This is a genomic window from Campylobacter concisus (assembly GCF_002914005.1).
In the GTDB taxonomy this organism is placed as follows: Bacteria; Campylobacterota; Campylobacteria; order Campylobacterales; family Campylobacteraceae; genus Campylobacter_A; species Campylobacter_A concisus_N.
The window spans coordinates 1-57,671 of sequence record NZ_POZU01000038.1 but is presented as its reverse complement, the minus strand read 5'-3'; the positions used below and the strand labels follow the sequence as shown (position 1 = coordinate 57,671).

At 36.7% G+C, this 57,671-nt stretch carries 61 protein-coding genes (1 of these 61 running past the window's edge); 24 read left to right on the top strand and 37 right to left on the bottom strand.

The genetic code is table 11. The features are described from left to right. The 6 genes from CYP54_RS04435 to CYP54_RS04410 form a co-directional block, all read left to right on the top strand. A protein-coding gene (locus CYP54_RS04435) for a phosphoribosylanthranilate isomerase (RefSeq protein ID WP_103604348.1) crosses the window boundary here: on the top strand, positions 1–315 show its 3' portion. 297 nt of this gene lie to the left of the window's left edge; only the last 315 of its 612 coding nucleotides appear in the window; its start codon lies off the left edge, out of view; its stop codon occupies positions 313–315. Further along, positions 308–1,489, top strand: coding sequence for a tryptophan synthase subunit beta (trpB, locus tag CYP54_RS04430; RefSeq protein ID WP_103604347.1), 1,182 nt, complete (start codon positions 308–310; stop codon positions 1,487–1,489). Before CYP54_RS04435 ends, trpB begins: the two co-directional genes overlap by 8 nt. Further along, on the top strand, positions 1,482–2,231 hold the full coding sequence (trpA, locus tag CYP54_RS04425) for a tryptophan synthase subunit alpha (protein WP_103604346.1): 750 nt from the start codon (positions 1,482–1,484) through the stop codon (positions 2,229–2,231). Before trpB ends, trpA begins: the two co-directional genes overlap by 8 nt. A gap of 78 nt (positions 2,232–2,309) precedes the next feature. Then, positions 2,310–2,729, top strand: a complete 420-nt coding sequence (locus CYP54_RS04420) for a chemotaxis protein CheX (RefSeq protein ID WP_084041241.1) — start codon at positions 2,310–2,312, stop codon at positions 2,727–2,729. Beyond that, the gene (fliN, locus tag CYP54_RS04415; RefSeq protein ID WP_021091807.1) at positions 2,726–3,043 is read left to right on the top strand and encodes a flagellar motor switch protein FliN; all 318 of its coding nucleotides are present in this window, start codon (positions 2,726–2,728) and stop codon (positions 3,041–3,043) included. The genes CYP54_RS04420 and fliN overlap by 4 nt, the downstream gene beginning before the upstream one ends. Further along, positions 3,040–3,918, top strand: coding sequence for an excinuclease ABC subunit A (locus CYP54_RS04410; RefSeq protein ID WP_103604345.1), 879 nt, complete (start codon positions 3,040–3,042; stop codon positions 3,916–3,918). The genes fliN and CYP54_RS04410 overlap by 4 nt, the downstream gene beginning before the upstream one ends. 60 nt (positions 3,919–3,978) lie before the next feature. Here the strand turns inward: CYP54_RS04410 and CYP54_RS04405 are convergent, their stop codons facing one another. From CYP54_RS04405 to CYP54_RS04340, 14 genes are all read right to left on the bottom strand, one after another. Next, positions 3,979–5,427: a Ppx/GppA phosphatase family protein gene (locus tag CYP54_RS04405; protein WP_103604344.1), complete on the bottom strand. Its 1,449-nt coding sequence runs from the start codon at positions 5,425–5,427 to the stop codon at positions 3,979–3,981. 2 nt (positions 5,428–5,429) lie between these two features. Then, positions 5,430–6,647, bottom strand: a complete 1,218-nt coding sequence (locus tag CYP54_RS04400) for a sensor histidine kinase (RefSeq protein ID WP_181001522.1) — start codon at positions 6,645–6,647, stop codon at positions 5,430–5,432. A 38-nt stretch (positions 6,648–6,685) separates the two neighbouring features. Then, positions 6,686–7,357 (bottom strand): homeostatic response regulator transcription factor HsrA, encoded by a 672-nt coding sequence (gene hsrA / locus CYP54_RS04395; protein WP_021091657.1) that lies wholly within the window; start codon positions 7,355–7,357, stop codon positions 6,686–6,688. Between the two features lie 76 nt (positions 7,358–7,433). Continuing rightward, complete coding sequence (locus CYP54_RS04390; protein WP_103604343.1) at positions 7,434–7,760, bottom strand: dihydroneopterin aldolase; 327 nt, start codon at positions 7,758–7,760, stop codon at positions 7,434–7,436. Then, the gene (gene plsY / locus CYP54_RS04385) at positions 7,757–8,368 is read right to left on the bottom strand and encodes a glycerol-3-phosphate 1-O-acyltransferase PlsY (RefSeq protein WP_103604342.1); all 612 of its coding nucleotides are present in this window, start codon (positions 8,366–8,368) and stop codon (positions 7,757–7,759) included. The genes CYP54_RS04390 and plsY overlap by 4 nt, the downstream gene beginning before the upstream one ends. A gap of 59 nt (positions 8,369–8,427) precedes the next feature. Next, positions 8,428–10,716 carry an ATP-binding protein gene (locus CYP54_RS04380; RefSeq protein ID WP_103604341.1) on the bottom strand — a complete coding sequence of 763 codons (2,289 nt, stop codon included), beginning with the start codon at positions 10,714–10,716 and terminating at the stop codon, positions 8,428–8,430. A gap of 8 nt (positions 10,717–10,724) precedes the next feature. Continuing rightward, positions 10,725–11,807, bottom strand: a complete 1,083-nt coding sequence (locus CYP54_RS04375; RefSeq protein WP_103604340.1) for a PilZ domain-containing protein — start codon at positions 11,805–11,807, stop codon at positions 10,725–10,727. Between the two features lie 123 nt (positions 11,808–11,930). Beyond that, on the bottom strand, positions 11,931–12,530 hold the full coding sequence (locus CYP54_RS04370; protein WP_103604339.1) for a peroxiredoxin: 600 nt from the start codon (positions 12,528–12,530) through the stop codon (positions 11,931–11,933). Between the two features lie 241 nt (positions 12,531–12,771). Then, complete coding sequence (locus CYP54_RS04365) at positions 12,772–13,776, bottom strand: beta-ketoacyl-ACP synthase III (RefSeq protein ID WP_103604338.1); 1,005 nt, start codon at positions 13,774–13,776, stop codon at positions 12,772–12,774. Positions 13,777–13,779: 3 nt separating this feature from the next. After that, complete coding sequence (gene plsX, locus CYP54_RS04360; RefSeq protein ID WP_072594492.1) at positions 13,780–14,769, bottom strand: phosphate acyltransferase PlsX; 990 nt, start codon at positions 14,767–14,769, stop codon at positions 13,780–13,782. A gap of 3 nt (positions 14,770–14,772) precedes the next feature. Beyond that, the gene (gene rpmF, locus CYP54_RS04355) at positions 14,773–14,919 is read right to left on the bottom strand and encodes a 50S ribosomal protein L32 (RefSeq protein WP_002942540.1); all 147 of its coding nucleotides are present in this window, start codon (positions 14,917–14,919) and stop codon (positions 14,773–14,775) included. Between the two features lie 12 nt (positions 14,920–14,931). Beyond that, on the bottom strand, positions 14,932–15,291 hold the full coding sequence (locus tag CYP54_RS04350) for a YceD family protein (protein ID WP_103604358.1): 360 nt from the start codon (positions 15,289–15,291) through the stop codon (positions 14,932–14,934). Positions 15,292–15,307: 16 nt separating this feature from the next. Next, a complete protein-coding gene (gene ndk / locus CYP54_RS04345; RefSeq protein ID WP_103604337.1) occupies positions 15,308–15,721 on the bottom strand; it encodes a nucleoside-diphosphate kinase in 414 nt (137 codons plus the stop codon). 108 nt (positions 15,722–15,829) lie between these two features. Then, complete coding sequence (locus CYP54_RS04340; protein ID WP_021091598.1) at positions 15,830–16,114, bottom strand: NADH-quinone oxidoreductase subunit I; 285 nt, start codon at positions 16,112–16,114, stop codon at positions 15,830–15,832. Between the two features lie 174 nt (positions 16,115–16,288). Between CYP54_RS04340 and uvrA the strand changes: the two genes are divergently transcribed. Beyond that, positions 16,289–19,117, top strand: a complete 2,829-nt coding sequence (gene uvrA / locus CYP54_RS04335) for an excinuclease ABC subunit UvrA (protein WP_103604336.1) — start codon at positions 16,289–16,291, stop codon at positions 19,115–19,117. Between the two features lie 57 nt (positions 19,118–19,174). Here the strand turns inward: uvrA and CYP54_RS04330 are convergent, their stop codons facing one another. Further along, positions 19,175–20,347 (bottom strand): O-antigen ligase family protein, encoded by a 1,173-nt coding sequence (locus CYP54_RS04330; protein WP_103604335.1) that lies wholly within the window; start codon positions 20,345–20,347, stop codon positions 19,175–19,177. Positions 20,348–20,433: 86 nt separating this feature from the next. Here CYP54_RS04330 and CYP54_RS04325 point away from each other — a divergent pair, with 86 nt between their 5' ends. Genes CYP54_RS04325 through CYP54_RS04315 form a run of 3 tightly spaced genes read left to right on the top strand, consistent with a single transcriptional unit; the run spans position 20,434 to position 23,270 of the window. Further along, entirely contained in the window at positions 20,434–21,462 is a 1,029-nt protein-coding gene (locus CYP54_RS04325) for a glycosyltransferase family 2 protein (RefSeq protein WP_181001520.1), read from the top strand. Between the two features lie 3 nt (positions 21,463–21,465). Next, positions 21,466–22,515 carry a glycosyltransferase gene (locus tag CYP54_RS04320; protein ID WP_103604333.1) on the top strand — a complete coding sequence of 350 codons (1,050 nt, stop codon included), beginning with the start codon at positions 21,466–21,468 and terminating at the stop codon, positions 22,513–22,515. Next, the gene (locus CYP54_RS04315; RefSeq protein WP_103604332.1) at positions 22,512–23,270 is read left to right on the top strand and encodes a polysaccharide deacetylase family protein; all 759 of its coding nucleotides are present in this window, start codon (positions 22,512–22,514) and stop codon (positions 23,268–23,270) included. The genes CYP54_RS04320 and CYP54_RS04315 overlap by 4 nt, the downstream gene beginning before the upstream one ends. Positions 23,271–23,278: 8 nt before the next feature. On the opposite strand, the gene CYP54_RS04310 is transcribed toward CYP54_RS04315, so the two are convergent. The 8 genes from CYP54_RS04310 to waaC are packed head-to-tail and all read right to left on the bottom strand — an operon-like array spanning position 23,279 to position 30,052. Then, positions 23,279–24,064 carry a glycosyltransferase family 25 protein gene (locus CYP54_RS04310; protein ID WP_103604331.1) on the bottom strand — a complete coding sequence of 262 codons (786 nt, stop codon included), beginning with the start codon at positions 24,062–24,064 and terminating at the stop codon, positions 23,279–23,281. Further along, complete coding sequence (locus tag CYP54_RS04305) at positions 24,061–24,564, bottom strand: nucleoside/nucleotide kinase family protein (RefSeq protein WP_103604330.1); 504 nt, start codon at positions 24,562–24,564, stop codon at positions 24,061–24,063. The genes CYP54_RS04310 and CYP54_RS04305 overlap by 4 nt, the downstream gene beginning before the upstream one ends. After that, the gene (locus CYP54_RS04300; protein WP_054197090.1) at positions 24,564–25,361 is read right to left on the bottom strand and encodes a polysaccharide deacetylase family protein; all 798 of its coding nucleotides are present in this window, start codon (positions 25,359–25,361) and stop codon (positions 24,564–24,566) included. The genes CYP54_RS04305 and CYP54_RS04300 overlap by 1 nt, the downstream gene beginning before the upstream one ends. After that, on the bottom strand, positions 25,358–26,431 hold the full coding sequence (locus CYP54_RS04295; protein ID WP_103604329.1) for a glycosyltransferase family 4 protein: 1,074 nt from the start codon (positions 26,429–26,431) through the stop codon (positions 25,358–25,360). Before CYP54_RS04295 ends, CYP54_RS04300 begins: the two co-directional genes overlap by 4 nt. A 4-nt stretch (positions 26,432–26,435) precedes the next feature. Then, positions 26,436–27,497, bottom strand: coding sequence for a putative lipopolysaccharide heptosyltransferase III (gene rfaQ / locus CYP54_RS04290; RefSeq protein WP_103604328.1), 1,062 nt, complete (start codon positions 27,495–27,497; stop codon positions 26,436–26,438). After that, positions 27,494–28,198, bottom strand: coding sequence for a glycosyltransferase family 2 protein (locus CYP54_RS04285; RefSeq protein WP_103604327.1), 705 nt, complete (start codon positions 28,196–28,198; stop codon positions 27,494–27,496). The genes rfaQ and CYP54_RS04285 overlap by 4 nt, the downstream gene beginning before the upstream one ends. Further along, on the bottom strand, positions 28,192–29,085 hold the full coding sequence (locus CYP54_RS04280; protein WP_103604326.1) for a lipid A biosynthesis lauroyl acyltransferase: 894 nt from the start codon (positions 29,083–29,085) through the stop codon (positions 28,192–28,194). The genes CYP54_RS04285 and CYP54_RS04280 overlap by 7 nt, the downstream gene beginning before the upstream one ends. After that, positions 29,078–30,052, bottom strand: a complete 975-nt coding sequence (gene waaC, locus CYP54_RS04275; RefSeq protein ID WP_103604325.1) for a lipopolysaccharide heptosyltransferase I — start codon at positions 30,050–30,052, stop codon at positions 29,078–29,080. Before waaC ends, CYP54_RS04280 begins: the two co-directional genes overlap by 8 nt. 63 nt (positions 30,053–30,115) lie before the next feature. On the opposite strand from waaC, the gene CYP54_RS04270 reads away from it, so the two are divergent. Then, a complete protein-coding gene (locus tag CYP54_RS04270) occupies positions 30,116–31,153 on the top strand; it encodes a 3'-5' exonuclease (protein WP_103604324.1) in 1,038 nt (345 codons plus the stop codon). 71 nt (positions 31,154–31,224) lie between these two features. On the opposite strand, the gene CYP54_RS04265 is transcribed toward CYP54_RS04270, so the two are convergent. From CYP54_RS04265 to mraY, 12 genes are all read right to left on the bottom strand, one after another. Then, positions 31,225–31,482 carry a hypothetical protein gene (locus CYP54_RS04265; RefSeq protein WP_219810468.1) on the bottom strand — a complete coding sequence of 86 codons (258 nt, stop codon included), beginning with the start codon at positions 31,480–31,482 and terminating at the stop codon, positions 31,225–31,227. A 177-nt stretch (positions 31,483–31,659) separates the two neighbouring features. Continuing rightward, positions 31,660–32,007 carry a hypothetical protein gene (locus CYP54_RS04260; protein WP_141108512.1) on the bottom strand — a complete coding sequence of 116 codons (348 nt, stop codon included), beginning with the start codon at positions 32,005–32,007 and terminating at the stop codon, positions 31,660–31,662. Between the two features lie 206 nt (positions 32,008–32,213). After that, positions 32,214–32,693, bottom strand: coding sequence for a hypothetical protein (locus tag CYP54_RS04250; RefSeq protein WP_103604320.1), 480 nt, complete (start codon positions 32,691–32,693; stop codon positions 32,214–32,216). Positions 32,694–32,813: 120 nt separating this feature from the next. After that, positions 32,814–33,266, bottom strand: coding sequence for a hypothetical protein (locus CYP54_RS04245; RefSeq protein WP_103604319.1), 453 nt, complete (start codon positions 33,264–33,266; stop codon positions 32,814–32,816). A 17-nt stretch (positions 33,267–33,283) separates the two neighbouring features. Beyond that, positions 33,284–33,751: a hypothetical protein gene (locus CYP54_RS04240; RefSeq protein ID WP_103604318.1), complete on the bottom strand. Its 468-nt coding sequence runs from the start codon at positions 33,749–33,751 to the stop codon at positions 33,284–33,286. A gap of 17 nt (positions 33,752–33,768) precedes the next feature. Continuing rightward, positions 33,769–34,242: a hypothetical protein gene (locus CYP54_RS04235; RefSeq protein WP_103604317.1), complete on the bottom strand. Its 474-nt coding sequence runs from the start codon at positions 34,240–34,242 to the stop codon at positions 33,769–33,771. Positions 34,243–34,491: 249 nt separating this feature from the next. Further along, complete coding sequence (locus tag CYP54_RS04230) at positions 34,492–34,920, bottom strand: hypothetical protein (RefSeq protein WP_103604316.1); 429 nt, start codon at positions 34,918–34,920, stop codon at positions 34,492–34,494. Further along, positions 34,917–36,752: an NlpC/P60 family protein gene (locus CYP54_RS04225; protein WP_141108511.1), complete on the bottom strand. Its 1,836-nt coding sequence runs from the start codon at positions 36,750–36,752 to the stop codon at positions 34,917–34,919. The genes CYP54_RS04230 and CYP54_RS04225 overlap by 4 nt, the downstream gene beginning before the upstream one ends. A 1-nt stretch (position 36,753) precedes the next feature. After that, positions 36,754–37,536, bottom strand: coding sequence for a hypothetical protein (locus tag CYP54_RS04220; RefSeq protein ID WP_103604314.1), 783 nt, complete (start codon positions 37,534–37,536; stop codon positions 36,754–36,756). Positions 37,537–37,545: 9 nt separating this feature from the next. Next, positions 37,546–41,103, bottom strand: coding sequence for a glycoside hydrolase family 19 protein (locus CYP54_RS04215; protein ID WP_103604313.1), 3,558 nt, complete (start codon positions 41,101–41,103; stop codon positions 37,546–37,548). 144 nt (positions 41,104–41,247) lie between these two features. Next, the gene (murD, locus tag CYP54_RS04210; RefSeq protein WP_103604312.1) at positions 41,248–42,465 is read right to left on the bottom strand and encodes a UDP-N-acetylmuramoyl-L-alanine--D-glutamate ligase; all 1,218 of its coding nucleotides are present in this window, start codon (positions 42,463–42,465) and stop codon (positions 41,248–41,250) included. A gap of 8 nt (positions 42,466–42,473) precedes the next feature. Beyond that, on the bottom strand, positions 42,474–43,538 hold the full coding sequence (gene mraY, locus CYP54_RS04205) for a phospho-N-acetylmuramoyl-pentapeptide-transferase (RefSeq protein ID WP_103604311.1): 1,065 nt from the start codon (positions 43,536–43,538) through the stop codon (positions 42,474–42,476). Positions 43,539–43,617: 79 nt separating this feature from the next. On the opposite strand from mraY, the gene gpmI reads away from it, so the two are divergent. The 6 genes from gpmI to argS are packed head-to-tail and all read left to right on the top strand — an operon-like array spanning position 43,618 to position 49,824. Next, on the top strand, positions 43,618–45,081 hold the full coding sequence (gpmI, locus tag CYP54_RS04200) for a 2,3-bisphosphoglycerate-independent phosphoglycerate mutase (protein ID WP_103604310.1): 1,464 nt from the start codon (positions 43,618–43,620) through the stop codon (positions 45,079–45,081). Positions 45,082–45,085: 4 nt separating this feature from the next. Then, the gene (gene fliR, locus CYP54_RS04195; RefSeq protein WP_021091844.1) at positions 45,086–45,847 is read left to right on the top strand and encodes a flagellar biosynthetic protein FliR; all 762 of its coding nucleotides are present in this window, start codon (positions 45,086–45,088) and stop codon (positions 45,845–45,847) included. Between the two features lie 57 nt (positions 45,848–45,904). Next, positions 45,905–47,347: a putative sodium/potassium/calcium exchanger gene (locus tag CYP54_RS04190; RefSeq protein ID WP_103604309.1), complete on the top strand. Its 1,443-nt coding sequence runs from the start codon at positions 45,905–45,907 to the stop codon at positions 47,345–47,347. Continuing rightward, entirely contained in the window at positions 47,348–47,959 is a 612-nt protein-coding gene (gmk, locus tag CYP54_RS04185) for a guanylate kinase (protein WP_084041149.1), read from the top strand. Between the two features lie 50 nt (positions 47,960–48,009). Beyond that, positions 48,010–48,231: a twin-arginine translocase TatA/TatE family subunit gene (locus CYP54_RS04180; protein WP_021091616.1), complete on the top strand. Its 222-nt coding sequence runs from the start codon at positions 48,010–48,012 to the stop codon at positions 48,229–48,231. A gap of 9 nt (positions 48,232–48,240) precedes the next feature. Continuing rightward, positions 48,241–49,824, top strand: a complete 1,584-nt coding sequence (gene argS, locus CYP54_RS04175; protein ID WP_103604308.1) for an arginine--tRNA ligase — start codon at positions 48,241–48,243, stop codon at positions 49,822–49,824. Positions 49,825–49,915: 91 nt separating this feature from the next. Here the strand turns inward: argS and CYP54_RS04170 are convergent, their stop codons facing one another. Then, positions 49,916–50,851, bottom strand: coding sequence for a sugar transferase (locus CYP54_RS04170; RefSeq protein ID WP_103604307.1), 936 nt, complete (start codon positions 50,849–50,851; stop codon positions 49,916–49,918). A 103-nt stretch (positions 50,852–50,954) separates the two neighbouring features. Here CYP54_RS04170 and CYP54_RS04165 point away from each other — a divergent pair, with 103 nt between their 5' ends. After that, the gene (locus CYP54_RS04165; RefSeq protein WP_103604306.1) at positions 50,955–51,938 is read left to right on the top strand and encodes a YeiH family protein; all 984 of its coding nucleotides are present in this window, start codon (positions 50,955–50,957) and stop codon (positions 51,936–51,938) included. Here the strand turns inward: CYP54_RS04165 and nadD are convergent. Continuing rightward, positions 51,922–52,803 (bottom strand): nicotinate (nicotinamide) nucleotide adenylyltransferase, encoded by an 882-nt coding sequence (gene nadD, locus CYP54_RS04160; RefSeq protein WP_103604305.1) that lies wholly within the window; start codon positions 52,801–52,803, stop codon positions 51,922–51,924. The two genes, CYP54_RS04165 and nadD, sit on opposite strands and share 17 nt — an antisense overlap. A gap of 79 nt (positions 52,804–52,882) precedes the next feature. On the opposite strand from nadD, the gene gap reads away from it, so the two are divergent. From gap to CYP54_RS10115, 6 genes are all read left to right on the top strand, one after another. Further along, a complete protein-coding gene (gene gap / locus CYP54_RS04155; RefSeq protein WP_103604304.1) occupies positions 52,883–53,881 on the top strand; it encodes a type I glyceraldehyde-3-phosphate dehydrogenase in 999 nt (332 codons plus the stop codon). A gap of 16 nt (positions 53,882–53,897) precedes the next feature. Then, entirely contained in the window at positions 53,898–55,100 is a 1,203-nt protein-coding gene (locus CYP54_RS04150; RefSeq protein WP_103604303.1) for a phosphoglycerate kinase, read from the top strand. After that, the gene (locus CYP54_RS04145) at positions 55,097–55,795 is read left to right on the top strand and encodes a triose-phosphate isomerase (protein ID WP_103604302.1); all 699 of its coding nucleotides are present in this window, start codon (positions 55,097–55,099) and stop codon (positions 55,793–55,795) included. Before CYP54_RS04150 ends, CYP54_RS04145 begins: the two co-directional genes overlap by 4 nt. A gap of 275 nt (positions 55,796–56,070) precedes the next feature. After that, entirely contained in the window at positions 56,071–56,889 is an 819-nt protein-coding gene (gene fabI, locus CYP54_RS04140) for an enoyl-ACP reductase FabI (protein WP_103604301.1), read from the top strand. 228 nt (positions 56,890–57,117) lie between these two features. Beyond that, a complete protein-coding gene (locus CYP54_RS10120; protein ID WP_257639787.1) occupies positions 57,118–57,255 on the top strand; it encodes a DUF2625 family protein in 138 nt (45 codons plus the stop codon). A 28-nt stretch (positions 57,256–57,283) separates the two neighbouring features. Next, the gene (locus CYP54_RS10115; protein ID WP_258033665.1) at positions 57,284–57,436 is read left to right on the top strand and encodes a DUF2625 family protein; all 153 of its coding nucleotides are present in this window, start codon (positions 57,284–57,286) and stop codon (positions 57,434–57,436) included. Positions 57,437–57,671 lie beyond the last annotated feature (235 nt).

Genomic DNA, 57,671 nt, shown 5'->3' with positions numbered 1-57,671 from the left:
GAGATTTGGCAGGTTTTTAGCGTGAAAGATAGCTTGCCAGAGGTTGATTTTAAGCATTTTGACATGGCGCTTTTTGACTGCAAGGGCGAAAATGCTGGTGGAAATGGTACAAGCTTTGAGTGGGAAATTTTAAAAGAGGTCAAATTTAAATTTGGCATGGCTGGGGGCATAGGCGAGCACAACATAAAAGAAGCACTCAAATTTAGACCATATCTAGTTGATATCAACTCAAAAGTCGAGGACGAAAACGGCATAAAAGACGCGCAAAAGATAGAGAGAATTTTAAAGATCATAGGTGAGGTAGAAGATGAATAGTAAAGCATATTTTGGAAAATTTGGCGGGCAGTTCGTGCCTGAGACGGTGATGTTTGCCCTTGATGAGTTGGAAAGCGCCTATGCTAGCATCGCAAAAACAAAAGAGTTTAAAGACGAGCTTGATGATCTGCTTAAAAACTACGTTGGCAGGCCTAGTCCGCTCTTTTTTGCAAAGCGCCTGAGCGAGTACTACGGACATGAAATTTACCTAAAAAGAGAGGATCTAAACCACACGGGCGCGCATAAGATAAATAACGCCCTAGCTCAAGCACTGCTTGCTAAAAAAATGGGTAAAAAGAAAATTTTAGCTGAGACTGGAGCTGGTCAGCACGGCGTGGCAACAGCGACTGCAGCAGCACTTTTGGGCTTAGAGTGTGATGTGTATATGGGCGCAACAGACGTGGCTAGACAGCAGCTAAATGCCTTTCGCATGCAGCTTCTTGGCGCAAAGGTGGTTAGTGTAGAAGACGGCCTAAAAACGCTAAAAGAGGCGACTACGGCCGCCATACAAGCGTGGGTAAACGAGATAGAGAGCGCATTTTACGTCATTGGCTCAGCCGTTGGCCCGCATCCGTATCCAAAGATCGTGCGCGACTTCCAAAGCGTGATTGGCACAGAGGCCAAAGCTCAGCTTGCAGACTACGGCAAAAAGGCTGACTACGTTATCGCCTGCGTTGGTGGAGGTAGTAATGCTATTGGAATTTTTAGTGCATTTTTGGACGATGAGAGTGTAAATTTAGTAGGTATCGAAGCTGGCGGTCTTGGTATAGAGACACCTTATCACGCAGCTACGCTTAGCAAAGGCAAAATCGGCATTATCCACGGCATGAAAACGACTGTCTTGCAAGATGAATACGGTATGATCTCACCAGTGCATAGCATCTCAGCTGGTCTTGACTACCCAGGCATCGGCCCAGAGCACGCCCATCTAAACGACATCAAAAGGGTAAAATACGAAGCTGTAACTGACGATGAGTGCATAAATGCCTTGTATTTTCTAAGCAAGATGGAGGGCATCATCCCAGCCATCGAAAGCGCACACGCACTGGCGTATCTAGAAAAGCTTTGCCCAAAACTTGATAAAAAAAGTGTCATCGTCGTAAACGTCTCAGGCAGGGGCGATAAGGACATAAACACAGTTATCGGCTACGAAAAAGGAAAAATTTATGGATAAGATAAAAAGTGCATTTAGCGGTAAAAAGGCAAACATTGGCTACATCGTAGCTGGATATCCAAGCCTAGAAAAAACAAAGGAATTTTTAGAAAATTTAGATGAGAGCACGCTTGATTTAGTCGAGATCGGCATCCCTTACTCTGACCCGCTAACTGATGGAAAACTCATCGCGCAAGCTAGCTTTGAGACGGTGCAAAACGGCGTAAATACCGACGTTGTCTTTGACATGCTTGAGAGTTGCAAGGCAAAAGTGACAAAGCCTCTTGTTTTTCTAGTTTATTACAACATTATCTTTGCTTACGGTGTTGATAAATTTCTAAAAAGATCAGTTGAGGCTGGAGTTAGCGGCTTTATCGTTCCGGATCTGCCTTGCGAGGAGTGCGAGGAATTTGCTCTAAAGTGCAAGGAGCTAAATTTATGCCTCGTGCCACTTATCAGTGTCACTTCTGGAAGTAGGGCGGATGGAATTTTAAAATTTGGCTCAGGATTTATCTACGCTCTTGGCGCAATCGGCGTTAGTGGTTCAAAAAGGGCTGATGAAGATAGGATAAAAAATTTAGTTCTAGAGCTTAAGAAAAAGAGCGATCTACCAGTAGCTGTGGGCTTTGGTATTAAAAATACATATGATGTTAATGAAGTAAAAAAGTATGCTGACGGAGCGATAATAGGCACGCAAATAGTTAAGCTTTGTGCCGATTTTAGCGGTGAAAAGCTAGTAAAAGAGATAGATAAACTCTTTTAAAATGCTTAATAAATTTATAGCTAATTTAGTAAAGCCAAAGTATAATTGAAAATGCATTTCAAGTCTTAAGGAAGAGATATGAGAAAAGTTATAGATGAAGCTACAAGCTATCTTTGCAAGGATACTTTAGGGTTAGATTTAGAGTTTGGCAAGAGTCTAGGTAAAGGATTTTACGGAGCTAGCATACCAGTCTATAAGGGCAAAAGCGAGTATCATTTTTACCTATTTTTTAAAAAAGATACTTTGAAAATTTTCATGAATGCCTTTTTTGGTCACGAAGATGTTGATGGTGGTGATCTAGACGATCTTTGTAAAGAGATAGCAAATCAAATCATTGGCAAAGCTAAAAATTTACTAAACGAAAAAGAGCCAAATGCTTATAAGCTTGGAACGCCTGAATTTTTAGGCGAAGTTGAAAATTTTGGCATCAAACTAAAAGAGAAATTTGTATATAAGATAAAAAATAGAACATTTCAAATAGGCTACGACATACAATGAACGACGAGAGTGCGATAGAGACACTAGAGCAGCTAGGGCTTTTTAAGAGCTATGATGAGCTTATGGATATAAGTGTTGATTTTATAGCTGAGCTAGGAACTACCACAGTTAGTATAAATGAGCTTTTGAAATTTGAAGCTGGCTCGGTCATAGACCTTGAAAAGCCGGCTGGTGAGAGTGTGGAGCTATATATAAATAATAGAATTTTTGGAAAAGGTGAAGTAATGGTTTATGAGAAAAATTTAGCCATCAGGATAAATGAAATTTTGGATTCAAAGTCAGTTATTCAGTACTTCAAAAAAGAACTTTTATGAAATTTATACTATTTTTCTTACTTTTTGCAACTCAAATTTTAGCTTCAAACCTATTAACTTACAATATCTATGAACGTGCTGATAGAGTCGATATTATGCTTAGCTTTGATGCACCTTATGAAGGAAATATCTTTCAAAAGCGAGAAAAAGACACAACATCTTTGATATTAAATTCGCTAAATTACGATCAAAGTGCCAGCAAAGATATAAACTCAAAGATTATTCAAGAGCTAGATATTGAGCCAAAGCAAAACTCACTTGTCTTAAATTTGCGCTCAAATGATGCTATTATCGTAAATGCTTCAAAGACGACTGATAGTTTTGGGCTCCGCATTCGTGTAACTTTAAAAAATGCAAAACCTCAAATACAAAATATGCTTCAAGCTAGTGCAAAAATAGAAACCCCTAGCACTCCAAAGGCAGATGAAGAGCCTATGCTGAATATAGACTCAAGGTATTTTATAGTCTTAAGTGTGCTTATTGCACTTCTTGTGTTTTTATATGTATTTAAAAGATATATTACTTCAAAGAGTAATGATTTTGGCGGGTTTAAAACACCTAGAAATCAGTCTCAAAATGATACAAAATCAATGAACTGGCTACTTAAAAATCAAAATAGTAACGTCAATATAATATATGAAAAATATCTTGATCGCACGAATAAACTAATGCTATTAAGCTATGAGAATAGACGTTATTTAGTGATAGTCGGTAGCTCAAATGTAATGCTTGATAGCTTTGGTGAAGACAAGATACAAAATGAGCAAGATTTTGCTATATTTTTTGAAGAGAACAAGAAAAAACTAAGCTCATTTTTAGAAGAGCGAAAAAATAGTTTAAGTAACTATAAAGATAAAATGAGCGGAGAATTTTAGTAGTTTTAGCTAAAATTCTCATCCAATTTAAATTTTATGCGTTAAAGCCAGTTTCAAAATTTATACAAACGTAATAGCAAAAATTTCAGGCTTTGTGATCTTTTTTATCTCTTCTTTTGCCATAGCAAATTCTTTTGTGCCTTCTATTTTTAGCGTATGCCCACTAAATTCGAAGTTTAAATTCAGCCTTTCACAGGTTAGATCAAGTGCCTTTGCTAGTGAGAGTATAAAACTTAGCCATCTTATACACTCGGCTTTTGGAAGTAAATTTTTATATCGCTCAAATTCATATATATTTTTCTTTCCGTTTGTGCCAATTACTACTGCAATCAATGCTTTTTGTTCATGCGAAAAGCCATAATTTAAGGCATTTAAGACTATATAGGCTGAGTTTTTATGATCGCCATAAAAGCCAATCTCTTGACCGACATTGTGAAGTTTTGCAGCAACTAAAAGCGCTTCAAGATAGTTATCGCTTAGACCGTGAAGTTTTTTTAATACTATAAATATATCTTTTGCATACCTTATGACTGATTTATTGCATGATAATATAAAACGATCTTGCAAACTTTTGATACTCGGATTAAAATTTTGCGGAAATTTAAGGCTAGGGCGTAAAAAATCTTTTAAGAACACTCCCTCTCTTACACCAACCCCGCTTGTTATAATATTTTTGGCATTTAGAGCTTTGGCGAGGGCTAAAAAGATATGTGCACCCTCTCTAATGGTGTCATATCTATCTTTTTTAATAGGAAATTTATTTAGTTCAAGCACGCTAACGTTTGCGATGCTCTCGATGTAGGCTTGCTCGTCGCTAAGCTTGTAGCAAAAGCCGTGCAGTGAAGAGAGCGGATATAAATTTTTGCTCATTATGGCAGATGATATCGCTCTAAGAGAGCCTCCAATAGCGATTATATTTTGGCATTTAAATCGCTCATCTATCTGTTTTGTAACTTGTTCTAAAAATTTTGGCAATTTATTTAAGTTTTTTTTATCAAAAAAAAGCTCTTTTAACCTAACTGTGCCAATGTCAAGTGAGAGCGTATCTATTATTTTGCCTTTGCTTATTCTGGCAAGTTCAGTTGATCCGCCACCGATATCGATAGTGACGCATTCATCGATATTATGGAGTAAATTTTTGGCTGCGATCGCACCAAAAGTAGCCTCTTCTTTGCCGTCTATGACTTTTAAATTTATGCCAAGTTTTTTTCTTAAAAGAGAGATCAGAACATTTGCGTTTGGAGCGTCCCTAAGCGCTGAAGTACCAACACATAAGACTTTATTGCATTTGTAGCTTTTTATGATATTTGAAAATTCTCTAAAAGCCTTTAGCGCTTTTTCCATTGAGCTTTCGGATATTTCATTGTTTGAGCCATATCCGCCTTCACCTAGGCGAACCTTTGTTTTATATTCAGCTAGTATAAAAAATGCTAAGCGTGACGTTCTCTCAAATATCGCCATTCGCATAGAATTTGAGCCAAGGTCGATTACTGCGGTTCTCTTTGCCATTTTTATCCTTTTATATTTAAAACTAGGCTTGCGACTGCACCGCTTCTATCGTTTCTATTTTTAATGTCTACTTCGCCACCAAGAGCCTGTGCCGCACCTTTAGCTAGAAACAACCCAAGTCCAGCACCACCTTTGTCGCCATATCTTTTAAATGGGGCAAATAAATCTTTGCTCTCATCTATGCCTATTCCTTCATCTATTACTTCGACGATAAATTTATTTTTTATAAGCTTAGAGCTAATCGTAATGGTGCTATTTTTTGGTGAAAATTTAATGGCATTTTGAACAAAATTTTGCACAATGTGTGTTAGCAAGCTAGTTTGTATTTTTAGATTTAAAATTTCTGGTTTTAGGTCTAGTTTTATATTTTTTTCATCATTTTTCGCAAGTATCTCATAGTTTTTTGCAAGTTTTTTTAAAAATCCTATAACATCGGTATTTACTGGCTCTTCAAACTGGGCCCCCTCTTGACGACCGATCTCAAGCACAGAACTTATCATCGCGTTCATGCCGTTTATAGCTTCATTATTTGATTTTAGAGCCTCGATATATTTTTCACTCTCGCGTGGCTTTAAAAGCGTAACTTCATTTTTTGTTTTCATTACAGCCAACGGTGTTTTTAACTCATGTGCCACGCCTACAAAAAGTTCTTTTTGGTATAAGACAAATGTTTGGATTCGAGAGATTAGCCTGTTTATGCTCTGCCCAAGTGGTAAAAACTCATCTGGTAGACTTTTTATATCGATCTCATGAAGAAATTTTTCGTCTAAATTTGTAAGCTTGTGACTTAAAATTTTTATAGGTATTAAAAGCATTCTTGATAAAAATAGTGCATAAAAAAGCACCAAAAGTATCGCTGATACATTTACGATTATAATATCTATAAAAATTTCTTCTACTATATGAGCTTGAAGAGTAGTATCTTTTTCTAGGCTTAAATAACTACTTTCATCGAGTTTTGTTATTAAAAAAGTTTTACTTTGATCCTTTGATTTTTGCGTTACGATATATGTTTCTTTATCTTGTGGCTCGTCTGCTTTTATCGTTGCTAGGGTTTTGTTTGGATTTTCTATCGTAAATGTTTTTGAATTTAAAGGATTGAAATTCTGAGGATTTTTTTTATAAGCTTCGGCTTGATAGTTTAGCTCATTAACTACACTTTGAAAAACGGTAACCCTTATATAGTGATAAAGCATTACCGAAATAACTACAATTAGCATCATAGCACCAGATGCTAATTGTAGTATAAATCTATTCCTTAGGCTTTTTTGGGAAAACAAAATCTATATCCGCGTCTTCTAACAGTTTCAATTGTTGAAATATTTAGTGGTTTATCCATTTTTTGGCGGATTTGGTTGATAGCGACTTCAATGACGTTTGGAGTTACAAGCTCTGGCTCTTCCCAGATAGCATCAAGCAGTTGCTCTTTAGATACGATCTGATCTGAGTGTCTTGCAAGATGAGTTAGGACTTCAAAAGGTTTGCCCTTAAGCTCAATATCACGACCTAAATATGTGATTTTCTCCTCATCTGGATTGATGATGAGCTCATCTATTTTTATAATATTTGTGCCGCCAAAGCGTAGTCTTGCTTCAAGTCTAGCTACTAAGATGTCAAAATCAAATGGTTTTTTGATATAGTCATCAGCACCAGCTCTAAGTGCTTTTATTTCGCTTTCTTTGTCATCTTTTGCAGAAAGAACTACAACTGAAGTGCGTGGAGATTTATGTTTGATGATGTTTATAAGATCTATGCCATCGCCATCTTGGAGCATCCAATCAGTCAAAACTAGATCGTAATTTCTGATACCTATATAGTACTCAGCATCTTTAAAATTTTCAGAGCTATCAGTTTGATAGCCAAACTCCTGCAAGCCCTCAGCAATCGTCTTATTTAGCGTCACTTCATCTTCAACTATTAAAATACGCATTTTGCTTCCTTAAACTAAAATTTATGGGCGATTGTATCATAAATTAAGCAATATTTCAAGATAGTTTAATAAATTTTTAAAAAATAGTGTTTATTTTTGCTCCAACAACTGCGTTTGGTAAAATTTCAGTTTTTAAAATTTCCATTTTAAGGCTAGTTAGTGAGCCAAATTTCTCTTTTAACGCTTTGCTGGTTTTTTCAAGCGACTCTTCAACGCTTTGAAACTGTCTTTCATTATAAAAATTTTTAACAAAGTCAATAATTAAAACATAATCAATAAAACTGGTTGAGCAAATTTCTAGATTCATTTGCACCTCTTGCTTAGTGACTCGCTCAAAATCAAGCATTCCGATGATCGTTTCAAATTTATAATCTTTAATGATCGTCATCATCTCGCTTTTCATACGACTTTTTTCTCCTTACCGGATATTAAACGAACGATATTTGGTATGTGTTTATAAACCACCAAAAATGCGATGATTAGTATCGGAGCGTGTGTGTAAATTTCATCTAGTTCTGGGTGGATTATAAAGCTTGATGCTATGAGAGCTGTCAATGCACAAAGTGAAGCAAGAGAGCTAATTTTTAAAAATTTACCGACCAAAAACCAAACAGCTAGAGCAATAATAATCTCAACTGGTAAGAAAAACGCGATCACTCCAGCTCCAGTTGCGACTCCTTTGCCGCCCTGAAATCCTAAGAATATAGAAAAACAATGTCCAGCCACACTTAAAACCGCCATAGTCCAAAGCACACTTTGGCTTGCACCAAGAGAAGAGGCGACCATGAGTGGTAAAACGCCTTTTAACACATCACAAACTATCGTTAAAATGGCTAGTTTCTTGGCTAGTTTTGGATCTTTTTGCTTTAAAACCCTTAAAACATTTGTCGCACCTATGCTTTTGCTGCCCTCTTTTTTTATATCAACATGGCCAAAAATTTTTGCTAGTATGAGCCCTGATGGGATGCTGCCAAGCAGGTAGCTAACGGCATAAAGTATTAAATTTTGCATATTTTACCTTTTAAATTTAAAGAGAAATGATAGTAAAAAAATACTAATTTTTTTATAAATCATCTCCACAAAAGCACGACTTTTTCGTCATAGATGTCGCTTTTCTTTGGCGAAATTTGTGTTTCATTTATCGTGATGTTTTTAATATCATTTGCCTCTTTTAGCGCGTCGCACTCTTGTGCAAATTTCTCTTCAAGCTCGCTTATGGCCAAATTTATATCATTTACGCTTTGCTCGCTAAGCTTGACGTCGCTTCGCTCTTTTAAGACCTTGTTTGCGCTTCTGGCACTTGATGCGATCTTGCCGGCGTTTTGGCGAGATAAGAGCTTGTTGCCAAATATCGCTCCAAATATGCTTGCGCCTATATTTATAGCTGCGTCAAGGCCGCTTGTGGTCATCTCTTTTTGCTCTTTATCAAGCTTTGCAAGGGCTTTGTTTAGCTTATCTTGCAAGCTCTTTTGCTCTTTTTCAAATTTAGCCGTGAGTTTTTCGGTTTGCTCCTCTAAAATTTCATTGCACTTATCTTGAAGCCTTATGAAAAACTCCTCTTTTGACTCATTTTCTTTTGAGTAAATTCCCATCGCCTCAAAGGTGTTAAATTTGAAATTTCTATATAAAAACTCTTTAAATTCTTTTTCTAAAGCGTCAAAATTTTTAGCGCTCGTTATGAAATTTGGCACAGCTGCAAAGCTTGCACCGCTTGGCTCATTTTCGCTTGTATCAACGTGCATACCTTCGCTAGCCTCACTCCAGTTTGGCTCTTTGTCATTTTCGCTAAGCTCATAAAGATAGCTCACCTCGCAAATGTTATCTATGCCTTTTTTGGCGTCATAAATTCTCACCTTTGCGCTTGCAAGTAAATTTGGCGTGAGGCTTTTTGAGTTGGTGTAGAGCTGTGTGATCGCACTTGAGATGATAGGTTTTGCGCTAAATTTCATCTCGCTTTTATCTACACTTTGGCTGCTTAAATTTTCTTTTTTATCTTTCATTAAATTTGAAATTTGCTCGCGGCTAAGCGGGCCTTTTAGATAGCTAAGTGCCCAGCGCGTGGAGATAACGTTTAGGCCGTCTTCGTTTATATTTTTGAGTAAGAAATTTCTTTTGGCTAAATTTGATATGAGATTTTCAAGTGAGGCTTTGTCTAAGTTTGAGCCTGCGATGCCACTTAGGCCGTCGATCACGCGAGCCTTATCTTGCGCTGTCTGGAGGCGACCGATGAACCAAGTGCCGATGTTGCTAAGGCCTTTGTAGTCAAGATCGACCGGGTTTTGCGTGCTTAAAACGCAGCCTAAACCAAATGCACGGGCTTGTTTTAAAAGCGTGAGCATAGGCGTTTTTGACGGCGGATTTGCGTTTGGCGGAAAAAAGCCAAAAATTTCGTCCATATATAGGATCGCTCTAAGTGAGCTTGTACCCTCGGTGCCGCGCATCCACGCGATGATCTCGTTTAGCAAAAGGGTGACAAAAAACATCCTCTCAGCGTCATTTAGGTGCGAGATTGTAAAGATATTGCACTTTGCTTTGCCGTTTTCGTCAAATAGCATCTTTGAAATTTCTAGTCTAATGCCTTGAGTCCAGCCTTTAAAACTTGGGCTTGCGATGAGCGCGTTTATCTTCATGGCAAGCTTTAGACGCTCACTGCTTGGATAGAAGGTATCCACGTCAAAAACGCCTATCTTTTTAAACGGCGGATTTGCTATGAAATTTATGAGCTCCTCGATAGTGACGTCTTTTTGCTCTTTAAATTTAGTATCAAATATGGTTGAGATGAGTAGCTGTTCTTTTGAGTTCATGTCCTCGGAATTTATACCTACAAGAGATAATACTGAGGCTGCAAGCGAATTTATATAGTTGCTAAAAATTTCTTCATCAGTGATATTTTGGTAGGCAAAATCACTAAGTAGCGCCACGCCTATACCAGCTGAGCTTTTTGGTGTGTAGATGTTAAAGTTTGCGCTTTCTTTTAAAATTTTTACTCGCTCAAGATCTTGAAAGCTCGACTCTATGCCGTTTCTCCAAAGCTCGGCTTGAGAGGTGGCAAATTCCTCTACGCTTTGACCTTTGTTGGTTGCTTCTGCTTCATCTATGTATGGTAAAAAATCCTCCGGCCTCATCTGCGGAAAGGTTAGAGCTAAATTTGTGATGTCGCCCTTTGGATCGATGATGATAGAAGGGATATTGTCTATGCATGCCTCTTCTAAAAGCGTGATACCAAGGCCTGTTTTACCGCTACCTGTCATACCTATGATAGCTGCGTGGGTGGTTAGATCCTTATTTTTATAAAAAAATGGCTCTTTGTCTTTTAGTCCGATATAAAAAAGTTTTAAATTTTCTTGTATTGTTTTCACTAGCTGCCTTATTCGTATAAATTTATACGTGAGCGAAGCTCGTCAAGTGTCTCTTTTATGCGCTTTTGCGTAAAATCTTTTATCGTTTCATCATCATCAATAAGCTTCATACAGTATCTAATGTAGCCTTTATATGCCAGCTCTGTAACAAGTCTTAGTTTTAAAGTCACGTTTTTTACTTTATCTGGCGCAATTAAGATTTCAAAGGTCGCTTCTAGCTCTTCTCCATCTTGAAAATTTGTAGTTTGCGGGCTTAATACGCTTATGCCACCCTCAGAAACATCATAAAGGCTACCTTCGATCTTGTCTTGCTTGCCTTTGATAATAGTTTTGGTGAAACGATTTGGCAAGATACGTTGGAATTTTCTTTTATATGCGTACATCGTCGTATTTCGTAAGAAATTTGAAAGAGTGACGCCTTTATTGACTATATTGTAATTAACAATATCAGCGCATAAAGGCTTTGAGAAAAAGCTATTTGGCAAAATAAAACCTTTGCCGTCTTGCTTCATGGCTAAAATTTGCATCATATCCACGCGAAAAACGACACTATCTTCTTTAACTTCTAAAATTTCAGCCTCGTATTTTATATTTAATCCATCATATAAATTTAAAAGCTCAGGCCTTACCTTGGCTTTTTTCATACGAGTGAAAGTATTGATCGGATCTTCATAAAAAAATGTTCCGGTTTCAATCATGTTTTTTACATTTGTTTCTTGCTGGTCTTTGGCGCCACATAAAATTTCTTTGATTCTTGAAACGGCATTTACGAAATAGCCTACGAAGGTGCTATTGTCGCAAGAGTGACTAAAATTTAAAGTCAAATTTAAAAGTAGGAAATTGATTAATTTGTCTCTTGTGTTTGATTTTGGTATTAGATTATTTAAATCATCTTGTAGCTGCGTAGCATTTGGCTTTTGAATAAGCAGTGTATCAAAGATATTTTCAAGACAAATTTTTACCTGATCGTGCGGCACGATAAATGTTAGCTGCCTACAAAATTTGATACCGTCATCGATAAATTTATCTCTTAATTTAAGTATGCTGTCTTCGCAATTTATTACAAGCTCTTGCTTGCCTTTAAAATCCATGTAGTCTCCGGAATGTTGTTGATTAAAGCCAAGGCTATGATATAAAAAGTTATATTAAAAAAGTATTTAAATTTATTTGGAAGAGAAATTTCTAGGTAAAGGATACCTAGAAATTTCTATTGATTATAGTTTGCCTTCGTTGTGTGAAAGGTAGTCGGCAACACCTTCAGTGCTTGGTTTCATACCAGCATCACCTTTATTCCAGCCAGCTGGGCAAACTTCGCCGTGCTCATTTGTAAATAGCATAGTATCAACCATTCTTATCATCTCATCGATATTTCTGCCAAGTGGAAGATCGTTTATAACTGCATGGCGAACAGTGCCATCTTTGTCTAGTAAGAATGAACCACGAAGTGCTACACCAGCATCTTCTAGAAGTACGTCAAATCCGCGAGCGATTGATTTTGTCATGTCAGCTACGATAGGGAAACGAACTTTGCCAATACCGCCTTTGTTTACTGGAGTCTCTTTCCATGCAAAGTGAGAGAATTGGTTGTCGCATGAAACCGCGATAACTTCGATACCACGTGACTTGAACTCGTCATATCTTTTGTCAAATGCGATAATTTCGCTTGGGCAAACAAAAGTAAAATCCATTGGATAGAAAAATACAACCGCGCCTTTCTCGCCAATATTTTTATAAAGATTAAAATCATTTATAATTTGATTGTTTCCTAAAACTGCTGCAGCTGTAAAATCAGGTGCTTTTTTTGTTACTAACATTTGTTCTCCTTAATAATAAATTTTATTGATTGCGAAATTATATCTATTCAAAATTAAATTTAGTTTAAACATATTTTAGAAATTTTTGTTTAGTAAATTTAGTATTATTAGTAAAAACAAAAAATGGATTCTTGTTAAAAGTGGTAAAAACTTTGAATTTTTAAAATTTTAGTGATGAGAGCATTTGAAAGAAATTAGTAAAAGTGCTGCTAAAAATTTAGAAGATTACTTACTGTAATTATTATAAATCGCTAAAATTTTTTCCGCCAAATTTTAGAATCGCTGATCCCCATGTAAAACCGCCACCAAATGCGTCAAGAAGCAAAACTGAACCATTTTTGATACGACCGTCTTCATAGGCATCATTTATAGCCATCGGAATTGAAGCGGAGCTTGTATTGCCATATTTAGCAACAGTCAAGACACATTGCTCATCTTTAAAATTTAATCTATTTTTTACTGCATCTATTATTCTTATATTTGCTTGATGAGGTATAAAAAAATCAATATCTTCGCTTTGCATTTTATTTGCATGCAAAATTTCTATTACGCTTTTGCTAAGTGTTTGAACTGCTATTTTAAAAACTTCATTTCCACTCATATGGATGAAATTTAGTCTATTTTTTAGTGTTTCCTCACTGGCTGGAAATACACTCCCGCATCCTGGAGTTATTAAAAGTTCAGCTTGTTTGCCGTCACTTGCTGTATGAATATCGATGATCTCATTTTCATTGCCACTACTAATTACAGCCGCGCCTGCTCCATCACCAAATAGTATACAAGTGCTTCTATCTGTATAGTCAACAATAGAGCTTAATTTTTCGGCTCCGATAATTAATACGTTTTTTTTGGCACCGCTAACAATGAGAGAATTTGCAAGCTCTAAAAGATAAATAAAACCGGTACAAGCCGCACTTATATCAAATGCTGTAACTCCATAGTTTAAACCCAAATTTGCAGCTATTTTGCAAGCAGTAGATGGCATACAAAGATGATCTGGAGATATCGTAGCACAGATGATTGCATCGATTTGAGCTTTATCAAGCCCTGAGCGTTTTATGGCTAATTCACCAGCCTTTGTACCAAGATCACTTGTTGTTTCGTTAGTTGCAATATGCCTTTGTTCGATACCTGTTCGCTTTACTATCCATTCATCACTCGTTTCAACCATTTTTTCAAAGTCAAAATTTGTCAGAATTTTTTCTGGAATGTAAGAAGCGATAGAAATCAGTGAAGCTTTTGGCATATTTTACCTTGCAAAGTGCGAAAGTTCTTCTTCGATAACTTTATTTATATTTGAATTAGCAAATTTTATTGCTTGAAAAATTGCATTTTTTATAGCTTTTGAATTACTTTTGCCGTGACTTATGATAACGCAACCATTTACGCCAAGAAGTGGTGCACCGCCATATTCGTCATAGCTAACCTGCTTTTTAAGCGTCTTAAAAACTTTTCTCATGAGTACAGAGCCAGCTATAGCAAGAGGTGATTTTTTAATTTGTTTTTTGATAATTTTACCTATAGCATCTGCAACGCCTTCGCTAGTTTTTAAAAGAATATTTCCCATAAAACCATCACAAACCATCACATCAATACTACCATCAAAAATTTGATTACCTTCTGCATTACCAACAAAGCTATCAAGCCTAGAAACTAATTTAAATGCTTCTTTGCTAACTTCATTGCCTTTGCTCTCTTCTTCACCATTTGACAAAAGACCAACTTTTGGCTCTTTTCTACCTAAAATTTCTTTTGCATAGGCCTCACCCATTATGGCAAATTGAAACAAATGCTCACTTCTGCAATCAACATTTGCACCAACATCTAAAACCAAAGTCGCAGATTCTTTTGAATTTGGCATAAGTGTTGCAATTGCTGGACGAGATATATTTTTTAGTCTACCAATTCTTAGAGTAGCTAAACTCATAGTTGCACCACTATGACCAGCAGAAACTACAGCATCAACTTCCTTGTTTTTTAAGAGTTCAATTGCTTTGTAGATCGTACTATCTTTTCTTTTAAGCGCATCAGTTGCGCCATCTGCCATTGAGATAACTTCGCTAGCTTCTAAAAATTCGATATTTTTTAAATAAGACTGTGGAATGAGTGGTTTGATGACATTGCTATCGCCGACTAATACAGCTTTAAATTCTGTCTCTTTTAGTGCATCAATAACACCAGATATTATAGGATCTGCACCAAAATCACCACCCATAGCATCGATAGCAATGCGAATCATATTTTAATATTCACCTGTAGTTTTGTTTATGCGGTGAGGCATTTTCCAAGAACCATCTTTGTCTTTTACAGGCACTGGAAGTGTAACTTTATAATGTGTTCTACGTTTTGCTGCACGAGAATGACTCACTCTTCGCTTTGGTACTGCCATTTTTACTCTCCTTTATAAATTTTTACATTTTTCACAATAGAAATAATCGCTTTTAAAAGCTTCTAACTCACTCTCAAGGACTTCTTTTAAATCAATATTACCATCAAAAAATTCCATCGTATCGCTAAGCTCATTTTCGCTATCTTTATAAATACCGTCACTTAAATTTAGCTCTACATCTTGATCGATAGGTAATATAAATGACTCACCACATCGATCGCAAACATAATTTATATTCCCTTTTATCTTACCTTGACATTTTACCAAAAAAGGGTCTTTTCTTTTTAAAATTCCAATAAAAACTAAATTATCATTTCCTACTAGCTCAAAGCTTATATCTTTGTTTGCTATTTTAGAAAAAGATATAATCAATTTTCTTGACCTAAAGTTAGCAAATTTCTCTTGAAGCAAAAAAGAAATTTATCTCATTCACAGCATTTTCTAGGCTGTCACTTCCGTGAACTGCATTTGCATCAATACTATCAGCAAAATCAGCTCTTATAGTGCCAGGAGCTGCTTCTTTTGGGTTAGTTGCACCCATTAGCTTGCGGTTTTTAGCAACTGCATTTTCACCCTCTAAAACTATAACTACAACTGGTCCGCTTACCATAAAATCAACTAAATCATTGAAAAAAGGTCTATCTTTGTGAACTGCGTAAAACGCTTTTGCATCGCATTTGCTAAGCTTGATTTTCTTTGCAGCTGCGATCCTTAGGCCGTTACTTTCAAATCTATCTATAATTTTTCCAACAACATTTTTCTTAACAGCATCAGGCTTAATAATAGAAAGTGTTCTTTGCATAAATTTTCCTTAAATCTAGGTTATTTAAATTGAAGTTGGCAATTATATCAAATAAAGCTTAAAAATAAAATAGGCTCAATTTGAGCCTAAAAATTTATAAATATAAATTTATTGAATAACTGGAATAGAGCCATTACGTGCATCAGCACCGATCTGATCGCGCGAAGGTTGTCCTGCTACAACAGCGTCCCATACGATACAACCGTCAGTTGGACAGGCAGATGCACAGGCTGGCTCATCGTTATAGCCTACGCACTCAACGCATTTATTTGAATAAACATAATATGTATCTGCTCCAGTTGGGTTGTCGCTATCATCAACGATAGCTGAAACCGGGCATTCATCAATACATGAGCCACAGCTTATGCATATATCAGTTATTTTTACAGACATTTTTTCTCCTTAGATTAAAATTTGGCGTAGAATATCAAAAAAAGCTGAAAATGATATAAATAAGCCCTTAAATTTAACTATGATCTTGAATTTTAGAAAAACTACTTTATAAATCTTTTATCACTTTTAGACTAAATTTACAGATTAAAATTTTAAAAAGGTTGTATAAATTTAATGAACGATATTATTGAAATAACTGGTGCAAGAGAACATAACTTAAAAAATATAAATCTTAAAATTCCTAAAAACAAATTAGTAGTTTTTACTGGTCTTAGCGGAAGTGGCAAGAGCACGCTAGCCTTTGATACGCTTTATGCCGAGGGACAAAGAAGATATATGGAGAGCCTTAGCAGCTATGCTAGGCAGTTTTTAGACCGTGTGGGTAAGCCTGATGTTGATAAGATAGAGGGTTTAACGCCTGCTATTGCGATCGATCAAAAGACGACCTCTAAAAACCCTCGCTCAACGGTTGGCACGATCACTGAAATTTATGATTACCTAAGGCTTTTATATGCAAGAGTGGGCGTGCAGCACTGCCATAAATGCGGCAAACCTATCTCAAAAATGAGTGCGAGCGACATCATAAATGAAATTTCAAAGCTCCCACTTGGCGCAAAAGTGATCATCTATGCACCGCTAGTGCGTGAGAAAAAGGGCACATGGGCAGACTTGATCGAAAATTTACGCCAAAAAGGCTTTGTAAGAGCGCAGATAGATGGCGTGGTGGTGAGGCTTGACGAGGAGATCGAGCTTGCAAAAACGAAAAAACACACGATAAAGGTCATCGTTGATAGGATCGCTATCGATGAGCAAAATCACGAACGCCTTGCAAGCGACGTGGAAAAAGCGCTAAATGAGAGCTTTGGCGAGGTCGAGATAGAGATTGCAAATGCTGATGAACTAGGACTTAAAGAGAGTTTTATACATTACAGCGAGCACATGGCTTGTTTTGACTGTAAAATTTCATTTACGCCGCTTGAGCCACTTAGCTTTAGCTTCAACTCGCCAAAGGGCGCTTGCGAGCACTGCGACGGACTTGGCATAAGATATAGCCTAGATATGAGCAAGATTATCGATGAGGAAAAGTCGATAGAAAATGGCGCTATCAAGCTACTTTATGGCTATAACATGAGCTATTATTATAAATTTTTGCTTGCTTTTTGTGAGCAAAATGGCATCGATATCAAAAAGCCATATTATGAGCTAAGTGAAGATGAAAAGAGGCTCGTTTTATATGGAAATGTCAAAGAAGTTGAGTTTTTTTGGAAGCGAAATAAACTGCTTAGAAAATTTGATGGCGTGGTTAAAATTTCACACGGACTTTTGAAGGATTATAAGGACTTTGACGAGTATATGAGTGAGAAAATTTGTGATGCTTGTAACGGTCATAGACTAAAGCCTCAAAGTTTAGCGGTCAAGGTCGCTGGCCTTGGACTAGGTGAAATTTTAGACATGAGCATAGAAAACTGCACCGCTTTTTTCTCGAATGAGAAAAATTTCGCATATCTCAGCGACTATGACAAGGCGATCGCAAAGCCTATCTTAAAAGAGATCAACGAGAGGCTTTTCTTTTTGTATGACGTTGGACTTGGCTACTTGTCTCTTGGACGTGATGCTAGGACGATCAGCGGTGGCGAGGCACAGCGTATCAGGATCGCGAGCCAGATAGGAAGTGGGCTAAGTGGCGTCATGTACGTGCTTGATGAGCCAAGTATCGGTCTGCATGAGCGTGATACGCTAAAGCTCATAAAGACGCTTAGAAATTTGCAAGCCAAAGGCAACTCTGTAATCGTCGTCGAGCATGATAAAAAGACGATAGAGGAGGCTGACTATATCGTAGATATCGGCCCTGGAGCTGGTAAATTTGGCGGTAATGTGGTCTTTGCAGGCACGGCAAAAGAGCTTTTAAACTCAGACACACAGACTGCTTTATATATAAATGGTAAGAAAAAGATCGACTATCAAAAAAACAGAAAAGCTGAGAAGTGGCTCGAAATTTCAAATGTAAATATCAATAACATCTCAAATTTAACCGCTAAATTTCCGCTTAGAAACCTTGTGGGCATCACTGGCGTTTCAGGATCTGGTAAGAGCTCGCTAATACTTCAGACCTTGCTCCCGGAGGCACAGGAGCAGCTAAATAGAGCTAAAAAGGTGAAAAAAATAGCTGGGGTAAATTTAAGCGGACTTGAGAATTTAGACAAGGTGATCTATCTTGATCAAAGCCCTATAGGCCGCACACCACGCTCAAATCCAGCGACATACACTGGTGTGATGGATGAGATAAGAAATTTGTTTGCGCAGACTAAAGAGGCCAAGCTTAGAGGCTATAAAATAGGGCGTTTTAGCTTTAACGTCAAAGGTGGGCGCTGCGAGAAGTGCCAAGGAGAGGGCGAGATCACGATCGAGATGCACTTTTTGCCTGATATAAACGTGGTTTGTGACGTTTGTAATGGCGCTAGATATAACGCTCAGACCTTGGAAATTTTATACAAAGGCAAAAATATCGCCGAGGTGCTAAATATGAGCATAGATGAGGCGGTTGAGTTTTTCAAGGCTGTGCCAAAGATCGCTTCAAAGCTCACGACACTGCAAGACGTGGGGCTTGGCTACATCACGCTTGGACAAAATGCAGTCACGCTTAGTGGCGGCGAGGCGCAGCGCGTGAAGCTAGCAAAAGAGCTTAGTAGAAGTGATACCGGAAATACGCTTTACATCCTTGATGAACCAACGACGGGGCTTCATTTTGCCGATGTTGATAGGCTGGTAAAGGTGCTAAATCACTTAGTTGATCTTGGAAATTCAGTCTTTGTGATCGAGCATAATATGGATGTTATTAAAAACTGCGACTATATCGTTGATATGGGACCAGAAGGCGGCGCAAAGGGTGGCAAAGTAATAGCGTGCGGCAACGTAAAAGAAGTAGCTAAAAACTATAAAAAAACTGGTAGCTACACTGGAGAATTTCTGGCACAAGAGCTTGAGGAAATGAAGAAAAAGTAGAAATTTAGCTCAACCGTTTCTTTGTAAAATTTGAAACGGTTGAGGCGTGTTGGAGCATTAGCTAATTTTTAAAGTCGATTTTTCATCTATCGCACTTAAAGCTAGAGCCCAAAATAGTAGCATTAAAAGTGCATTTTCATGGTGAAATGTTGTATTTGCAAGTGAGATTATATTATTAGCCATAAGCATTAAAAGTGCAAGAAAAACCATGCTATTTTGTATAAAATTTTTAATAAATTCTATAAAGAGTGATAGTTGAAATACCAAATATGCAAGCAAGGCAACGATGCCCTTTTCTGTTAAAAATGTTAAAAAGGTATTGTGTGCGTGACTAACATGAACTTCACCATTGCCTGGAAAATATTTTGTTATATCAATGATCTTAAACTCACCAGAACCTATCCCAAATAAAGGGTGGTCTAACCACGTATAAAACGCGCTAGCAAAGATAGGATATCTAGTCTCTGATCCAGTTACCCCCTTTGTTAGTTGACTATGCAATCTATCATCTTGAGTGATATTCGTTGATATATATATATAAGAAATAGCTATTACACTAAAGAAAATTATCAAGCCTAATAAAAATTTTATTTTTATCTGTTTATTTAAAATTTCAAAAAGTAAGTAAGCAAAAATAACGATTGGTAAAAGATACATTGTAGCTCTAGAGCCAGCTATCATTATTCCAAGGATGCAAATTCCGGCAACACTTATGCCTATATACTTTTCAAAAATTTCTTTACTATTTATCGAAACTAATGCTACACAAAAAACTAGCAGCATAAAAATAGCACTATGATTTACGTGTCCTATTGATTTAAGCTCAAAAAGTGCAGTCGGATCACTTGATGTAAATTTCTTAACACAAGCTGGAATAAATGCAACGATAAAACCAGAAAATAAGGCAAAAAATAAAAATTTAAAATTTATTTTTTCTACACCAACACTTCTAGCTACAAAGAAAAATAGCATACACCTTAGCGGATCAAGCGCTCTTGATGCAGAAACTCCATTTACCAAGCAGCTTACAAAAGTAGCCAAAACAAAGATAAAAAGCGAGATATTTATGAGATCAAATTTAAATTGCTTTTTTTCTTTGACGCAAATATAAATTCCAGCCAAGACAAAAAGTGTAAGCGAAATTTGCTTTAAGCCCTCAGTTACCGGTAGTGTAAATAAGACAATAACTAAAAAGAGATTGTAGAGCTTAGAGGCAATGTCGTTTTTCATGCAGATCCTTTAAATTTTAAGTGGGCATTTTATCATTGCTGAACTAAAAATAATATACAATTAAACAAAAATTAAAAGGAAGTATCGTGCCTAATGTGAAAATAAGCTTTGTAGTGCCTGTTTTTAACAAAAAAGAGCATATTAGATATTGTTTGAATTCACTTATATCTCAAGATATGGATGATATTGAGATCATAGTTGTAGATGATGGAAGCAATGATGGCACGTCTCAAATTTTAAAAGAGTACGAAGATAAAATAATATTAAAAACAAAGAGTAATGCCGGTGTTAGTGCTGCTAGAAATGATGGCATATTGTTATCTAGTGGCAAATATACTATCTGTATAGATGCTGATGACTATATAGAAAAGGATTATGCGTCATGCGTTTATGATATCGCAAAAAAATTTGGCGCCGACATGGTGATAACAGATATGTGTAAAGTTTATGGTAATAAAAAGCTCTTTTTGAAGGATTTTGAGACAAAAGAGGATAGTGTAATCGATAAAAATGAGTATCTAAAAAAACTTTTAGCCTCAAGACATAACAAAGTTTTGCACAATGCGGCAAACAAGGCGATTAGGACTAAAATTTTAAAAGAAAATTTATTTCCAGTTGGAATCACACAAGCTGAAGATTTTCACGCTGTAGTGAGAAATGTTATCGCTTCAAAAACTCTTGTAAAGCTAAATAAGGCATTTTATTATTATAAGATCGGAGACAACAATACTGCTGGTTTTGAAAAGCTAAAAGCTGTGATGGATCATAAATTTGTCTATGACGACATAATCTCAATTTTAAAAAACAAAAATTTAGCACTTGAAATGGTGCCTGATCTAGAGCTTAGAAAGATAAAAAGCGTCTATATGCCAGCTATTTCGGCGAGACCAAATCTAAAAAATAGTAGCTATGTAAAGGCACTTGATCTTTTTTATGAAGATATTGATAGCATCATAAATTCAGCTGGTTTTTCAAAACTTAGACTAAAACAGAGAATTTTGCTTAAAGTACTAAAAAATGTAAAATCGTATGAAAATGTATCAAAAATTTTAAAAATCTTTAATACAATAAATGGCTTTTTGTCAAATAAAAAAATGAAAGAATTTAAAGAGTAGAAGATGATAAATATACTTGAGCTTGAAAGCTCTCTTGGATTTGGTGGGCAGGAACACCGCACACAGCGTGTGATAAATGGACTAGATAAGAGCAAATTTAAGGTTTTTTACGGCCTAAATCCTGGCTCAAAAAGCTTTGAGAAGCAAATAGAGTGTGAATTCGTTGAGTTTAATCTCAAAAAGTCTTTTAATATCTTTGAAATTTTAAAAATTTGCAAATTTGTAAAGCAAAATAATATAAAAATTATCTCAACGCACTCAGGCAAAGACGGTACAATAGGCGCTATAGTGGGCAAAATTTGTGGCGTTAGTGTGGTTCGCACTAGGCATTTACAGCTGCCTATCACCTCGCCACTACCTTATAACCTAAGCACAAAAGTAGTAGGCGTGTGTGACTCAGTTTGCGTTGATCTTATAAAAAGAGGTGTCAAAAAAGAGAAGGTACTAAAAATCTACACTGGCATCGATACACAAAAATACACGCCAGAATTTAAGATAAATATTAAAAAAGAATTTGGCCTAAGTGACGATGTGGTGGGTGTTTGTATCGTGGCAGTGCTAAGGGCTGCTAAAAACCACAAGCTCTTAATCGATGCATTTAGTGAACTAAATTTAGAAAATTCAGCTCTTTTTATCATAGGTGACGGTCCTCAAAATGAGAACCTAAAAGAGTGTATAAAAGATAAAAAAAATATATTCATGCTTGGCAACAGAACCGATGTGAGCGATTTTTTGGGCTCACTTGATATCTGTGTGCTACCTTCAGACATGGAGGCTATCGGTGGAGCGCTACTTGAGGCGTCTTCGTGTAAGCTAGCTACCATCGGAAGCGACGTGGGTGGTCTTGGCGAGGCTGTGAGTGATGGAAAGAGTGGATTTTTATTTCAAAATGGCGATAAAGAGGGGCTAAAAAAGGTGCTTGAAAAGCTTATTTTGGATGAAAATTTAAGAAAACAGATGGGTGAGTTTGGCAGAGAGTATGTAAAAGAGATATTTAGTATCGAAAAAATGATAGAGAACACACAAAATTTATATATGGAACTTGTAAAATGAGCGTACCAGTTTTGATGTATCATCATGTGCTTAAAAAAAGTGGGTTTATTGCAAGTAGCGTAGATGAGTTTAGAGATCAGATGAAATTTTTGGCTCAAAATGGCTACAAATCGCTAAGTTCGGCTGAGTTTGTAGCATATAAAAAAGGTGAGCTTAGTGTGCCAAAAAAGAGTGTCTTTATCACATTTGATGATGGCTGGAAGGATAATTTTATCTACGCATATCCTATTATCAAGGAATTTAATCTTAAAGCGACTATTTTTCTAGTTGCTGGCTGGATAGAGCAGGCGAGTAGAAAAAGTGGCGAGTTTATAGAGCTAGATCATAATGAATACAAAAATGCTGCACCAACTAGACCTGAAGATGTATTTTTAAACTACGAGGAAATAGCAAAGATGAAAGAGTGCTTTGACTTTCACTCGCATACTTATACGCATTTTGATGATTATTTTGGTATTTGTGAAATGAAAGAAAATTTTACAAAATGCAAAGAATTTATGTATAAAAATTTTGGCTTTGATGACAAGCTACTTTGCTGGCCAAGAGGTAAATTTAATGATGAGCTAAAAAATGTGGCAAAAAGTGTCGGCTATGAGGTATTTTTCACAACAAAGCGTGGGATAAATAAACCTGATGGTGTACTCGATGATATAAGGCGCATAGCTGTAAAAAAAGATGCAAGTTGGCTAAAAAAGACACTATTTATCTATCAAAATGACTTTTTAGGCTCAATATATTCAACACTAAAATCTTAGGAGAAATTTTACTTTGTAAAAATTCTCTCATTTTTAGCAATATGTTTTTCATAAAATCTTGAAATTTTGTATGAGAAATTTTTATTAGATTTTTTAAAAAGAGAATTTATCTTCTCTTTTTGCTTTCTTTGGTTTTCCAAGCTAGAGTTGCCTAGTTCCTCTGGATGAGAAAAGATGTTGCTAAAATACATTTTTAGATCAGTGTTTTTTAGGATCGCTTCCCATTTATCGGCTCCGTAAAGACCATCTTTGTAAAAATCAAGCAGAGCTTTTGCACTCTTTCTTGTTAGAATATAAGCAGCAGTTCTATATATACTAGCGTATGAGTATGGTGAGATAAGATATAAATTTTCTTTTATTTTTTTGCCAAAAGCACGAAATCTACTATTTAAACCATCTTGCACACCACATATTAAAATGCTATCACTACTTATATCTTTGCATAGCAAAAAGGCCTCATTTATTAACTCGTCATTTCCAATAACATCATCCTCTAATATTAAAGTAAATTCCGCGTCGCCTTGTAAAAAATCCTCATAAGCTTTTATGTGTGACATTGTACATGCTAGCTCACCTGGTGTCGCAATTAATGGCGGTATTTTAAATTTATAATCTTCATTGCAAGATTTTAATAAGCAATCTATCATTGCATTGTAATACTCATTGACACTAAAATTTTTAGCATCAACCGCATCTATTATTTTAAATTCATCATATCTGTTAAATTGTCTTTGTAAATTTTGCCTTCGCTCTTCATCTCTTTTTAATGATATTACATAGACGGGATTATTCATTTTTTTGCTCCAACTTTTAAGTCAAATTCTAACTTGACTTTATATGCAAGGCCTGCTAGATCAAGCTCTTTTTTATTTATATGCTTTTGGGTGTTGATTAAATCGTCACTAGAATTTCTTTTATAAATTCCAGCGATTCGAGCTTCTTCATCAGCGTTTAAAATACAAAGAATGTCACATTTACTTATACGTAAAAGTGGATTTGCGCTTACGTATATTACGACTTTTACAAATGGCATGATAAATTTAAAAAATGGTTTTAACTCATCTTGATGATCGCTTTTGATTTTTATCTTTGGACGAGCTATAAATAAATTTAGGCTCATTACATCATCATCGATTACAGCGATTTGATAAGGTTTAAAGTTTTTAAATCCATTTTTTCTAATTTGTTTTGCAAGTGTACTTTTGCCACTACCGTGAAGCCCAGTAAGAGCGATTAAGGCTTGTTTTTTATCTTTTAAAATTTCTTTACAAGCCTCATTCAATGCCTCAAGCATTATTTATAGTCTCTATTTCTAAAATTTGAATATAAATTTCCTAGCACCGGCGTAGAATAGATAAAAAGCTTCTTTTTGACCCTAAAAATGTAGTCTTTTTCACTTTTTGCATTGTTTGAGATATCGATACGTCTTATCTTAAATTTATCATCTCCTGCGCAAAATCCACCATCTATCACACTAAAAGCAAAGTCATAATACTCTCTTACAACCTTTAGTGAAAGCTCGTTAAAGTGCCCTTTGGGAAAGCAAAAGCCAAATTCTTGTTTTTCGGGAAATAGCTCTTTTATCTTAGCTAGAGAGCTAGAAAATTCCTCTCTTAATTTTTCTTCATCATTGCATTTACAAGAAAAGTGGTTCGCTGTATGGCTATCAAACTCAAAAAGCCCGCTCTCTTGCATCTGTCTGATCTCGTCTAAATTTAAAAAATACTCTATATCTTTGTTGTAGTCGATATCTTTGTGTATCTTAAACGAAAAATCGTAATCCTGCCTTTTAAAATCTTTGATCTTATCTGTTATTAAAAAGCACACAGCTGGGATATTTAGCTCTTTTAGGATAGGAAATGCAAATTTATAATTATCAAAATATCCATCATCAAAAGTTAACAAAATGCTCTTTCTTGAGGCTTTTACTCGGCCACTAGCTATATCTTTAAACTGGCTGTAGTTTATAAATTTATAGCCCTCATCTAGCGCCATAAGAAGTGCTTTTCTAAATAGCTCTGGCTTAATGGCAAAGTCATTTTCATTATTATTGCAGTGATGCATCGTTAGCACGCAAACTGGGTAGTTCATTTTTGCTCCAGTAAATTTTTAATAGCCTCTTTTAGCGCCTTGTGGCTAAAGTTTTCATTCACAAATTTAAAGGCATTTTGTGAGTAAATTTTAGCTTTTTCAGGCTCATCTATCAGCCCTAAAATACACTCTTTTAGTGAAACCTCATCTAAATTTTTAGCACAAAGCCCACGCTCTTTATCTTTAACTAGCACGTTCATCGGCGCGTTATCATAGACTACAACTGGCACTTTTGAGCTCATCGCCTCAAGCAAAACTGTGCCAAGCCCCTCAGAGTGCGAAGCAAATACGTAGATATCAAAGCTTTTTATAACATTTGCCGCGTCATTTCTAAAGCCAGTGAAGATGATCTTATCTTTTTCATCAAACATAGAGGCGATCTGTTCTTTTGTGCTGTCGCTAATGTTGCCAGAAAAAACAATAGTCGCATCCTTTGTCTTTAAAATTTCTTTTGCGGCACTTGCAAAGTCAAAGACCCCTTTCTTGCGGTAAAGTGAGGTAAAAGTGCCGATGACTAGCTCGTTTTTAGCGATCCCAAACTCATCTCTAAAAGTGCTTTTTGTGCTATCAATCTTTTCAACATTAACCGTGCTTGGCATAAAAACTAGCCTATCTTTGCTAACGCCAATACTTAGAAGATACTCTTTGACACTATCTGAGATGTATAAAATTTTATCAAATAGCTTTTTGTGCATGAGTTTTGAAAGAAAGCCTTTTATAGGAAAAAGATTATGCCTTTCCTTGTAAAATTTAACGCCCTTGCTTCGGTAAAAAAGCCCAGCTATGGCTCCAACCCAGCTATCAGTCGAGCCATGCGTGATTACGATATCTATCTTGTTTGAGCTTATCGCTTCGCAAAGTGCTGGTACGCTTTTATGAAAATTTTTCTTATTCATCTCTTGTGCTATAACACTAAAGCCTTCTTTTTTTGCAATACTTTCTATATGAGAGTTTGGGTTACAAAAAAGTATGACATTGTGACCCATCTCGCGCATAAAACGCATCTCATTTAGCGTCTTATTTTGCTCGCCACCCCAGTTAAAAAGTGTCTGCGTGTGAAGAATATTCATCTACCTATCCTAAAATTTCTTTTATTTTGGCTTTTATTTTTGGCATTTCGTCGCTAAAATCCATCAATGTCTTTTCTATGCCATGCTTTGCTATGCCCTCTTTATCGCAAGGCACAAAGTCCCAGTCTTTTTGATAGACGATGTGTTTGCCCATGCTTTGTATGCCATTTTGCGCTGTGTAGCCATTTTCCATAAGTGAGTTATCCCAAGGCCCCCACTCAAAAGCATTGCTTGGACCAAAAAAGGCTATGACTGGCACGTCATTTGCCGCAGCGATGTGCATTATAGCAGTATCAACACCGATAAAAAGGCTTGAGTGCTTTGATAGGGCGATCGTTTGTTTCAAATTTAGCTTGCCACCTAAATTTATAGGCTCACTTTTGCAAATTTTTAACACGCTTGCTAGCTTTTCTAGCTCATTTTCTTTATTATCACTTGTTAGCACAACCTTTACGTCAAGCTCATTTTCGCAGTAGTCGATGAGCTCTGCCATACTCTCATCATTTGCGCATTTAAACATCCAGCGGCTTGTAAGATGCATATGTACAAAGCGTTTTGGTAAATTTAGATGCTCCACACTCTCGTCCGAAAATACACTCACCTTTTTGCTAACCGGTTCAAATCCCAAAGCCCTTAAAGCGTTTAGATTATGATCGATCGTATGTGAAAAATTTTCATAGTATTTTGTTTTGATGTTTAGAAGTTTATTTATTGATTGATTTTTGCCAAGAAAGCCTACTATTTTTTTGATCTTTGCATATTTTGAGATGATGATGCCGCGGTCTCCCGTGGTTGTTTGCACGGCCATATCGTATTTTTCTTTTTTGATGGCTTTTATAAATTTTATCTCGGTAATTAGTTTTTTTAAAAAGCCAGAATTCGCACTTTGCCTATCGTAAATGTGGATTTTATTTATATAAGGGTTGCCTTCTATCATCGCTTCTGTGCCTTTGTTTAGGGCAAAGTCGATGGTCGCATCTGGGTAGTAGTGGTACAAATTTTCAATGAGTGGCGTAGTCAAAAGCACGTCGCCGATGTTTCTAAATTTAATCACAAGTATTTTCATTTTATATATTTCCAAAATGTGTACTGGGCGTAAAGTCTGGCGATAACGTAGCCAGTAAAGCCCTCTTTAAAGCCACCTTTTAGCACGTAAAGCTTAAAAAATGTCCACGCTGGACTCGTAAGTGCCTTTAGTAAATTCCTTTTCGCCCCCATGCTTGAGTAGCGGTTTTGCTTAGCTATAAACTGCTCGATACTCTCATATGCATAGTGTAAGAAGTGATTTTTAAGCACTCCAAGCTTTTGTGTGTTGTCATTTAAAATAACCTTTTCATGTACGGCTCTGCCGTCAAATTTGGCAAAATTTTTGTTAAAAAGCCTCACTGTGTAGTCCGGATAGAGCCCCATATTTTTGATTGCTTTGCCAAAGAAAAAATTTAGCCTTGCTACGTTGTAAGCGCTAAATTTAGGCTCTTTTAGCGCGCTAATGATCTCATTTCTAAGCTCATTTGTGATCACTTCATCGCTATCAAGCACAAAGACCCACTCATTTTTGGCTAGATCTACGCCCTTTTGCTTTTGCGCGCCAAATCCCAGCCAAGCTTGCTCGTGAAATTTCACATTGCTAAAGCCATCACAAATTTGCCTTGTGCTATCTTTTGAACCACTATCTACAACGATGACCTCATTAGCAAATTTAGCACTTTCAAGTACCTCTTTTAGATATTTTTCGCTATTACAAGTTAGAATGATAACGCTTAGCATTTATACTCTTTTTCGTAAAATCTCTTAAACCTTTGGTGGAACCAAAAGTACTCCTCAGGCTTTGCTCTTACCATCTCTTCGCACGCACTGCACTGCATTTGCGTCGCTTTTTGCACGGCCTCTTCTTTGTCAAACGTGCTTATGTCTATAGGCTCTTCAAAGCAAATTTCATTTAAATTTTTCTCTTTTTGATAGATAAACGCATTTATGATAAGGGCATTTGTCTTTTGCGCTAGCACGCTCGCAGCTGGCGTGTGAAGCACATCTTTGCCAAAGAATTTCACCTTTATCCCATCTTTTGGTGCGGTGTTTTGATCTACCAAAATCCCTACTATTCGCCTAGCTTTTAACGCTTTTAAGATATCTTTTGCACCGCCATCTTTGTCGATAAGCTCCACGTCAAATTGTGATCTGTTGGCTCTTAAAATTTTATCCATGACGCTACTATCAAGCCTTCTGCCAAGCACTGATGATGGCCCAAAATAAGCTGCAACTGCTAGGCCAAATATCTCCCACTGCCCAAAATGCGCAGTTGTGACGATGATAGGCCTGCCAGACTTCATCGCATCAAGTAAAAAGTGCTCATTTTTAAAAACAACTTGCTCTAGTATCTTTTGTTTTGTTGTGTTTTGGTTTAGGATGAAATTTATACCAAGGTATTTTGCAAAGTTGTAGTAGCATTTTTTGGCGATCTCAAGTTTCTCTTCTTTGGTTTTTGACTCGCCAAATGCAAGATTTAAATTTGTCATAACGACGTGGAATCGCTTTTTATTAAGCTTCATATACGAAAAAGCTAAAAATTTAGCGAGCAAATCTCTAAGTGAGCTAGGTAGTAAAAATATAAAAAACTTTAAAGTATAAAAGCCAGCCAGATAGAGCCTATCCATTTAGTAGCCTTTTTGCAAAATTTGCGATCGTTTCTGGGAAAATTTCTCTAATGCAAAAGTCGTTTTTATCGATACTTCTGGCATCTATTTGCTTGCCCATATCTATAACTAAATTTTTATCCGTGATGTAAGCATTTCTGTGGCTTGGACGGTTACCAAAAAGTGTGATAGAAGGCTTATTCATCGCCCAAGCAAGGTGTGTTAGGCCACTATCGTTGCCAATTACTAAATCACAGCTTGTAATGAAGCTTATCATCTCTTTTATGTTAAGTTTTTCAAGTAGCTTTGCCGAGGTGCCTGAGATGATCGCCTCAGCCCTTACTTTCTCGCTCTCACTTCCGTAGCAAAGGTAAATTTCGCGCTCTTCAAGTAGTCTGATCACATCTTTAAATTTGTTATAAATTTTGCTTTCTTCACTTGCAAATGCGGCGATTAAAACTCGTTTTTTACCACTTTCATTTTTATAAATTTCACTTGCTTCAAAGCAAGGTACTTTCTCTAAAATTTCACTTGCTTCAAAGCTAAAATTTAGAGCAAAAGCCACAAGCGCTAAATTTCTAATGATTATATTTTCGTTGTAATCAATTTTAAATTTATACCTATAAAGCCTAGCTGCGATCTTTTCTTTTACACTTTCTCTGCTAAAGCCATAAGTTTGCTTGCCTATTATTTTTGCTACGATGGCTGATTTAAAAAGTCCTTGCAGATCGATCACTTTGTCAAATTTACCAAGAGTTTTTAGTATCTTGTAGCTTTGTTTAAAGCTTTGTTTAAGCGGCAAAACGACTAGCTCGTCGATAAGCGGATGATCTTTTAAAAGGCTTGCAAAACGAGTATCAGCTAACCACGTGATATGGGCATTTGGATAGTGCTTTTTGATAAACTGAAGTACAATAGCTGCGTGCACGATATCCCCAAGAGCGGAGAGTTTGACGATGGCTATTTTTAGTTGATTTTTGTTTTGCATTGATCACTTTAGATATAAATTTTTGGTATGATTTTAAAAAAAAATGCTTAAAAAAGGGCTAAAATGGCGAAAAGTTACATCTGTGTCTTTGACTGCGAGACGATACCTGATGCAAATTTGATAAGAAAAATTTATGGCATTGATGGGAGCGATGAAGATGTGAGCGTGCAAGCGATGGCACTGCAAAAAGAGGCCAGTGGTAGTGAGTTTTTGCCTGTGATGTTTCATAGAGTAGTCACCATTTCTGCTGTTATGGCTGATGAGTACGGCAAATTTTTAAAAGTTAGCACGATGGAGGGCAAGGATGAGCGCGAGATCATCGCTAAATTTTTAAAATTTATAAATGATTATAATCCAAGGCTTGTTAGCTTTAATGGAAGGGGTTTTGACCTGCCGATGTTAATGGTGCGTGCGATGCGCTACAATCTAAATGCGGCGGCATATTACGAGAGCGAAAATAAAGAGCTAAATAAAAACAAATGGGAAAACTATAGGGCAAGGTATTCGCCTAAATTTCACCTTGATCTGCTTGATTTTATAAGCGATTTTGGAAGTGTGAGAGGACTAAAACTAGATACTCTTTGCGCTAGCTTAAATTTACCTGGAAAATACGACGTGCACGGCGATCAGGTGCTTGAGCTTTACTACGCAGGCGAGCTTGATAAGATCAACGAATACTGCGAAAGTGACGTACTAAACACCTACTGGCTCTTTTTAAAATTTGAGCTTTTACAGGCAAATATCTTGCAAGATGACTATATAAATCACCTAAACGTGATGAGTGAATTTCTAGCCAAAAACTGCGCTCACAGAGGATACACTGAGGTCTTTTGCGCTGCGATAAGCGACGAGCTAGCTAGACTTAATGGCAAGCTTGATTACGAGATCAAGGTTCAAAAAGAGAGTGAGGATTACGAGGAATTTAATGATTTTAGTGATCTTGACGGCACAAAAGATACACCAGAGCAGCTAAAGGAGCGTTTGGTAAGACAAGGGCTTGATGGGCTTTTAAAAAAAGCGAGCGAAGTTACACCAGCTACCAAAAAAGATAAGAGTTTTGCTGAAGAGAAACTACCTGAAATAAATTTGGACGAAGAGTAGAAATTCTACGCTTTTAGGCCGTAAAATATCTTTTGCTACTCTATGGAATTAATATCCTGATCCGCGGAATATCACGGATATTCAAATCCAAATTCATACTCTTTTAAAACTCCATTAGAAAAGATGAATTTCTCGTAGTAGAGTGGCATATCAAATTCTTGTAAGAGTTTGCTTTCATTTTGCTCAGTGATGTAGGTGACGATAGAAATGGCGTTTTCTTCTTGTAGATCGTTTGGCTTACCTAGTTTCTTTAAAATTTGGTCTTGTTTGTCGCCAAGTTTGATGCCAGAATTTGTAGTAAAATCTTTTATTATATTTGCTTTTCGCAAAATATTTTTGATGCTAATTGGGTCACCTATGACTGCTAAGTTACCTTTACTCCACTATTTTCTGTTTGTTCAAATTTTTAGGTCAATATTTTATAGTAACTTTGCTAGGCATTAAAAGTTTATAAGCATATAAATTTTTGTCCTATTAACATGTTACTCAAATTACCTAGTTACTGCTTATTTTTTCATAAAATTTTTTCTCATGTCACTGAGAATTTTTGGAGTGATTTGATTTATATAAAGTCTATCGTCTTTATCATGATTCGTATAGTAATTTTCTACTTTACTAATCTTTTCGTCGCTCGTATTTTCATCTATGTATCCAAATTTCCAAGTGTACTCATACAAATAAAATTTCGAGGCTAATTTTTTAAAAAGTATATAAAAGTCTACTATATTTCCATCTCTGTCTTGGGTTCCGCCTTTAAACTCAATTATATTACCATTAGCTGTAACATTCCACATGGACATATCGTCGCAACAAAAACTCCATTTTTTATCTTGTCTTTGTAAATAATTGCGCACTCTTTTATGCCTATTACTTGACCCAGATTGTCTTCACTATAATTACGTAAAATTTTTACAGAATAGCTATCGCTGCCCGTTTTAAAATAATAGTTAGATACGTCTTTGTATTTAAAATTTGGTATTTCATCTTTTCCCATACCATTGAAGGTCAGCAATGATACTAATAAAAATACACTATTTAAAAATTTGAAAAATTTCATATTCTATGATCCATCGGTACTATATCCATTAGGATTTTTTATTAGGAATTTTTTAACAGCATCCGTATCATATTCTACACACTTGTCGTTACATTGAAAATTCAAGACTTTTGTTAGAAGCGAAACAATGATCGAATTTTCTTTTTTGTTTAACTCATAGCAATTAGTTACATTGCTCCTTGTGTCATTTAAAGAGCAGCTATTGATGATACAAAGATTTTTCTTTTTATTTATTTCTGTAAAAAATACTGATTTTATTTCATCTAGAATGTCTATAATATCAGGTTTTATTAAGGTTTTATCTATGTTTAAAAGCACCATTTGTGTTTTGTTGTTTTGCGTTTTTAAAAACGTAAGCACAGCTAAAGCACCATCTAATTTTACTGCAACTGGCTTATGGGGCATTGTATTATTGCTATCTATTTTGCATTGCTCCCAGTCATCTTTTGTCCATTGGCTTTGAAGCTTTTTAGAGATAAACATGCAGTTTATTTCGGCTCTATTGGCATTTTTTTGAGGCTCAAAAACGTTTAAATTTATGACTATTAAAAAGCTTATTAATAGTATGGTTTTAAATTTAATCTTTTATCCTTTGTAAATTTATTAGTCAGGTAAATTCTTGGATGTAAATTTATAAACATCTACGCTACCATCTTTTTCCTCATATAGCCATAGCTCACAGATATTTTCAGGATTAGTGTCAAATAACTGAACCAAGAGAGTGTTTTTGTTTATCCATTTAAAATCAAAGTCATAAGAATAGTTATTTGCATCATAGGTCTTGTATCTTATATTTTTCATACATTCTATGTCTTTTATAGGAGGTTCATAAATAAGAACATTTAAAATCGGCTCTTTATACATATTTAATATTGTATCTCTGCGGTAAGTGACCATACTTTCAACCCAAATTTTCTTTGCAAGCTTTTTACAGTCTTTATTCAAAAACTTTTTAGGTATCGTTTTTCTTTCCCAATCATCCCCACTAATCTCTATTGCAAACGACATATTTAATGCTATAAGTGATATTAAAGCTATTTTATAGATCGTTTTCATTAGTACGTTATTCACAATCAGTCAGGTAAATTCCAAGATATAAAATGATATGCATCTACTTTGTCATTTTTCTCTTCAAATAACCATAATTCACAACTGTTATCAGGATTGTGCTCACTTTTAGGGGCAAATAATTGAACCAAAAGAGCGTTTTTGTTTATCCATTTAAAATCAAAATCATAAGTTAGATTGTCTGCGCCATAAGCTATATATCTCGTGTCTTTCATACGCTCTACATCTTTTAACTCTGGTTTTGGTGAAAAAAATAACGTTAAAATATAATCTTTACATACATCTAATATAGTAGCACCAACATAAGTATACATACCGTCGTTCCAAATTTTCTTTGCAAGTTTTTTACAGTCTTTATTTAAAAGCTTCTTAGGTACCGCCTTTTTCTCCCAACTATTATCATAATCATCTGTTGCAAATGATAAATTTACAGCTATAAGTAAAGCTAAGATTATTTTAAAGATTGATTTCATAAATATATCGTTCATTATTAATCGGGTAAATTTTTAGACGTAAAACTATATACATCTACGCTACCATCTTCTTCTTCATATAGCCATAATTCACAGCTTGATTTAGAATATTTATCAGCATGAAAATGTAGTTGTACCAAAAGACTTTTGTTGTTTAACCACTTAAAATCAAAGTCGTAACAAAAATTTTTATTACACTCTTTGTATTTTTGATTTTTTAGATGTTGTATCTCTTTAATTTTTAGGTCGTAGTCTCCATATAAATTTAAAATAGGCTCTTTGTATATATTTAATATAGTTGTTTGACGATAGGAAACCTTGCTTTCATTCCAAATGTCTTTTAATATTGTTTTGCAACCTTGACTCAAAAACTTTTTTGATATTGTCTTTTGCTTCCAGCTATCATAATAATCATCTATATAATCATCTGTTGCAAATGATAAATTTAATGCCATAAGTAAAGTTAGTGCTATTTTAAAGATTATTTTCATAATACTTCTCCAAAAGTATTTTTATATCCCTCTTTTAATATCTCTATAGGATCTGCTAAGTCTTTACGCCTTTTAAATTTATTGTTTGGATCATTAGTGACAGTCAAAGCATCACAATAGCTATTAAAAATTTTTTATTTTCATAGTAATATCCTATTTCTTCGGCTTTGAAAAAAGTAGAAAAATAAGCAAATAAAAGAAAATCTAAAAACCACTATACTTTATATCTTTTTAAATTTATTTTGATCGCTACAATTCTTTAAAATACTCTTTTGATATAAGCATATTTTTTGGTATCCATTCCTTTTTGTTTAATGTCTCACACTCTTCAAAATTTACTATAGCTCTTTTGTTTTCATCGGCATCTATTCGTAGTGCTAGGTAGCATCCATTGCCTTCATATATGTATTCATCTGCAAAGTAGGCTACTTTCTCGCCATATTCGTCATCATCTGTCTCTGGGTCAAGATCTATATTTTTATTCCTGGCTACTCCAGATATTTTTACAATATCTTTATATGCGTTATTTTCATAGGTTAGACTAAATTTGATCTTATCTTTTGCTATCTGCTTTGTACTTAAATCTATACTTATGGTATCTGTTTTGTATGTAAAGACTTGTGCAAACGAACCACTACAAAAAAATACTATAAAAAATATAAATAAAATTTTTTTCATCTAGTTTCCTTTATGTTGTCAATATTGCCATTTTCTATAGTAGGTAGACTGTAATTGGGTGTAAAATTTTCCGGATATACAAATGTAAAATTTTTGTTTTTATATATAGAATATCTTACCTCATCTTTTTGGTTACCTCCTAATATTACAAGATTATTATTTTTTGTTACAGCAACAACAAACCCAACATGTCCTGTTCCATTTTTATTAACAATAACTGCTAAACTACCATATGCGGGCTTGTCCAATTTTTTCCCCCAATTTTTCCAGGAGTATGCACCAGCACTATTGGTTCCTTTTATACCAACCTGGGACATTACCCAGTTTACAAAACTGGAGCACCAAGGTGTTTCATCGTCTTTGAAATTTCCTGAAGTAAACGAGTGGTATTCTATGATTTTAGGGTTGTGGTCTTTGCCTGTTATTTCTTTTACTCCTACTTCTTCTCTTGCGATAGCTATCCAAGGCAGCTCTTCTTTTTTTATCTTTATTATCCCAACCCCCTCATCCCCATCTTCCCACATACCACTATCTACTCTGGTTAAACTCTTTGATTCATTAAAAGAGTTAATAAATTTATCCATATTCTCTTTACTTAATAAATTTATACCAAGCTTATCATCTTTATCTGCATTAGACTGATTATTACTAGAGCTCTCTTCTTTTGCATAAATTTGATAGCTCTTATTTGTCTTCTCATCACTTTTTAGCTCTTTGCTTAGCTTATCATCTTCATAGATATTTATCTCATTTGATGAGATATTTTTATTTATATATAAGTAATTATCATTTTTTATTAAAGCATCGTCTTTATTATCACTAAGCTTTAATTTAGCATCAAATGCCTTCTCTTTTATGGCATGCTCAAACTCATATATAACTAGCTTATCATCTTTAAATTTAATATATAAAGGTATCTTTATATCTATTCTTATATGATTTTTGCCATATCTTGTAAAAAACTTAAATTTATCCTTATCACCTTCAAGATATGCAAAAAATACTATAGTATGACCACCTTGCTTTAGCTTATCTAGATCATCTTTTTGTATAACATCTAAAATTTTAAATGTTATCTCTTTACCCTTTTGATCTTTTAAGCCTACTACATCTTTTGGATTTGATTTGGATAGTTCATCATACTCTTTACTTTTTATGACCTTATATCCCCAAAGTATCTCTTTATATCTCTTACTACCTTTTTCTTGTTTATATATAGCCTTTAAGCTTATTGGCTCATTTGTCTTAAATGGATACTCACTATCAGAGATTACATTTGTTATATGATCTGTTATATCTCTTAACGAGATCTTATTGCTATAGCAAAAGTTAGAACTACTCTTATCTTGATATCCTAAAGATATTACAGCTGTATCAGTGTGAGCATGAATATCTTTAGTGCTATAAACTTTACTTAGATCACTTGAATAAAGTATAAATTTAGTATCTCCTTTATTCTCTTTATCTATTGGGATATTAAATGTAGCTGTATATGAGTTTTTGATATCTGAGTCTTCATTTTTTACTAAAGATATACTCTCATATATACTTTTATCAAAGCAGTGATGAAGATATATCTTATCTATATCTTCACTTGCCTTACCATCTTCGTTTTCAATGATGAGATTGTTTATTGTAAGAGTAAGACCTGAACTTGATGCTGATGTAGGCACTACATTATTACCATGTGCTAGACGAAGCTTTATATCAAACATGGCTGAGTCTTTATCATCTCTTAGGGTAAAGTTATTCTCTTTGGCGAAATTTAATAAAGAGAAATTTAGGTGTTTGTTGTTAGACGAGGGGAGTTTGAAGTGATGAGAAGTAGGCACACTACTCCTCTTTTCTATTCTCTGGTAAAACTAAATGACCATTTTTGTCTATTAGGGAGTATTGCACGAGCACAATATATAATAGGTCATCTATCTGTGGATAATCGGCATCATAGTGGTAAATTTTGTACTTTTGCAAAAATTCGTTATTTATTTCAGCTCTTTTTGCATCTCTTGGTGCGCTACTATTTTCTATTGGTACATACTTTAAGGTGTCTTCAAAAACCTCCTTAAATTTCTCATAATCTTTGCCATAAATTCTTTTAAAAAGCTCTTTATCATTTTCATAAAGTATTAAAGCTAGCTTGGCAGTATACTCTCTATAGAAATTCTTTACACAATAGATACTTTCAGATACAAAAAATGCTGACCTTGTGATAAAGCTATAGTCATACTCTTTTTTTGAGTATCTAATGCACTCTTTTTTACTATCTTTTATCCTTTCTCTAGCTATCTTTTGAGCCTTTTCTTTTAAATTTGGGTTTTCTTTTACTATTAGATTATAAAGATCGCTAAAATAGTTATCTCTAAAAGAGTTATAGTCTGACTGGCATATAAAGTCTTCTAAAGAGTATTTTTTAAATTTATACTTTCCTTTGGTGTCATAGCAGGCAAAGCTTGGTTTACTCTTTGTGCCATAATCCCTCCAAGGGCTTGAATCATAATCATTTAGTTGGTAAAAATCATTACTAAATTTATTGATAGCATTTTCAGGGCTTAAAGGTTCAAAAGCGTTTAAATTTAAACTAGCAATTAGGGCTAACAATATGCTTTTAAATTTCATCCTACATCCTTACTGAAACATCTTAAATATATTTGCATCTCTGATACGTTTATACGCCTCTTTCCTACGCTCTAGCCCAAGTTTTTGTGGATTTATAACAGCGGTTATGCGCTCTACTATATCACTATTATCCGAATCCGCTTTGCTTTCATCGGCTATTTCATAAAGACGATATTTTTTAGGTTTTGGTCTTTCTAGAGTCCAAAAATATGCAGCAGAAACTAGAGCATATTTTCCATCTAAAGTTAATAAATCTGGTGAATTTACAAAATTTACTTCTTCATCTAGCCAATAATTATTACGCGCATATTTGTTGAAATCTTTATAGTTAAATTTTCCAGTAAGTTGCTTAATTCCTCTACCTCTAAAATTAAATCCATCATCGCCACCATCATTGCCCAAATAACCCTCTCCACGATCAGAGTACATAGCGTTACCAACAAATTTTGCCCATTTTGAAGGATCTGTCTTGTCGTAATATTGCGGATATAGTTTTTTAGCTTCTTCTAATCTAGCTTTACCTCTATAGCTAATTATATTATTCTCTGTAAATTTTTCTAACTCTTCTTCTAGAGTAAAATCACCTTTTGTTGTCTTTGTTTCTACAAAGCATTGCCCAAAAAAATGTTCTAATCTATTTCTAGTATTAAGCTTATATTTTACATACATTTGAATTCCGTCATCATCATCTCTTCTATTTAGTTCATCTACCATTTCTTGTAAGATATATTCTTGATTTGTTTTTATATTGGTAAATACTTGTTTTAGCATATCTAGTGTAAATGGATAATCTTTAATCTCTATTAAAACATTTATCCCCTCATCCCCATCTTCCCACATACCACTATCTACTCTGGTTAAACTCTTTGATTCATTAAAAGAGTTAATAAATTTATCCATATTCTCTTTACTTAATAAATTTATACCAAGCTTATCATCTTTATCTGCATTAGACTGATTATTACTAGAGCTCTCTTCTTTTGCATAAATTTGATAGCTCTTATTTGTCTTCTCATCACTTTTTAGCTCTTTGCTTAGCTTATCATCTTCATAGATATTTATCTCATTTGATGAGATATTTTTATTTATATATAAGTAATTATCATTTTTTATTAAAGCATCGTCTTTATTATCACTAAGCTTTAATTTAGCATCAAATGCCTTCTCTTTTATGGCATGCTCAAACTCATATATAACTAGCTTATCATCTTTAAATTTAATATATAAAGGTATCTTTATATCTATTCTTATATGATTTTTGCCATATCTTGTAAAAAACTTAAATTTATCCTTATCACCTTCAAGATATGCAAAAAATACTATAGTATGACCACCTTGCTTTAGCTTATCTAGATCATCTTTTTGTATAACATCTAAAATTTTAAATGTTATCTCTTTACCCTTTTGATCTTTTAAGCCTACTACATCTTTTGGATTTGATTTGGATAGTTCATCATACTCTTTACTTTTTATGACCTTATATCCCCAAAGTATCTCTTTATATCTCTTACTACCTTTTTCTTGTTTATATATAGCCTTTAAGCTTATTGGCTCATTTGTCTTAAATGGATACTCACTATCAGAGATTACATTTGTTATATGATCTGTTATATCTCTTAACGAGATCTTATTGCTATAGCAAAAGTTAGAACTACTCTTATCTTGATATCCTAAAGATATTACAGCTGTATCAGTGTGAGCATGAATATCTTTAGTGCTATAAACTTTACTTAGATCACTTGAATAAAGTATAAATTTAGTATCTCCTTTATTCTCTTTATCTATTGGGATATTAAATGTAGCTGTATATGAGTTTTTGATATCTGAGTCTTCATTTTTTACTAAAGATATACTCTCATATATACTTTTATCAAAGCAGTGATGAAGATATATCTTATCTATATCTTCACTTGCCTTACCATCTTCGTTTTCAATGATGAGATTGTTTATTGTAAGAGTAAGACCTGAACTTGATGCTGATGTAGGCACTACATTATTACCATGTGCTAGACGAAGCTTTATATCAAACATGGCTGAGTCTTTATCATCTCTTAGGGTAAAGTTATTCTCTTTGGCGAAATTTAATAAAGAGAAATTTAGGTGTTTGTTGTTAGACGTTTGGTCTTCAAAGTACTTCATGCTTATAGCGCCATCTTCTAGTTTATACTCTATATCATCGCTATTTTGCTTTATGCTAGTAAAGGTAGCACCATTTATCTTATCTTCTTCATTTTTGTTTTCTTGATAGAGCATTACCGTGTCTTTGCTCTTTGCATTTTTAAATTTTATCTCTTCATTTTTACTATCTTCATAAGAGTCAAATTTAAAGTCAGTAAGTATTAGCTCACATAAATTTACCTTGCCATAGTTTGGTCTACTAGAATTTAGCTCTTTTGGGTTTAGCTCACTGCAATCAAATGGAGTTTGACAAGCTAGCACAACGGTAAATTCGCTCTTTTTAGGTTGAAAGACTCTAATAGGAGTTGTCATCTTTCTTGGACATAGTAAGAGTATATTTTCTTGTTTGTAAAATTCCTCCTCTCTTTGCCTTAAGAGCTTATTTATTCTTGAAGTATTTGAAGCATTTGAGCTGATTAAATTTACGCAGTATATGTTTTCAAGGCCAAAGGTCTTTGTACTTTGAGTGCTTAATAAAGAATTTATCTTATTAACAAATGGTTGAAATAATGCCTCACATTTTGATGTATCTGATACGTTTAAATTTGATCCATTTTCTTGAAGTTTCATAAATTCTAAATGAGTGACATTTTGGATGATCTCTTTATTGTTTTGGTTTTTTGATTTATATTTTGCTTTGGATATATTTAAATGGCTAAAAACATCTATGCACTCGGCAAAATTAACATTTTGCTCATCGCTTTCATAAAGCCCAAACTGATTTGAAATTTTTTCTCGCAAAAGAGATGTTTTATTGCTTACTTCATCACTAAAGCTCTCATATGTTAGCCAGAACCAGGCCTTAAAACGATTTTTGCTTTTGATATAGCTTGCTAGGGATGGATCAATATTACTTTTTTTACTGATATAAAGAAGTGCTAAAAGTGCGACATGCTCTCTTGAAATTTGGTTATTTTGTGTATCTGAAGTAAGTGAAATGGCTTGTAAATTTTTAAGTGGAGAGTTGTTTAATTTTTGATTTATCTCTTGGATTAGCGGCGTAAGCTTTTGCTCCAAGATGGCATTTAGCTGATCTTCCGAGCTAAATTCAAACTCAGGTAAAGTATCGGCACCTCCAGACTTTGCATAAGCCCCTTTTGCGGCATCATTTATCTTTTTTAAAAGTTCATCTGTATCTATCTTTTCTATGGTAGTCTTACTCGTGGTGTTAGCAATAGTTTGCTTGACATCTTTTATGACTTTGTCTTTGTTGTTTTTATAAATTTGGGCACAAATAAGTTCTATATCATCTTTTAGGCTAAAGCCATATCCAATAAGTAGTTTGTTGTTAGATATAAATGGCCTACTTATGTCATTGTCATATGAAAATTTTATAATATCTATTAAATTTCTTTTAAAATTTACATCATTTCTGGGCGTTAGAGGCATTAAACTTCCTTGGAAATTTTTGCTAAATATTAGCACAAACTTAAAAAGTATTCAACAATAAAACTTTATAGTAAAAATTTATGTCAAAAACATAAATTTGCATGTTTTTATTTTTAACAAGGCTACTTAAAAGGGCTTGTAAATTTAAAGCGCCTTTATAAACTCTTTAAATTTATCGCCTCGCTCGGCATAGCTCTTAAACTGATCAAGGCTTGCAGCTGCCGGGCTTAGAAGCGCTATCTCGCTGGTCTTTAGCTCTTTATTTATCTCATTGACAGCATTTTGTAAAAAATCGCATTTTAAAGCCGGTATGCCAAATTTAGTCGCTAATTTCATGAGTTTGTCACTATTTGAGCCGATGGCGTAAATTTTTACTCTTAAACTCTTTAAGCCTTCAAAAAGTGGCGTCATATCAACACCCTTATCATCGCCACCAAGTATTAGATGTATGAAATGATCTTTGTAGCGTTTAACAGCCTGTATGCTCGCGTCTATGTTAGTTGCTTTTGTGTCATTGACCCAGATTCTGCCATTTTTATCGCTAAATTCTTCAAGCTTATTTGCCTCGATGACGAAGGTATTTAAAAGCCCCACGTCGCAGCGGTCAAATAAAATTTTCTCCACTGCAAGTGCTAGTAGCGCATCAAGCAAAAATGGCGTTTTAAAATTTATATCATCTACGCTTACACCACAAAACTTAGCCAGATCGCTCTCATCTTTGTAAGCGATCACTTTTGCCTTTGTTGGCGTGCTGGCGTAAATTTCTGGCACTATCGCCACGCTACTTTCGCTCATGCTAGCAAGTGGCTTTAGCTTAGCCTTTTCGTACTCGCTCATGTTGCCATGCCAGCTTAGATGATCTGGAGTGATGGGTAAAAGCACATAGATGCCAGGTACGGCGCGCTTTGTGTAGTGCAGGGTAAATGAGCTAGTCTCAAGTATCCAAATTTTAGCACTTGGGTCTAAATTTGCTAGCGCAATGCCAACATTTCCGCCCATGAGTGAACCCTTACTCTCTAGCAAATGCTGCATCATCTTTGTAGTTGTAGTCTTGCCGTTTGTGCCACTGATCCAGACATTAAATGGCAGATGATTTTTATAAATTTCATAAAAATAGTCATATTCGCTAACTAAATTCCTAGCTTTTTTTATAAGCTCGTGATGAGGTGGAATGCCTGGACTTGGTATCTCTAGACTGCTTTTTGCTGGGTCAAATTCGCTAACTGGCAAAAGAGTGTTTCCAAACTCGTCCTTAGCAATTTCGTTAAATTTATCATCACAGATATCCCAAAAACCGTCATTTACGAAGTTTTTGGCGATAGCTTTTGTTGTGCCACCATAGCCAAATAGTGATTTTCTCATGACTTTCCTTATCTGATCTTTAGCGCCGTTAGCGCGATCAAATTTGCTAAAAGCGCGATGATCCAAAAGCGCACGATGATCTTATTTTCTGCCCAGCCTTTTATCTCGAAATGGTGATGTATAGGTGCCATGAGGAAAATTCTGCGTTTAAAAATTTTAAAGCTACCCACCTGCAAGATAACGCTTAGCGTCTCTACAACGAATATCAAACCTATTATGATGAGCAAAATTTCATTTTTGGTCGCAACGCCCATAAAACCGATATATGCGCCAACACTTAGACTGCCACTATCACCCATAAAAACCTCAGCTGGGTGGCAGTTAAACCACAAAAATCCCATGAGTGAGCCAATTAGCGCAGAGGCTACGACGACGCTCTCGCCAACGCCAGCGATCTTTGGCAAGAGCAAATATGAGCTAAAGACCGCGTGTCCGCAGATGTAAGCAAAAACACCAAGTGTTAGAAGCGAAAATATCGATGGTACGGTAGCTAGTCCGTCAAGCCCGTCTGTTAAATTTACTGAATTTGAAGCAGCGACTATGACTAGTGTCCAAAAGAAAATGGCAAAAATTTTTAAATCTAAAATAGGTTGCTTAAAAAAAGGTAGATAAAACTCGGTGCTAAGCTCGTGACTTGCATATAAAAAAATAGAAATAACAAAGGCTATTAAAAACTGAAAAAAGAGCTTTGCTTTTGGGCTTAGGCCAGCATGATTTTTTGCTCCTAAAATTTTGCTGTAATCGTCCTTGTAGCCAAGCAGCGTAAAGCAAACTAGGCAAAAGAGCGATGTTAAGACAAATGCGTTATCAAGCCTTGCGCAAATTATCGTGGAAAGTACGGCTGTAAAGACAAAAACAAGTCCGCCCATAGTCGGCGTTTTGGCCTTTTTTTGGTGAGTTTGTGGGGCAAGCTCGTAGATAGGCTGGGCGGCGTTTTTTGCCTTTGCCCAAGCGATAAATTTGGGCATCAAATAAGTTGTGAGTGCAAAAGCGATGAAAAAAGCGATACCAGCACGAACGGTGATGTATTGAAAGATATTAAAATTTAAAATTTCATAGATATAGTAAAACATGAGAGCCTTTATTTTTAAAAAAAGCAATTTTAGTATAATGGCCTTAAAAATTATCTAAAATTAAGGATAAATTTTCAAAATGAGTCAAAAAACTATTTTAATAATAACTGATGGTATTGGATTTAATAAAAGCGTTAAATTTAACGCATTTGAGGCGGCTAAAAAGCCAAATTACGAGAAATTTTTTAAAGAAATTCCAAACTCGCTCATAAAAACTTCTGGAAACGCTGTGGGACTACCTGAAGGGCAGATGGGAAACAGCGAAGTAGGGCATATGTGCATAGGAAGCGGACGAGTTTTGTATCAAAATTTGGTTAAAATTTCACGTAGTTTTGCCGATGGCTCGATAGCAGAAAACGAAGCGCTAAAAGCTCTTTTTAAAAAGTGCAAAAAGATCCACGTCATAGGGCTTTATAGTGATGGCGGCGTGCACTCACATATGGAGCATTTTGACGGTATGTGTGAGCTTGCTAGCAAAAATGGCTGCGAAGTTTTTGCCCATGCTATCACCGACGGACGCGATGTTAACCCAAATAGCGGTATAAATTTTATAAAAAGCTTGGAGGCTAAATTTAAGGTAGCTACCGTTTGTGGAAGATTTTACGCGATGGATAGAGATAAACGCTGGGAGCGCGTAAAAGAGGCCTATGATAGCTTGGTAAATGGAGCAAATTTAAGTAGCTTAATGCCAAGTGAGTATCTACAAAAAAGCTACGATGAGGGCGTGACAGATGAGTTTGTAAAGCCAGCTAGTTTTAATGGCTTTAAAGGCATAGGCGAAGATGACGGTGTGATCTTTATAAATTTTAGAAATGATAGAGCAAGAGAAATTTGCGAGGCTTTGGGCGAAGAGAAATTTAGCGAGTTTGAGCGACCTTTTGCTATCAAAAATTTAATCACTATGACCGAATACGACGCAAATTTTAAATTTGAAGTGCTATTTAAAAATGAAAAGATAAAAAACACTCTAAGCGAGGTCATAGCAGCGGCTGGGCTAAGACAGCTTCACACGGCTGAGACTGAAAAATACGCCCACGTTACATTTTTCTTTAACGGTGGCGTCGAGGAGTTAGCTAGCAACGAAACAAGGGTGCTAATCCCTAGTCCAAAGGTAAAGACCTATGACGAAAGGCCAGAGATGAGTGCAGCAGAGGTTTGCAAAGCCGTGCTAAAAGGTATGGATGACGAGCAAGACTTCATCGTAGTAAATTTCGCAAATGGCGATATGGTGGGGCACACTGGCAACTATGAGGCCGCGATCAAAGCGGTAGAGGCAGTAGATACGGCTCTTGGAGAAATTTACGCCAAAGCAAAAGAGAAAAACTACGCTATGATCATCACGAGCGATCACGGAAACTGCGAAGAGATGCGCGATAGCAGTGGCGAGCTACTGACAAACCACACGACTTATGATGTCTTTTGTTTTGTGATGGCAGATGGCGTAAAAAAAGTAAAAAACGGCGGTCTAAACAATATCGCTCCTAGTGTTTTAAAGCTCATGGGGCTTGAGATCCCAGCTGAGATGGACGAGGCGTTAATATAAAAGAATGGAGCTAGTCGAGTTTTTTGGAGCGGATAAAGTCATAACCTTTATGCTCCTTTTTGCACGTCTTAGTGGGCTTATCGTATTTTTTCCATTTTTTTCTCACAATCAAATTCCGCTTAGCGTAAAAACTTTACTAGTTTTCGCCCTTTGTATCGTGCTTTTCCCGCTCTCACACACCCATGAGCACGCTATAAATTTTTTGATCATGGAAATTTTAAGTGAGGCCATGCTCGGACTTTGCGCTGGACTTTTGCTAAATATCGTTTTTGCCATACTTCAAATGGCTGGCGAGCAGATCTCGATGATTATGGGTTTTTCGATGGCTTCAGTGCTTGATCCGCAAACTGGTACAAATTCGCCAGTGATCGCAAATATTCTAAATTTTATTGCACTTCTTGCATTTTTGATGCTTGATGGGCACCATTTAATATTGCAGTTTTATTCCACTTCACTTTCTGCTATACCGCTTGGAGATTTTTATCCAAGAAGCGGTGTGATGAGCTACGCCCTAAAGCTTTTTGGTAATCTTTTTATGTTTGGATTTGTTCTGGCTTTTCCTATTATCGCGCTTTCTATACTTTCAGATGCTATTTTTGGCATGCTTATGAAAACTATGCCACAATTTAACCTATTAGTTGTTGGCTATCCTATTAAGGTAAGTATCGGCTTTTCGGTTTTGATAGCTATTTTAGCTGGCATTATAAAAATCATAACTGATATGATGGTGCAGATTTTAAACGATATGCCAGCGCTATTTTTTTAAGTAAATAGCAATGAATTTTATCATAGAATACAGCCTCAAGCTCTTCAAGGAGGGATCATGAAAGTTGCACTTATAAACAAAAACCCAGCAGTTTCTCGCCTTATAACGTTAAGTTTAAATAAGCTAGGCATAGAATATAGTGAATTTGACGATATTAATAGTGTTGGCGATCAATTTGATTATATTATCATCGATAGCGATATGGATAGCAGCGATGTTAATTTAAATCAAAAGATAATGTATCTAGCACCTAGAGGCGGTGAAAAGCCAGATTTTGCTGATGTTATGCTTGAAAAGCCCTTTTTACCAACAGAATTTATTAGTTTGTTTGAACAAAACAAAGATACTGACAATGATAAAGAACTTGAGCTTGGACTAGATGAGTCTGCAAATTTTAATGACTTTGACGAAAGTAATAAAAACTTTGATGATTTAGAAAATTTTGAGCTTCCAGAAATTGATATGGGTCTTGAAAATTTAGCAAAAGAAGATGATAAGGCAGATAAATTTGATAACGAGGCTTTAGATGACGAGTTTTTAAAAGAGGAGCTAAGTGAACTAGAGGCCGAGGATTTAAAGGATAAAGATATCAGTTTTGATGAAACAGACACTGAACTCATAGATGATGATATTATAAATGACATAGCTAGCAAGTATATGGCTGATTCAGAAGATGTAGATAAATCCTTAGAGCAAAATAATGAGCCACCTGTGACAAAAGAAGAGCATAGCGATGACTTTGATGAGCTTAGTTCGCTTGTGGATGAGATAGATGATATGGGCGAGAGCGACTTGGCAGATGAAGAGGCGAAAAACGAGCTTGATAAAATGGTCGAGCAAAATTCTCAAAATTTAGAAACTACCGAGCTTAATGAAGACTTTGTAGATGATATAAGCCAAAGTAAAAAAGAGCTCAGCGAGATCGAGTCTTTGGATAAAGAGCTAAACGAAGAAGCCAGCGAAGATGGTGAAAATTTTGATGAGCTAGAGGCTGATTTTGATAGTGATGAAAATTTTGAGCCTGAAAGCAGCGAGGCAAATTTAATAGATGAAGCTAGTCAAAATTTAGAGGAAGATATAGATAGAGAATCTACTAAAGAAGCAGAGGAGATTTCTTTAGACGAAGATATAGATCTTGAAAAAGAGCTAGCTAAAGAAGATCATGAAGAAATTTTTGAAGAAGTCCTTGCTCAAGAAGACCTAGGCATGGTAGATGAGGTGTTTGAGGAAGAAAATTTTAAAGAAGAGACGTTGGGTAGCCTAAATTTTGATGTAGCGTCTATTGAGGAAATAGATGAAAATACGATGCAAGCAGCATTTGGATTAAATAATGCGCCACAAACTAGCTCATGCGATGAAACAAAAATCGATGCTGACTATAAAGAAGAGCTAACCAAAAAGATCACAAAACACGTCCATGAGTCGTTAAACGAAAGCTCGCTAAGAGATGTGCTAAAAGATATGAACATAAAGATAAATATAAGTTTTGAGGAAAAGTAGTTGCAAGGACAAATTTTAGTAGTTTCTGGGCCTAGTGGAAGTGGAAAAAGTACGCTTTTGGGCCGTCTTTTAAAGGAAGAGAAGGATCTTTATTTTTCTATTTCAAGCACGACAAGGGCAAAAAGAGAAGGCGAAGTCGATGGAGTGGATTACTATTTTATAAAAGAAGATGAATTTAAAAGTGGTATAGAAAAGGGCGAATTTTTAGAATGGGCGCAAGTGCATAAAAACTATTATGGAACGAGTCTAAAGCCTGTTTTGGCAGCACTTGAGGCTGGAAAGATAGTTATATTTGATATTGATGTGCAAGGCTTTCACATCGCACTTGAAAAATTTAAAAGTTACATAACCTCAGTTTTTATCACGACAGCAAATAAAAAAGAGCTTAAAAAACGCTTGAAAAACCGCGGAACTGATAGCGACGAAACGATAGAAAATCGCCTAATGAACGCAGTTGGAGAGATGGAGCATATTTTAGAGTATGATTATTTTTTAGTAAATGATGATATAGAAAAGAGCTATAAAGGGCTAAAATCAATTCTTAGAGCGATGAGGTTAAAAAGCACAAAAATAGACTTAAGACGCGTTATTGATGAGTGGATAGATTGCTAGAAATTCAGGAATTTATGATAACATTTTGAAAAATTTATTGAGGAGAAAAAATGGGTTCTTTTAGTATTGGTCACTGGCTAGTTGTTTTAGCGATTATTGTTTTACTTTTTGGAGCAAAGAAGATCCCAGAACTTGCAAAAGGACTAGGCAAAGGCATAAAGACTTTTAAGGCTGAGATGGAAGATACAACACCTGAAAAAAGTGAGAAAGTCGAGCATAAAGAAGAGAATGCCGATAGTCAAAAAATAGAAGAAACAACTAAAAACGCATAGGTTTTAGAGTTGAAAAATAAAATAAAAGTTGAAATTTCAAAGGTTTTAGAGCGTGAATTTGTGCTTGAAAAGCCAAAGGATAAAAATTTAGCCCACTATGCTACACCACTTTTTAGCCTTGCAAAGGAGCTAAGAAAGTCACCAGCCATGATAGCTAGCGAGTTTGCTGATAAATTTAGTGATAGCAAAATAGTTGAAGCTAGTGCAGTAAATGGCTACTTAAATTTCAAGCTAAAAAGCGAGTTTTTAGATGAAATTTCAAAGCAAATTTTGCTAGATAGCGAAAATTTTGCAAAAGAAGATGCGAAAAAAGATAGCTATTTAATAGAATACATCAGTGCAAATCCAACTGGACCGCTTCATATTGGACATGTTAGAGGCGCAGTTTACGGTGATACTTTGGCAAGACTTGGTAAAAGACTTGGCTACGCTATCTCAACAGAATACTATATAAACGACGCTGGTAATCAAATTGATCTACTTGGCACTTCGATATCGCTTGCGGCAAAAGAGCAGCTTTTTAACGAAAGTGTCGTCTATCCGGAGAAATATTACCGCGGGGATTATATTTTAGATATTGCTAAGCTTGCAAATGAGAAATTTGGCAAGGAAATTTTTTATGACGAGAGTAGAAACCTCGAGCTTGCCGAGTTTGGCAAGGATATCGTGCTTGAGATCATTAAAAAAGATTTAGCTGACGTTGGGATATTTATAGAGAGCTGGGCCAGTGAAAAGGCTCTTTATGATGGCCTAGAGCCAACTATAAACAAGCTAAAACGTTCAAAACAAATGTACGAAAAAGATGGTGCTACTTATATCGCTTCAACCACGCTTGGCGATGATAACGATAGGGTCGTAGTTAGAAATGACGGCAGACCGACATATTTAGCTGGTGACATCATCTACCATAACGCTAAATTTGAGAAAAATTTTGATCACTACATAAACATTTGGGGTGCTGACCATCACGGATATATTGCAAGGCTAAAGGCTGCAATAAATTTCCTTGGATACGATGAAAATAAGCTTGAAGTGATACTTATGCAGATGGTTAGCCTGCTAAAAGATGGCAAGCCATACAAGATGAGCAAGCGCGCTGGTAATGCCGTGCTAATGAGCGATATTGTAAGCGAGATCGGTGCTGAGGCGCTTAGATTTATCTTTATAAGCAAGGCAAATACGAGTAGTTTGGAATTTGATGTGGATGAGCTTAAAAAAGAGGATAGCTCAAATCCTATCTTTTACATAAACTACGCTCACGCTAGGATAAATCAAATCTTCGCAAAGGCTGGAAAAAGCGTTTGTGACGTGATAAATGCTGACTTTGAATGCCTAGATGAAAATGCTAAAAATTTACTTTTTGAAGCACTGATTTTACCTGAAATTTTAGAGGATGCTTTTATCTCAAGGCAGCTTCAAAAGATCCCAGACTATCTGAAGTCACTAGCTGCTAGTTTTCATAAATTTTATAATGAAAACCGTGTGGTTGGAAACGAAAACGAAGATAGCTTACTAAAAGTCTTTGCAGTTGTTGCTATCTCGATAAAAACAACATTTAATATAATGGGAATCACAGCTAAAGATAGGATGTAGAATTTGCATTTATTTTGGCTAAAAGCAACAAAATTAAATTCGAAAAAAGGTTTATTTAAAAATATCTCAAACTCATGATGCTCTTGAGAATTTAAACACCTTTTTTCTCAAATACAATCGCAATAGTTTTTACTATGATCTTTATCTCTAGCCAAATCGACCAGTGTTTTATGTAGTAAAGATCATACATTAGTTTTTGTTTGGCGTCGTGTGTATTTGAGCCATAAGGGTAGTTTACCTGTGCCCAGCCGGTAATCCCAGGACGGACGATATGGCGTTCATTGTAGTAAGGAATCTCTTTTTCAAAGAAATTTATCCAGTGCCTTCGCTCAGGCCTTGGACCTATCAGATGCATTTGTCCTCGAAAGACGTTTATACACTGTGGCACCTCGTCTATACGAGTTTTGCGCATAAATTCGCCAAACTCAAATACTCTCTCGTCATTTTCGCTAGCAAATTTTGCTCCATCTTTCTCGGCATCTTCCATCATCGAACGAAATTTGATGCACTCAAATTCCTTGTTGTCTAGCCCAACTCTACTTTGTAAAAAGTAAAGGCTTCCAGGCGATTGCTCGTCTATCTTTCTTTTTACATAAAATTTTAGACCAAAAAGCAAGATAAAAAGTACCAAACAGCTAGCATAATCGATCATTCGCTTGAGTGCGTAAGCAAAAGCACCATAAGGCCTTATCTCATCTAAAAAATTAAGATTTTCGCCATTTTCTGGGATGTAGCACTTTTGCAAGTAAATTTCTAAAAAATTCTCTACGTTTAGAAATTTTATCTTTTTATACTTTGTTTTAAACTGCAAAAGCGTGAGAAATCTAACCAATTTACTATCGACTGGCTTTGCGGTATTTAGTACGATTAGCCTTTGATCGCCTGATTTTATGAGATTTTCTAGTGCGCTTCTCAAGGCTTTTGCGTCGCTATTTTCATGGGATAAAAAATTCACCTGGCCAAATTTCTTTCTAAGCTTTTCTAGTTCTAAGCTGGTAAAAGCATATTTTTCACCAAGGATGATCATAGCCCTATCCCTTTATCTTTATTTTAAATTTGCATTATAAAATTCGTCTAATTATACCCAAACGTGCTAATTGCATTTTTAAAAAAAGAGTTAAGATTAAAATATGTCACACAAAATTCTCGCAGTGCTTGTTTTGGCGCTGATTTGCGGCGTTTCTTTTGCGCTCTCAAACACGCTTTTGGCCAAATTTCACACAAGCCCGCTCATCATCTCTATCATTCTAGGCGCCATTTTTGCAAATCTTTTTACTAAGCGGACTCAAATTTTAAAATCAAGCGGCGTCGTGGCGATCGCAGGGAAGCAAATTTTAAGGCTAGGCATCATACTTTTTGGCTTTAACATAAGCCTTGGCGAGATCGCAAGTGTTGGTACTCTAGGCGTGATATACGCAACTTTTATGGTCTTTGCGACCTTTTTGTTTGCGCTTTTTGTAGCCAAAGGTTTGGGGCTTAGTAAGGATAGTACCGTGCTCATTGGCTCAGGAGCAAGCATATGCGGCGCAGCTGCTGTTATGGCTACTCAAAATGAGATAAAAGCAGACGCAAACAAGCTTGCTATCGCCATTTGCACGGTGGTACTTTTTGGGACGATTGGTATGTTTATCTACCCATTTATCGCTAAATTTCTAGCTCTTACACCGCAACAAACCGGCTTTTTTATCGGCGGCTCGCTTCACGAAGTAGCCCATGTAGTTGCAGCCTCAGCGGCATTTGACGGCACAGCAAGTAGCACCGCCGTCATCATAAAAATGCTTCGCGTCATCATGCTCGTGCCATTTTTGTTTTTGCTAAATTTCTTAAATTTAAGCCAAAATAGCGGCGGCTCAAAACTAAAGAGCATACCATGGTTTGCGCTATTTTTCCTAGTGGCGATATGCGTTAGATCTCTACCATTTTTCCCTGAAAATTTGGTGCAAATTTTAAAGCTAGCCTCTAGCATCTGCCTTTGTGTTGCTATGTGTGCTTTGGGGTTTGGGATAGATAGGAGTATATTTAAAGCGACGGGCAAAAAGCCATTTTTGTTAGCATTTTTTATATTTTTATGGCTTATTTGCTCATCGCTTGTTTTTGTTAAGACTCTTTGCTAGTTTTTAGCTTTTGCAAAAACTCTTCGATGTTGTATTTTGCTCGATAAGCTGGACTTAAAAGGTGTATCAAAATGTCGCCAAGGTCCATCACGATCCAATCAGGCGAGCTCTCCGTACCTATAAATTTCTCCCCAAGAGGTTTAAGCTCCTCTTTTAGATCCTCGCTCAGTGAGTAAGCGTGTCTCTCGCCAAGCGTTGTAGCGATAACTACGGCTTTTACGAAATAATCATCCCCGCTCATATCAAACACTTGTATCTCTTCAGCCTTTTTTGCGTCTAAAGCCCTGACTATACTTTCGGTGCGCTCTTGCATCGATCTCTCTTGCATTTTGTATCCTTGGTAAAAATTTATAATTTCATCTTTTATCTCGCTAGGCAGCTCATCAAGCCCTTTTTGATGCCTGATCTGCGACGAGCTAACATCCACGTGCACGTCCATTTTTTGTAAATTTTGTGGAATTTCTATGTGATTGCGCTTGGCGATCACAAACTGCACTAAGCTTTTAAGCTCCTCGTAGCCATGCCACTTATCAAGCGTAGCTAGGTGGTCCGCGCCTATTATGAGATAAAATTTATCTATCTTGAATTTCTCATACAAATACTTAACCGTCTCTATGGTAGGCACAGGGCGAGCTAAATTTATCTCATAGTCTGAGATCTCAACTTTCTCTAGTCCGCCCCAAATTTCTCTTATCCACTTTAGGCGAAGCTCTGGCGGAGCTGAAAATTCGCTCTTAAAGGGACTTATAAAAGTTGGCATAATGATGAGTTTGTCGATATCTAGGCCGCTTAGTGCCATTTTCACAATGCTATCGTGACCTAAATGAACCGGATCAAAGCTCCCGCCAAAAAGTGCTAACTTCATCTATTAAAGTGCCTTGTTTATATTTGTTTTAAAATTCTTTTTTGTAGAATTAGGCGTAATTATATCAAAAGGAGCTAAGATGTCAGTTAAAGTAGCAATCAACGGTTTTGGACGTATCGGCAGGTGCGCTGCTCGTATTATTTTAGAGCGAGACGACGTTGAGCTTGTCGCTATCAATGACACGGCGACGCGCGACATGACGCGCTATCTGCTCAAATACGACAGCGTGCACGGCGAATTTAAGCAAGACGTTAAGGTGATAAGCGACGATTTTATAGAAGTAAACGGCAAAAAGATAAGAGTTTTTTCAACAAGGGATCTAAACGAGCTTAGCTACGCAGACTGCGGCGCAGACGTGGTTTTGGAGTGTACGGGCAAGTTTTTAACCACCGAAAAGTGCGAGCCCTATCTCGCTCGCGGTATCAAAAAAGTCGTCATGAGCGCTCCCGCAAAAGATGATACTGCTACATTTGTAGTCGGCGTAAACGACGATAAATACGCAGGCGAAGCGATCGTCTCAAACGCAAGCTGCACCACAAACGGCCTAGCGCCCGTCGCAAAGGTGCTAAATGATAAATTTGGCATCGTAAAAGGGCTAATGACTACGATCCACGCCTATACAAACGGCCAAAGCCTGGTTGACGTGAAGGCCAAAGACTTCCGCCGTTCGCGCGCTGCAGCCCTAAATATCGGACCTACTACCACAGGTGCTGCCAAAGCGATCGCAAAAGTGCTTCCTGAACTAAACGGCAAGATGCACGGACAAGCGGTCCGCGTACCTGTCGCTAACGTCTCTATGGTCGATCTAACGGCGGTTTTAAAAAGACCTGCTAGCAAAGAGGAGATAAACGAGGCGTTTAGAGCGGCTGCTGAGTCGAATTTGAAGGGAATTTTATTCGTCGATGACGATTATAGAGTTAGCAGCGATTTTTGCACGAGCGCATACAGCAGCATCGTGGCGAGCGACACTACGCAGGTCATCGCGGGTGATATGGTAAAGGTCTTTGCGTGGTACGACAACGAGTGGGGCTACTCGACAAGGCTTGTGGACCTAGCTAAGATCGTGGCTACGAAGTAAATTTAAAGGGTGAGAAATGAGTGAAATTTTATCGATCAACGACCTTGAGCTAGGCGGCGCGAAGGTATTTGTCAGGTGCGATTTTAACGTGCCGATGGACGAGTTTTTAAACATCACCGACGACCGCCGTATCCGCTCAGCGATACCAACTATCCGCTACTGCTTGGATAATGGCTGCAGCGTAGTTTTGGCTAGCCACTTAGGCCGTCCAAAAAATGGCTTCGAGGAGAAATTTTCGCTGCGAGGTGTGGCAAAGAGGCTTTCGAGGCTGCTTGATAGAGACGTGATATTTGCCGAGGACGTCGTCGGTGCGGACGCCAAAGCCAAAGTCGCTGCGCTAAAACCGGGCGAAATTTTACTTCTTGAAAATTTGCGCTTTGAAAAGGGCGAAACAAAAAATGACGAAGCTTTAGCAAAAGAGCTTTCAGAATTTGGTGAATTTTACATAAACGACGCGTTTGGCGTCTGCCACAGGGCGCACGCATCGGTTGAAGCGATCACTAAATTTTACGACGAGAAGCACAAAGCGGCGGGATTTTTGCTACAAAAAGAGATAAATTTCGCTCAAAATCTCATCAAACACCCTGCGCGCCCGTTTGTAGCGGTCGTGGGCGGCAGCAAGGTAAGCGGCAAGCTGCAAGCCCTGCACAACCTGCTTCCTCGCGTGGATAAACTCATCATCGGCGGCGGCATGGCGTTTACGTTTTTAAAATCGCTCGGCGAAAATATCGGAAACTCGCTGCTTGAAGAAGACCTCATCGAGGACGCGCGCGAAATTTTACGCAAGGGCAGGGAGCTTGGCGTTAAAATTTACCTGCCGGTAGACGTCGTCGCAGCCCAGACCTTTTCGGCAGAAAGCGCCGTAAAATTCGTCCCCGCTCAAGAGATACCGAGCGGCTGGATGGGGCTAGATATCGGGCCGGCGTCCATTAGGCTATTTAAAGAGGTCATCGCCGACGCGCAAACCATCTGGTGGAATGGGCCGATGGGCGTTTTTGAGATGGATAAATTTAGCAAAGGTAGCATCAAAATGAGCCACGCCATCATCGATACTCACGCGACTACGGTCGTTGGCGGTGGCGACACGGCCGACGTGGTCGAGCGCGCGGGAGACGCCGACGAGATGACCTTTATCTCCACGGGCGGAGGTGCTAGCTTGGAGCTCATCGAGGGCAAAGAACTACCCGGCATAAAACCGCTTAAAAAGGCTGCGGAGTGAGGTTTTTAGCAAATTTAAAGTGCAATCATACGAGAGCGAGCTTTGCTAAATACGCTCAAATTTTAGATGCAAATTTAAGCGCAAACGACGACGTGACGGTATTTCCTCCGTTTAGTGCGCTTGATCTTGTGGCTCATAAATTTAAACTCGGCGCGCAAAATTTCTATCCGTGCGAAAGCGGCGCTCACACCGGCGAGATCGGCAAGGCGATGCTGGACGAGTTTGGCGTAAAAAGCGTGCTGATCGGGCACTCCGAACGACGCGAGCTTGGCGAGAGCGAGGAGTTTTTGCGAGCTAAATTCGACTTCGCCGTAAAGGCGGGCTGGCAGATCGTCTACTGCATTGGCGAAAATTTGAGCGTGAACGAAGTGGGGTGCACGAAGGAGTTTTTGGCGGAACAGCTAAAAAATATCGACCTTGGCTACGAGCGACTACTGATCGCCTACGAGCCAATTTGGGCGATAGGCACAGGCAAGAGCGCAAGCGCGGAGCAGATCGAGGAGATTTTAAATTTCATTCGCGAGCAGACGAGTGCGCCGCTGCTTTACGGCGGTAGCGTAAACGCCGCAAATATCGGCGGGATAGCGGGTATCGCAAACTGTGATGGAGTGTTAGTAGGTACGGCGAGCTGGGACGCGACGAAGTTTTTGGAGCTTATACGCGTCGTCTCGCATCGCTATACTTCGTTGTCTTAAAATTTTGCTCGGTCATTACCTGTATTGCATGGTAACTCCCGTCGCAAAATTGTAAGTCGCCTAGTCTAGCTTCGCGATACTGTCGCTTGGCGTTTTCGCGAGATTTCGCGAATTTTAATTTATAAAATTTTAAGTCAAATTACGCAGGATTTTTCGCTTAGTCAAGGCAAAATTTAAAAAATAAGCGGAGCGAACATATGGTTCGTGAGTATTATTTTTTAAATTTTAACGTAGAATAAGTAGAAAAAGCCAGGCAAAAGTAGAAAGGAAAAATAATGATATTAAAGGGTAAAAAGGGTCTAATAGTAGGCGTTGCGAACACCAAATCTATCGCTTACGGCATTGCAAAAGCTTGTTGCGATCAAGGTGCGCAGATGGCGTTTACCTACCTAAACGACGCGCTGAAAAAACGAGTAGAGCCGATCGCAGAGGAGTTTGGTAGCAAATTCGTCTATGAGCTTGACGTAAATAATCCCGCTCACTTGGACGGTCTTGCGGATCGCATCAAAGCAGACCTTGGCGAGATAGATTTTGTCGTGCATGCCGTGGCTTATGCACCAAAAGAAGCGCTTGAAGGCGAGTTTGTAAACACGACTAAAGAGGCATTTGATATCGCGATGGGTACTAGCGTTTATTCGCTACTAAGCCTTACTCGTGCGGTCCTACCGGTGCTAAAAGAGGGTGGTTCGGTGCTAACTCTTACATACCTTGGCGGACCAAAATTTGTGCCACACTACAATGTCATGGGCGTTGCCAAAGCGGCACTTGAAAGCTCGGTTCGCTACCTAGCACACGACCTTGGTGCTAAAAATATCCGCGTAAATGCTATCAGCGCAGGCCCTATCAAAACGCTTGCTGCAAGCGGAATAGGCGATTTTAAGATGATACTTCGTTACAACGAAGTAAATAGCCCGCTAAAACGCAACGTTACGACTGAAGACGTCGGCAACAGCGCGATGTATCTACTTAGCGACCTAGCTAGCGGTGTAACAGGTGAAGTTCACTACGTAGACTGCGGCTACAATATCATGGGTATGGGCGACGTGGCTACCGATGCCGAGGGCAATACGATCCTAGCTTGGGACGCAAAATAATCTACTAATACAAAATTTGGCGGGGTGACTTGCCAAATTCTTCTTTAAAATTTCACTAAATTTACCGCATGGGCATACAAAATGAGCTTTAGATGAGCTTGTAGACGCAATAGGCCAGGCTGGGCACTGATCAAGGAGTGGCTAAAAGAGGCTAATTAATTTTTGTCTCTTGATGAAAGCATGGTGTAAAGCGAGCTTTTAGGACTTCAGGTAACTACTTGCTCACCGATAGGAGCGTTTGTTTATGGGTGCGGTGGCATCGTGATGGATGAAGGTTGGCTGCGCCTACTTGGCTCAGTATGTGAGCAGATGAAGCGTGGAATTTACAGCTTTAACCTTGGCAAAAACTTTAGCGAGGCAGGGTAGATGCCTAGCAATTTGTTCGTGGCAAACGATGTTTTGTATAAATTTGTTCGTGATAAACGGCGGTGCCTTTGGTGGCAAAGCTGGCAATGTTCTTTACTGCGCGCTAGATAGCGGCAAATGGGAAGATACGCAGCTTATCTACTCGCGGTTTTTACTTGGCGCTTTGCGGCGATATATCTAATTTTTTGTGAGTTTTACAGCTGGTATGGCTAGTGTGAGGATGTGAAAAAAATTAGCCTTGATAGGATGATATTTGTGCTACCGCCGATACTTTGGCAAGACATCAACATAAGTTTAAGACTAAAAGACTTTAAAAAAGATGATATTTATGTGAATTAATAATTCATTTTTGCCTTCAAGGGTGTCTAGTAAATTTATATGATACTTCCAGTAGATCCAAGAGTTTTGCTCTATCT

Coding starts and splice junctions, on each gene's coding strand:
- CYP54_RS04220 (WP_103604314.1), bottom strand. CDS start 37,536: ATGAAATTTAAAAGCATATTGTTAGCCCTAATTGCTAGTTTAAATTTA.
- CYP54_RS04235 (WP_103604317.1), bottom strand. CDS start 34,242: ATGAAAATAATCTTTAAAATAGCACTAACTTTACTTATGGCATTAAAT.
- CYP54_RS04365 (WP_103604338.1), bottom strand. CDS start 13,776: ATGCCAAAAGCTTCACTGATTTCTATCGCTTCTTACATTCCAGAAAAA.
- mraY (WP_103604311.1), bottom strand. CDS start 43,538: ATGTTTTACTATATCTATGAAATTTTAAATTTTAATATCTTTCAATAC.
- CYP54_RS04315 (WP_103604332.1), top strand. CDS start 22,512: ATGAGCGTACCAGTTTTGATGTATCATCATGTGCTTAAAAAAAGTGGG.
- fliR (WP_021091844.1), top strand. CDS start 45,086: ATGGAGCTAGTCGAGTTTTTTGGAGCGGATAAAGTCATAACCTTTATG.
- waaC (WP_103604325.1), bottom strand. CDS start 30,052: ATGCAAAACAAAAATCAACTAAAAATAGCCATCGTCAAACTCTCCGCT.
- CYP54_RS10115 (WP_258033665.1), top strand. CDS start 57,284: ATGTTTTGTATAAATTTGTTCGTGATAAACGGCGGTGCCTTTGGTGGC.
- CYP54_RS04270 (WP_103604324.1), top strand. CDS start 30,116: ATGGCGAAAAGTTACATCTGTGTCTTTGACTGCGAGACGATACCTGAT.
- CYP54_RS04320 (WP_103604333.1), top strand. CDS start 21,466: ATGATAAATATACTTGAGCTTGAAAGCTCTCTTGGATTTGGTGGGCAG.
- CYP54_RS04310 (WP_103604331.1), bottom strand. CDS start 24,064: ATGAATAATCCCGTCTATGTAATATCATTAAAAAGAGATGAAGAGCGA.
- CYP54_RS04370 (WP_103604339.1), bottom strand. CDS start 12,530: ATGTTAGTAACAAAAAAAGCACCTGATTTTACAGCTGCAGCAGTTTTA.
- CYP54_RS04295 (WP_103604329.1), bottom strand. CDS start 26,431: ATGAATATTCTTCACACGCAGACACTTTTTAACTGGGGTGGCGAGCAA.
- CYP54_RS04330 (WP_103604335.1), bottom strand. CDS start 20,347: ATGAAAAACGACATTGCCTCTAAGCTCTACAATCTCTTTTTAGTTATT.
- CYP54_RS04280 (WP_103604326.1), bottom strand. CDS start 29,085: ATGGATAGGCTCTATCTGGCTGGCTTTTATACTTTAAAGTTTTTTATA.
- plsX (WP_072594492.1), bottom strand. CDS start 14,769: ATGATTCGCATTGCTATCGATGCTATGGGTGGTGATTTTGGTGCAGAT.
- CYP54_RS04245 (WP_103604319.1), bottom strand. CDS start 33,266: ATGAAAACGATCTATAAAATAGCTTTAATATCACTTATAGCATTAAAT.
- CYP54_RS04240 (WP_103604318.1), bottom strand. CDS start 33,751: ATGAAATCAATCTTTAAAATAATCTTAGCTTTACTTATAGCTGTAAAT.
- CYP54_RS04375 (WP_103604340.1), bottom strand. CDS start 11,807: ATGGATTTTAAAGGCAAGCAAGAGCTTGTAATAAATTGCGAAGACAGC.
- trpB (WP_103604347.1), top strand. CDS start 308: ATGAATAGTAAAGCATATTTTGGAAAATTTGGCGGGCAGTTCGTGCCT.
- CYP54_RS04410 (WP_103604345.1), top strand. CDS start 3,040: ATGAAATTTATACTATTTTTCTTACTTTTTGCAACTCAAATTTTAGCT.
- rfaQ (WP_103604328.1), bottom strand. CDS start 27,497: ATGAAAATACTTGTGATTAAATTTAGAAACATCGGCGACGTGCTTTTG.
- ndk (WP_103604337.1), bottom strand. CDS start 15,721: ATGCAAAGAACACTTTCTATTATTAAGCCTGATGCTGTTAAGAAAAAT.
- fliN (WP_021091807.1), top strand. CDS start 2,726: ATGAACGACGAGAGTGCGATAGAGACACTAGAGCAGCTAGGGCTTTTT.
- CYP54_RS04305 (WP_103604330.1), bottom strand. CDS start 24,564: ATGCTTGAGGCATTGAATGAGGCTTGTAAAGAAATTTTAAAAGATAAA.
- CYP54_RS04250 (WP_103604320.1), bottom strand. CDS start 32,693: ATGTTTATCTCTAAAAAGCTTCAAAGCCAATGGACAAAAGATGACTGG.
- CYP54_RS04165 (WP_103604306.1), top strand. CDS start 50,955: ATGTCACACAAAATTCTCGCAGTGCTTGTTTTGGCGCTGATTTGCGGC.
- rpmF (WP_002942540.1), bottom strand. CDS start 14,919: ATGGCAGTACCAAAGCGAAGAGTGAGTCATTCTCGTGCAGCAAAACGT.
- gpmI (WP_103604310.1), top strand. CDS start 43,618: ATGAGTCAAAAAACTATTTTAATAATAACTGATGGTATTGGATTTAAT.
- CYP54_RS04405 (WP_103604344.1), bottom strand. CDS start 5,427: ATGGCAAAGAGAACCGCAGTAATCGACCTTGGCTCAAATTCTATGCGA.
- fabI (WP_103604301.1), top strand. CDS start 56,071: ATGATATTAAAGGGTAAAAAGGGTCTAATAGTAGGCGTTGCGAACACC.
- CYP54_RS04340 (WP_021091598.1), bottom strand. CDS start 16,114: ATGTCTGTAAAAATAACTGATATATGCATAAGCTGTGGCTCATGTATT.
- CYP54_RS04180 (WP_021091616.1), top strand. CDS start 48,010: ATGGGTTCTTTTAGTATTGGTCACTGGCTAGTTGTTTTAGCGATTATT.
- CYP54_RS04420 (WP_084041241.1), top strand. CDS start 2,310: ATGAGAAAAGTTATAGATGAAGCTACAAGCTATCTTTGCAAGGATACT.
- plsY (WP_103604342.1), bottom strand. CDS start 8,368: ATGCAAAATTTAATACTTTATGCCGTTAGCTACCTGCTTGGCAGCATC.
- trpA (WP_103604346.1), top strand. CDS start 1,482: ATGGATAAGATAAAAAGTGCATTTAGCGGTAAAAAGGCAAACATTGGC.
- CYP54_RS04390 (WP_103604343.1), bottom strand. CDS start 7,760: ATGAAAAGCGAGATGATGACGATCATTAAAGATTATAAATTTGAAACG.
- CYP54_RS04300 (WP_054197090.1), bottom strand. CDS start 25,361: ATGAACTACCCAGTTTGCGTGCTAACGATGCATCACTGCAATAATAAT.
- nadD (WP_103604305.1), bottom strand. CDS start 52,803: ATGAAGTTAGCACTTTTTGGCGGGAGCTTTGATCCGGTTCATTTAGGT.
- CYP54_RS04215 (WP_103604313.1), bottom strand. CDS start 41,103: ATGCCTCTAACGCCCAGAAATGATGTAAATTTTAAAAGAAATTTAATA.
- CYP54_RS04400 (WP_181001522.1), bottom strand. CDS start 6,647: ATGCTAATTGTAGTTATTTCGGTAATGCTTTATCACTATATAAGGGTT.
- CYP54_RS04170 (WP_103604307.1), bottom strand. CDS start 50,851: ATGATCATCCTTGGTGAAAAATATGCTTTTACCAGCTTAGAACTAGAA.
- CYP54_RS04285 (WP_103604327.1), bottom strand. CDS start 28,198: ATGCTAAGCGTTATCATTCTAACTTGTAATAGCGAAAAATATCTAAAA.
- CYP54_RS04230 (WP_103604316.1), bottom strand. CDS start 34,920: ATGAAAAAAATTTTATTTATATTTTTTATAGTATTTTTTTGTAGTGGT.
- hsrA (WP_021091657.1), bottom strand. CDS start 7,357: ATGCGTATTTTAATAGTTGAAGATGAAGTGACGCTAAATAAGACGATT.
- CYP54_RS04190 (WP_103604309.1), top strand. CDS start 45,905: ATGAAAGTTGCACTTATAAACAAAAACCCAGCAGTTTCTCGCCTTATA.
- gap (WP_103604304.1), top strand. CDS start 52,883: ATGTCAGTTAAAGTAGCAATCAACGGTTTTGGACGTATCGGCAGGTGC.
- uvrA (WP_103604336.1), top strand. CDS start 16,289: ATGAACGATATTATTGAAATAACTGGTGCAAGAGAACATAACTTAAAA.
- murD (WP_103604312.1), bottom strand. CDS start 42,465: ATGAGAAAATCACTATTTGGCTATGGTGGCACAACAAAAGCTATCGCC.
- CYP54_RS04150 (WP_103604303.1), top strand. CDS start 53,898: ATGAGTGAAATTTTATCGATCAACGACCTTGAGCTAGGCGGCGCGAAG.